Origin of the sequence: Acidovorax sp. Root568 (genome assembly GCF_001427445.1) — a bacterium.
GTDB lineage: Bacteria > Pseudomonadota > Gammaproteobacteria > Burkholderiales > Burkholderiaceae_C > Acidovorax > Acidovorax delafieldii.
This window is the reverse complement of record NZ_LMGP01000020.1, coordinates 111,893-166,645: the sequence shown is the minus strand read 5'-3', so window position 1 is coordinate 166,645 and position 54,753 is coordinate 111,893. Positions and strand designations below refer to the sequence as shown.

At 66.6% G+C, this 54,753-nt stretch carries 55 protein-coding genes, 1 tRNA gene and 1 riboswitch (2 of these 57 only partly in view); of the genes, 21 read left to right on the top strand and 35 right to left on the bottom strand.

Features of this window, described 5'->3' with window-relative positions; all coding sequences use genetic code 11:
- On the top strand, positions 1–1,209 hold the 3' portion of the coding sequence (gene feoB / locus ASD75_RS22885) for a ferrous iron transport protein B (RefSeq protein WP_056748315.1). The gene continues 717 nt to the left of window position 1, outside the view; the window shows 1,209 of its 1,926 coding nt (coding positions 718–1,926); its start codon lies off the left edge, out of view; its stop codon occupies positions 1,207–1,209.
- A 316-nt stretch (positions 1,210–1,525) separates the two neighbouring features.
- On the opposite strand, the gene ASD75_RS22880 is transcribed toward feoB, so the two are convergent.
- The 3 genes from ASD75_RS22880 to ASD75_RS22870 are packed head-to-tail and all read right to left on the bottom strand — an operon-like array spanning position 1,526 to position 4,358.
- The gene (locus ASD75_RS22880) at positions 1,526–2,206 is read right to left on the bottom strand and encodes a hypothetical protein (RefSeq protein ID WP_056748314.1); all 681 of its coding nucleotides are present in this window, start codon (positions 2,204–2,206) and stop codon (positions 1,526–1,528) included.
- Positions 2,207–2,214: 8 nt separating this feature from the next.
- On the bottom strand, positions 2,215–3,144 hold the full coding sequence (gene argF / locus ASD75_RS22875) for an ornithine carbamoyltransferase (protein ID WP_156401076.1): 930 nt from the start codon (positions 3,142–3,144) through the stop codon (positions 2,215–2,217).
- Positions 3,145–3,161: 17 nt separating this feature from the next.
- Positions 3,162–4,358, bottom strand: coding sequence for an aspartate aminotransferase family protein (locus tag ASD75_RS22870; protein WP_056748311.1), 1,197 nt, complete (start codon positions 4,356–4,358; stop codon positions 3,162–3,164).
- A gap of 242 nt (positions 4,359–4,600) precedes the next feature.
- Between ASD75_RS22870 and ASD75_RS22865 the strand changes: the two genes are divergently transcribed.
- Positions 4,601–4,927 carry a DUF3579 domain-containing protein gene (locus tag ASD75_RS22865; RefSeq protein ID WP_056066664.1) on the top strand — a complete coding sequence of 109 codons (327 nt, stop codon included), beginning with the start codon at positions 4,601–4,603 and terminating at the stop codon, positions 4,925–4,927.
- Between the two features lie 250 nt (positions 4,928–5,177).
- On the opposite strand, the gene rpsT is transcribed toward ASD75_RS22865, so the two are convergent.
- Positions 5,178–5,477 (bottom strand): 30S ribosomal protein S20, encoded by a 300-nt coding sequence (gene rpsT, locus ASD75_RS22860; protein ID WP_056066666.1) that lies wholly within the window; start codon positions 5,475–5,477, stop codon positions 5,178–5,180.
- A 275-nt stretch (positions 5,478–5,752) separates the two neighbouring features.
- Here rpsT and murJ point away from each other — a divergent pair, with 275 nt between their 5' ends.
- A complete protein-coding gene (gene murJ / locus ASD75_RS22855) occupies positions 5,753–7,312 on the top strand; it encodes a murein biosynthesis integral membrane protein MurJ (protein ID WP_056748309.1) in 1,560 nt (519 codons plus the stop codon).
- Positions 7,313–7,403: 91 nt separating this feature from the next.
- Positions 7,404–8,255 (top strand): SirB1 family protein, encoded by an 852-nt coding sequence (locus ASD75_RS22850; protein ID WP_056066673.1) that lies wholly within the window; start codon positions 7,404–7,406, stop codon positions 8,253–8,255.
- Between the two features lie 27 nt (positions 8,256–8,282).
- Here the strand turns inward: ASD75_RS22850 and ASD75_RS22845 are convergent, their stop codons facing one another.
- Together ASD75_RS22845 and ASD75_RS22840 are read right to left on the bottom strand one after the other, a co-directional pair.
- Positions 8,283–9,128, bottom strand: a complete 846-nt coding sequence (locus ASD75_RS22845) for a hypothetical protein (protein ID WP_056748365.1) — start codon at positions 9,126–9,128, stop codon at positions 8,283–8,285.
- Between the two features lie 96 nt (positions 9,129–9,224).
- Positions 9,225–10,265, bottom strand: coding sequence for a transporter (locus ASD75_RS22840; RefSeq protein WP_056067078.1), 1,041 nt, complete (start codon positions 10,263–10,265; stop codon positions 9,225–9,227).
- A gap of 149 nt (positions 10,266–10,414) precedes the next feature.
- On the opposite strand from ASD75_RS22840, the gene ppk2 reads away from it, so the two are divergent.
- Positions 10,415–11,329 carry a polyphosphate kinase 2 gene (ppk2, locus tag ASD75_RS22835; RefSeq protein WP_056067080.1) on the top strand — a complete coding sequence of 305 codons (915 nt, stop codon included), beginning with the start codon at positions 10,415–10,417 and terminating at the stop codon, positions 11,327–11,329.
- Positions 11,330–11,364: 35 nt separating this feature from the next.
- On the opposite strand, the gene ASD75_RS22830 is transcribed toward ppk2, so the two are convergent.
- The 5 genes from ASD75_RS22830 to ASD75_RS22810 form a co-directional block, all read right to left on the bottom strand.
- Entirely contained in the window at positions 11,365–11,754 is a 390-nt protein-coding gene (locus ASD75_RS22830) for a histidine kinase (protein WP_056066676.1), read from the bottom strand.
- Positions 11,751–12,257 (bottom strand): GAF domain-containing protein, encoded by a 507-nt coding sequence (locus ASD75_RS22825; RefSeq protein ID WP_056748308.1) that lies wholly within the window; start codon positions 12,255–12,257, stop codon positions 11,751–11,753. The genes ASD75_RS22830 and ASD75_RS22825 overlap by 4 nt, the downstream gene beginning before the upstream one ends.
- Positions 12,258–12,350: 93 nt before the next feature.
- Positions 12,351–13,346 carry a GlxA family transcriptional regulator gene (locus ASD75_RS22820; protein ID WP_056748306.1) on the bottom strand — a complete coding sequence of 332 codons (996 nt, stop codon included), beginning with the start codon at positions 13,344–13,346 and terminating at the stop codon, positions 12,351–12,353.
- 29 nt (positions 13,347–13,375) lie between these two features.
- Positions 13,376–13,993 (bottom strand): DJ-1/PfpI family protein, encoded by a 618-nt coding sequence (locus tag ASD75_RS22815; RefSeq protein ID WP_056748304.1) that lies wholly within the window; start codon positions 13,991–13,993, stop codon positions 13,376–13,378.
- Positions 13,990–14,550: a cysteine hydrolase family protein gene (locus ASD75_RS22810; RefSeq protein WP_056748302.1), complete on the bottom strand. Its 561-nt coding sequence runs from the start codon at positions 14,548–14,550 to the stop codon at positions 13,990–13,992. The genes ASD75_RS22815 and ASD75_RS22810 overlap by 4 nt, the downstream gene beginning before the upstream one ends.
- 324 nt (positions 14,551–14,874) lie before the next feature.
- Between ASD75_RS22810 and ASD75_RS22805 the strand changes: the two genes are divergently transcribed.
- Positions 14,875–15,996: a PHB depolymerase family esterase gene (locus ASD75_RS22805; RefSeq protein ID WP_056748301.1), complete on the top strand. Its 1,122-nt coding sequence runs from the start codon at positions 14,875–14,877 to the stop codon at positions 15,994–15,996.
- A gap of 105 nt (positions 15,997–16,101) precedes the next feature.
- On the opposite strand, the gene ASD75_RS22800 is transcribed toward ASD75_RS22805, so the two are convergent.
- The 3 genes from ASD75_RS22800 to ASD75_RS22790 all read right to left on the bottom strand — a co-directional run bounded on the left by ASD75_RS22800 (position 16,102) and on the right by ASD75_RS22790 (position 19,580).
- Positions 16,102–17,202 (bottom strand): AI-2E family transporter, encoded by a 1,101-nt coding sequence (locus ASD75_RS22800; RefSeq protein ID WP_056066692.1) that lies wholly within the window; start codon positions 17,200–17,202, stop codon positions 16,102–16,104.
- A 33-nt stretch (positions 17,203–17,235) separates the two neighbouring features.
- A complete protein-coding gene (purM, locus tag ASD75_RS22795; RefSeq protein ID WP_056066695.1) occupies positions 17,236–18,285 on the bottom strand; it encodes a phosphoribosylformylglycinamidine cyclo-ligase in 1,050 nt (349 codons plus the stop codon).
- Positions 18,286–18,362: 77 nt separating this feature from the next.
- Complete coding sequence (locus ASD75_RS22790; RefSeq protein ID WP_056748299.1) at positions 18,363–19,580, bottom strand: MFS transporter; 1,218 nt, start codon at positions 19,578–19,580, stop codon at positions 18,363–18,365.
- Between the two features lie 268 nt (positions 19,581–19,848).
- On the opposite strand from ASD75_RS22790, the gene hda reads away from it, so the two are divergent.
- From hda to folK, 4 genes are all read left to right on the top strand, one after another.
- Positions 19,849–20,547 carry a DnaA regulatory inactivator Hda gene (gene hda / locus ASD75_RS22785; protein ID WP_056748298.1) on the top strand — a complete coding sequence of 233 codons (699 nt, stop codon included), beginning with the start codon at positions 19,849–19,851 and terminating at the stop codon, positions 20,545–20,547.
- 179 nt (positions 20,548–20,726) lie between these two features.
- Positions 20,727–21,431, top strand: coding sequence for an HAD family phosphatase (locus tag ASD75_RS22780; RefSeq protein ID WP_235511676.1), 705 nt, complete (start codon positions 20,727–20,729; stop codon positions 21,429–21,431).
- Positions 21,432–21,468: 37 nt separating this feature from the next.
- Entirely contained in the window at positions 21,469–23,058 is a 1,590-nt protein-coding gene (pcnB, locus tag ASD75_RS22775; protein WP_056066705.1) for a polynucleotide adenylyltransferase PcnB, read from the top strand.
- Entirely contained in the window at positions 23,055–23,582 is a 528-nt protein-coding gene (gene folK / locus ASD75_RS22770) for a 2-amino-4-hydroxy-6-hydroxymethyldihydropteridine diphosphokinase (RefSeq protein ID WP_056748294.1), read from the top strand. Before pcnB ends, folK begins: the two co-directional genes overlap by 4 nt.
- A gap of 277 nt (positions 23,583–23,859) precedes the next feature.
- Here the strand turns inward: folK and ASD75_RS22765 are convergent, their stop codons facing one another.
- From ASD75_RS22765 to ASD75_RS22750, 4 genes are all read right to left on the bottom strand, one after another.
- The gene (locus tag ASD75_RS22765) at positions 23,860–24,843 is read right to left on the bottom strand and encodes a tripartite tricarboxylate transporter substrate binding protein (RefSeq protein ID WP_056748292.1); all 984 of its coding nucleotides are present in this window, start codon (positions 24,841–24,843) and stop codon (positions 23,860–23,862) included.
- Between the two features lie 72 nt (positions 24,844–24,915).
- Positions 24,916–25,602, bottom strand: a complete 687-nt coding sequence (locus tag ASD75_RS22760; RefSeq protein WP_056748290.1) for a response regulator transcription factor — start codon at positions 25,600–25,602, stop codon at positions 24,916–24,918.
- Complete coding sequence (locus ASD75_RS22755; protein WP_056748288.1) at positions 25,599–27,803, bottom strand: ATP-binding protein; 2,205 nt, start codon at positions 27,801–27,803, stop codon at positions 25,599–25,601. Before ASD75_RS22755 ends, ASD75_RS22760 begins: the two co-directional genes overlap by 4 nt.
- 42 nt (positions 27,804–27,845) lie before the next feature.
- Positions 27,846–28,910, bottom strand: a complete 1,065-nt coding sequence (locus ASD75_RS22750) for a CDP-6-deoxy-delta-3,4-glucoseen reductase (protein ID WP_056066718.1) — start codon at positions 28,908–28,910, stop codon at positions 27,846–27,848.
- A 48-nt stretch (positions 28,911–28,958) separates the two neighbouring features.
- On the opposite strand from ASD75_RS22750, the gene ASD75_RS22745 reads away from it, so the two are divergent.
- Positions 28,959–29,903, top strand: coding sequence for an SDR family oxidoreductase (locus tag ASD75_RS22745; protein WP_056748286.1), 945 nt, complete (start codon positions 28,959–28,961; stop codon positions 29,901–29,903).
- A 50-nt stretch (positions 29,904–29,953) separates the two neighbouring features.
- On the opposite strand, the gene ASD75_RS22740 is transcribed toward ASD75_RS22745, so the two are convergent.
- From ASD75_RS22740 to ASD75_RS22710, 7 genes are all read right to left on the bottom strand, one after another.
- Complete coding sequence (locus tag ASD75_RS22740) at positions 29,954–30,613, bottom strand: DUF4124 domain-containing protein (protein ID WP_056748284.1); 660 nt, start codon at positions 30,611–30,613, stop codon at positions 29,954–29,956.
- A gap of 45 nt (positions 30,614–30,658) precedes the next feature.
- Positions 30,659–31,210, bottom strand: coding sequence for a hypothetical protein (locus ASD75_RS22735; protein WP_056066726.1), 552 nt, complete (start codon positions 31,208–31,210; stop codon positions 30,659–30,661).
- A gap of 336 nt (positions 31,211–31,546) precedes the next feature.
- A complete protein-coding gene (locus tag ASD75_RS22730; protein WP_015015359.1) occupies positions 31,547–32,506 on the bottom strand; it encodes a chemotaxis protein in 960 nt (319 codons plus the stop codon).
- A 139-nt stretch (positions 32,507–32,645) separates the two neighbouring features.
- Positions 32,646–32,948: an antibiotic biosynthesis monooxygenase gene (locus ASD75_RS22725; protein ID WP_056748282.1), complete on the bottom strand. Its 303-nt coding sequence runs from the start codon at positions 32,946–32,948 to the stop codon at positions 32,646–32,648.
- A gap of 33 nt (positions 32,949–32,981) precedes the next feature.
- Entirely contained in the window at positions 32,982–33,860 is an 879-nt protein-coding gene (locus tag ASD75_RS22720; protein WP_056748280.1) for a LysR family transcriptional regulator, read from the bottom strand.
- Positions 33,861–33,889: 29 nt separating this feature from the next.
- On the bottom strand, positions 33,890–34,294 hold the full coding sequence (locus ASD75_RS22715; RefSeq protein ID WP_056748278.1) for a hypothetical protein: 405 nt from the start codon (positions 34,292–34,294) through the stop codon (positions 33,890–33,892).
- A gap of 261 nt (positions 34,295–34,555) precedes the next feature.
- Positions 34,556–35,458 (bottom strand): LysR family transcriptional regulator, encoded by a 903-nt coding sequence (locus tag ASD75_RS22710; protein WP_056748276.1) that lies wholly within the window; start codon positions 35,456–35,458, stop codon positions 34,556–34,558.
- 113 nt (positions 35,459–35,571) lie between these two features.
- On the opposite strand from ASD75_RS22710, the gene ASD75_RS22705 reads away from it, so the two are divergent.
- Positions 35,572–36,213 carry an NAD(P)-dependent oxidoreductase gene (locus ASD75_RS22705; protein ID WP_056748274.1) on the top strand — a complete coding sequence of 214 codons (642 nt, stop codon included), beginning with the start codon at positions 35,572–35,574 and terminating at the stop codon, positions 36,211–36,213.
- 91 nt (positions 36,214–36,304) lie between these two features.
- Here the strand turns inward: ASD75_RS22705 and ASD75_RS22700 are convergent, their stop codons facing one another.
- From ASD75_RS22700 to ASD75_RS22680, 5 genes are all read right to left on the bottom strand, one after another.
- Positions 36,305–37,585, bottom strand: a complete 1,281-nt coding sequence (locus ASD75_RS22700) for a TRAP transporter large permease subunit (protein WP_056748272.1) — start codon at positions 37,583–37,585, stop codon at positions 36,305–36,307.
- A 33-nt stretch (positions 37,586–37,618) separates the two neighbouring features.
- The gene (locus ASD75_RS22695; RefSeq protein WP_056748270.1) at positions 37,619–38,188 is read right to left on the bottom strand and encodes a TRAP transporter small permease; all 570 of its coding nucleotides are present in this window, start codon (positions 38,186–38,188) and stop codon (positions 37,619–37,621) included.
- A gap of 26 nt (positions 38,189–38,214) precedes the next feature.
- Complete coding sequence (locus tag ASD75_RS22690) at positions 38,215–39,444, bottom strand: fumarylacetoacetate hydrolase family protein (protein WP_200947641.1); 1,230 nt, start codon at positions 39,442–39,444, stop codon at positions 38,215–38,217.
- Positions 39,445–39,497: 53 nt separating this feature from the next.
- Positions 39,498–41,279 carry an IlvD/Edd family dehydratase gene (locus ASD75_RS22685; RefSeq protein ID WP_056748268.1) on the bottom strand — a complete coding sequence of 594 codons (1,782 nt, stop codon included), beginning with the start codon at positions 41,277–41,279 and terminating at the stop codon, positions 39,498–39,500.
- 70 nt (positions 41,280–41,349) lie between these two features.
- The gene (locus tag ASD75_RS22680; RefSeq protein WP_056748267.1) at positions 41,350–42,357 is read right to left on the bottom strand and encodes a TRAP transporter substrate-binding protein; all 1,008 of its coding nucleotides are present in this window, start codon (positions 42,355–42,357) and stop codon (positions 41,350–41,352) included.
- A gap of 154 nt (positions 42,358–42,511) precedes the next feature.
- On the opposite strand from ASD75_RS22680, the gene ASD75_RS22675 reads away from it, so the two are divergent.
- From ASD75_RS22675 to ASD75_RS22660, 3 genes are all read left to right on the top strand, one after another.
- A complete protein-coding gene (locus ASD75_RS22675) occupies positions 42,512–43,486 on the top strand; it encodes a LysR family transcriptional regulator (protein WP_056748264.1) in 975 nt (324 codons plus the stop codon).
- A gap of 114 nt (positions 43,487–43,600) precedes the next feature.
- Entirely contained in the window at positions 43,601–44,086 is a 486-nt protein-coding gene (locus ASD75_RS22670) for a hypothetical protein (protein ID WP_056748260.1), read from the top strand.
- 137 nt (positions 44,087–44,223) lie between these two features.
- Positions 44,224–44,393, top strand: a riboswitch (FMN riboswitch).
- Between the two features lie 150 nt (positions 44,394–44,543).
- Entirely contained in the window at positions 44,544–45,092 is a 549-nt protein-coding gene (locus ASD75_RS22660; protein WP_056066768.1) for a 6,7-dimethyl-8-ribityllumazine synthase, read from the top strand.
- Between the two features lie 89 nt (positions 45,093–45,181).
- Here ASD75_RS22660 and ASD75_RS22655 read toward each other — a convergent pair whose 3' ends face one another.
- From ASD75_RS22655 to ASD75_RS22645, 3 genes are all read right to left on the bottom strand, one after another.
- Positions 45,182–46,783 carry a methyl-accepting chemotaxis protein gene (locus ASD75_RS22655; protein WP_056748256.1) on the bottom strand — a complete coding sequence of 534 codons (1,602 nt, stop codon included), beginning with the start codon at positions 46,781–46,783 and terminating at the stop codon, positions 45,182–45,184.
- Positions 46,784–47,119: 336 nt separating this feature from the next.
- On the bottom strand, positions 47,120–48,394 hold the full coding sequence (locus ASD75_RS22650) for a CaiB/BaiF CoA-transferase family protein (protein ID WP_056748254.1): 1,275 nt from the start codon (positions 48,392–48,394) through the stop codon (positions 47,120–47,122).
- 109 nt (positions 48,395–48,503) lie between these two features.
- Positions 48,504–49,700 carry an acyl-CoA dehydrogenase gene (locus tag ASD75_RS22645; RefSeq protein WP_015015345.1) on the bottom strand — a complete coding sequence of 399 codons (1,197 nt, stop codon included), beginning with the start codon at positions 49,698–49,700 and terminating at the stop codon, positions 48,504–48,506.
- A 179-nt stretch (positions 49,701–49,879) separates the two neighbouring features.
- On the opposite strand from ASD75_RS22645, the gene ASD75_RS22640 reads away from it, so the two are divergent.
- From ASD75_RS22640 to ASD75_RS22630, 3 genes are all read left to right on the top strand, one after another.
- Entirely contained in the window at positions 49,880–50,824 is a 945-nt protein-coding gene (locus tag ASD75_RS22640; protein WP_056748252.1) for a LysR family transcriptional regulator, read from the top strand.
- Between the two features lie 87 nt (positions 50,825–50,911).
- Positions 50,912–51,127, top strand: a complete 216-nt coding sequence (locus tag ASD75_RS22635) for a hypothetical protein (RefSeq protein WP_015015343.1) — start codon at positions 50,912–50,914, stop codon at positions 51,125–51,127.
- A 176-nt stretch (positions 51,128–51,303) separates the two neighbouring features.
- A complete protein-coding gene (locus ASD75_RS22630) occupies positions 51,304–52,182 on the top strand; it encodes a DUF6279 family lipoprotein (RefSeq protein WP_082565135.1) in 879 nt (292 codons plus the stop codon).
- Between the two features lie 279 nt (positions 52,183–52,461).
- On the opposite strand, the gene ASD75_RS22625 is transcribed toward ASD75_RS22630, so the two are convergent.
- Positions 52,462–52,546: transfer RNA gene (locus tag ASD75_RS22625), tRNA-Leu, on the bottom strand.
- Positions 52,547–52,585: 39 nt separating this feature from the next.
- On the opposite strand from ASD75_RS22625, the gene cysM reads away from it, so the two are divergent.
- From cysM to ASD75_RS22610, 3 genes are all read left to right on the top strand, one after another.
- Entirely contained in the window at positions 52,586–53,488 is a 903-nt protein-coding gene (gene cysM / locus ASD75_RS22620; RefSeq protein WP_015015341.1) for a cysteine synthase CysM, read from the top strand.
- Between the two features lie 123 nt (positions 53,489–53,611).
- A complete protein-coding gene (locus tag ASD75_RS22615; RefSeq protein WP_056748250.1) occupies positions 53,612–54,196 on the top strand; it encodes an NUDIX domain-containing protein in 585 nt (194 codons plus the stop codon).
- Positions 54,197–54,201: 5 nt separating this feature from the next.
- Positions 54,202–54,429 (top strand): sulfurtransferase TusA family protein, encoded by a 228-nt coding sequence (locus tag ASD75_RS22610; protein WP_056067086.1) that lies wholly within the window; start codon positions 54,202–54,204, stop codon positions 54,427–54,429.
- 83 nt (positions 54,430–54,512) lie between these two features.
- Here the strand turns inward: ASD75_RS22610 and galU are convergent, their stop codons facing one another.
- Positions 54,513–54,753, bottom strand: partial view of a UTP--glucose-1-phosphate uridylyltransferase GalU gene (gene galU / locus ASD75_RS22605; protein ID WP_056066808.1) — the final stretch only. It continues 647 nt past the right edge of the window; only the last 241 of its 888 coding nucleotides appear in the window; its start codon lies beyond the right edge, outside the window — the gene reads right to left on this strand; it ends in the stop codon at positions 54,513–54,515.

Genomic DNA, 54,753 nt, shown 5'->3' with positions numbered 1-54,753 from the left:
GTGGTGCTGCACCCGGTGTGGGGCCTGCTGATCCTGGCCGCCACGCTGTTCCTGATGTTCCAGGCGGTGTTCAGCTGGGCCGAGCTGCCCAAGTCATGGATTGAAGATGGCGTGGGCTGGCTGGCAGCCCTGGTCAACAGCCACATGGCCGACGGCCCCTTGCGCAGCCTGCTGACCGACGGGGTGCTGGCGGGTGCGGGCGGGGTGCTGGTGTTTTTGCCGCAGATCCTGTTCCTGTTCCTGTTCATCCTGGCGCTGGAGGACTCGGGCTACCTGCCGCGCGCGGCGTTCTTGCTGGACCGCGTGATGGGCACGGTGGGCCTGTCGGGCCGCTCGTTCATCCCGCTACTGTCGAGCTTTGCGTGCGCCGTGCCGGGCGTGATGGCCACGCGCTCGATCACCCACTGGCGTGACCGGCTGGTGACCATCATGATCGCGCCGCTCATGACCTGCTCGGCGCGCCTGCCGGTGTATGCGCTGCTGATTGCAGCCTTCATCCCCGAGCGCACGGTGGCGGGGGTGTTCAACCTGCAGGGCGTGGTGCTGTTCGCCCTGTATGTGGTGGGCATCGTCAGCGCCATGGCCGTGGCGGCGGTGGCCAAGCTGGCCCGCAGCGATACGCGGGCCACGCCGCTGATGATGGAACTGCCCGCGTACCGCTGGCCCAGCGTGCGGGGTCTGGCCTACGGCTTGTACGAGCGGGCGGTGATCTTCATCAAGCGGGTGGGCGGCATCATCCTGGCCGTCACGGTGTTGTTGTGGTTCCTGTCCACCTACCCCGGTGCGCCGGAAGGCGCCACACAGCCTGCCATCACCTACAGCCTGGCCGGCCAGTTGGGCCGCCTGCTGGAGGTCATCGTCGCGCCCATTGGCTTCAACTGGCAGATTGCCATTGCGCTGGTGCCCGGCATGGCGGCCCGCGAGGTGGCGGTGAGTGCGCTGGGCACGGTGTACGCGCTGTCTGCCACGGGCGACGAGGTGGCCAGCCAGCTGGGGTCGTTGATTGCGGGCTCGTGGTCGCTGGCCACTGCGCTGTCGCTGATGGCCTGGTATGTGTTTGCGCCCCAGTGCATCTCCACCATCGCCGCCGTGCGGCGTGAGACCAACGGCTGGCGCTACCCGCTGCTCATGGTGGGGTACCTGTTTGCCATGGCGTATGCGGCCAGCTTTGTGACCTACCGCGTGGCGCTGGCGCTGGGCGGCGGCTGAAGGGAAACGTTGTGATGGTCCAGCAACTCATGGTCGGTCTGATCGTCCTTGCCGCAGCGCTCTATGTGCTCTGGCGGTATCTGCCCTCGCGCTGGCGCCGGGGGTTGGGCAAGGTCCACCCGGGGCTCGTCCAGTCGCCGGGCTGTGGGGGAGGCGATGGTGGGTGCAGCAGCTGCGGCAGTTGCGCGGCGCCGTCCGCTGAAAAACCCGTGGCCATGCCCGTCCGTCGCGGGCCTGCTTCTCAGTAGTTGCTATATTTTATATAGCTGCTAGCGCATGATTCACTAGCGCTACAAGCCGTTTTGACTCAAATTGTCTACTGGTACAGCTGGCCCTGGCCCAGCGCGATCAGCGCCTGTTGCAGGTTGACGCGCGCCTGTGCCTCATAGCGCTGCGCAAAGTAGGCTGTGCCATAGATGTGCGGGCGGTCCAGAAAGCCTCGCAGCACTGCGCTGCGCCCCGCCACATAACGCGGCCAGCGCACAAAGAAGTATTCACGCCGCACGTTGCCTTCGAACTGTCGGTACACCGCGTCACTCTGGCCCAGGATGGCGAGGTCGATGTCCACCACCCACAGCGCATCGCCGGTGAGCGCGCCCGGGGTGTGGCGGGTGTCCATCACATGCTGGTGCACGGTTTCGGCCAGCGTGGTGGGCAGCCCTTGGCCCAGCAGGAACTGTCGCGCCCAGTCGGCACTGCGCGCCTCGTTGTGCCCACTCCACGGCCAGTAGATGGCGTCGTGGTACCACAGGGCGAGGGCCGCAGCATGGGGGTTGTGAAGCGCTCCGGGCTGCTGGTCTTGCACTGCCTGGAGGTGCCGCAGGCAGGCCCGCAGATGCGTGGTGTCGTGGTAGGCGCGGGGCCAGCGTGCCCAGCTGCGCAGCAGGCGCCTGCCCTCGGCCCGCCAGGCGGGCGTGTCGCACCCCAGCGCTTGGCCCAGGGCCTGCCAGTGCGCCAGCAATTCGGCGCTGTGAGCGGGCTGGCGGCGCCAGGGCATGGGGGCTTTTAGGCCAGTTTGCCCAGAAGCAGATATTCCATCAGTGCTTTTTGTACGTGCATGCGGTTCTCTGCCTCATCCCACACCACCGACTGCGGCCCGTCGATCACATCCGCCTCGACCTCTTCGCCCCTGTGGGCGGGCAGACAGTGCATGAAGAGGGCGTCGGGCTGGGCGGCGGCCATCATTTCGGTGTCCACGCACCAGTCGGCAAAGGCCTTCTTGCGCGCTTCGTTCTCGGCTTCGTAGCCCATGCTGGTCCACACGTCGGTGGTGACCAGGTCCGCGCCCCGGCAGGCTTTCATGGGGTTGCTGAAGAATTGATAGCTGTCAGCGCTGATTCCATGGGCACCAGCGGCCAATTTCTCGTCCACTTCGTAGCCGCGCGGGGTGCTCACATGCACCTTGAAGCCCAGCAGCGACGCCGCCTGCAGCCAGGTGTTGGCCATGTTGTTGCCGTCGCCCACCCAGGCCACCGTCTTGCCCTGGATGGAGCCCCGGTGCTCGATGTAGGTGAAGATGTCCGCCAGGATCTGGCAGGGGTGGTATTCGTTGGTCAGACCGTTGATCACGGGCACGCGCGAGTTGGCGGCAAAACGCTCGATCTTGGCCTGCTCATACGTGCGGATCATCACCAGGTCGGTCATGCGGCTGATGACCTTGGCGCTGTCCTCGATGGGTTCGGCGCGGCCCAGCTGGCTGTCGCCCGTGGTCAGGTGCACCACACTGCCGCCGAGCTGGTACATGCCCGCCTCAAAGCTCACGCGCGTGCGGGTGCTGGCCTTCTCGAAGATCATGGCCAGCGTGCGGTCCACCAGCGGGTGGTGCTTTTCGTAGGCCTTGAACTTCTTCTTGATGAGCGCGGCGCGCTCGAACAGATAGGCGTATTCGTCGGCGGAGAGGTCGGTGAACTGCAGGTAATGTTTCAGCGTCGTCATGGCAGTGGGGCTATTCTTCATTCAGCCAGGATGGCTTTGACCAGCGGGGTCAGCTTGGCGACGATTTCGTCGGCTTCGGCGGTGGTGAGGATCAGCGGCGGCACCAGGCGGATCACGCTGTCGGCCGTGACCGACAGCAAGAGGCCTGCCTCGGCCGCGCGGCCGATCAGGGCGCCGCAGGGCTTGTTCAGCTCGATGCCCAGCATCAGGCCCTGGCCCCGGATCTCCTTCACACCGGGCAGGCTGCCCAGCTCGCGCTGCAGTGCCGCCCTGAGGTGCTCACCCACCGTGGTGGCATTTTGCAGCAGGCCGTCTTCTTCCATGATGCGAATGGTTTCGACCCCGGCGCGCATGGCCAGCGGGTTGCCGCCAAAGGTGGTGCCGTGGTTGCCGGGCTGCAGCACGTTGGCGGCCTTGGGGCCGGCCACCACCGCGCCAATCGGCACGCCCGAGCCCAGGCCCTTGGCCAGGGGCATCACGTCGGGCACGATGCCTGCCCACTGGTGGGCAAACCACTTGCCGGTGCGGCCCATGCCGCACTGCACTTCGTCAATCATCATCAGCCAGCCGCGCTCGTCGCACAGCTTGCGCAACTGCTGCAGGTATTCCACGCGCATGGGGTTGATGCCGCCCTCGCCCTGGATGGTCTCAAAGAACACGGCCACCACATTGGGGTTGCCTTCGGTGGCTTGCTTGATGGCTTCGATGTCGTTGAGCGGCACGCGCACAAAACCCTCGACCAGCGGGCCGAAGCCACTGTAGATCTTGGGGTTGCCGGTGGCCGACATGGTGGCAATCGAACGGCCGTGGAAGGCCTTTTCGTAAACCACGATCTCGGGCTTGGCGATGCCCTTGTCCACGCCGAACTTGCGGGCAATCTTCAGGGCCGCCTCGTTGGCCTCCAGGCCCGAGTTGCAGAAGAACACGTTGGTCATGCCCGACAGCTCCACCAGCTTGGCGGCCAGCTGCTCCTGCAGGGGCGAGTGGTAGTAATTGGAGGTGTGGATCAGCTTGGTGATCTGGTCCTGCAGCGCGGGCACCAGCTTGGCATGGTTGTGGCCCAGCGTGTTCACGGCAATGCCGCCCAGGCCGTCCAGGTATTCCTTGCCGTTCACGTCCCACACGCGGCTGCCTTGCCCACGGGCCAGCGCGATCGGTACGCGGCCATAGGTGTTCATCACGTGGGGCGAAGCTGCCGGGATGGAAGCGGTCATGCGGAAATCTCCAGACGGTACGGTGGCGAAAAAGCGAGTCACGATTCTAGGGGGAGCAGGGGTGCGGTCTGTTGACGATTGCGCATCACTGCAATGCCGGGCTCTTACCCTCTTCGGGGTGCCTATGTGTAGCGCGCCGGAGGGATTAGGGAGCTAGCTCTTATATAAGAGTTAGAATGTCGCGTTGCGGTGCAACATGCAGTGATCCTGCGTCTGTGCCCTCACTACCACTCCAATCCCCGATGGTTTCCCCCTCCTCCAAAGAAGTCTTCATCCAGGGCATCACCCATGACGGGAAAACCTTTCGTCCCAGCGACTGGGCCGAGCGGCTGGCCGGGGTGATGAGCAGCTTTCGACCCGGTGGAGCCCGGCCAGGCAGCCATCTGAGCTATTCGCCCTGGTGCATTCCCACCACGCTCAACGGCGTCAAATGTGTGGTCGTACACCGCGACCTGCAGGGGCACGAGCCCATGGCCTGGGACTTCGTGATCAATTTCGCCCGCGACAACAACCTGCAGGTGGCCGAGGCCTGCCTGCTGCCCGACCCGCCTCCTCCCGCCAAGCCCTGACCGGCCACAGCCCGGCTTCCGGCGCTGCCTGCCGCGTCGGGCCCGAGGCGTCGCTGCGCAGGGGCATGCCCGCGCGGCAGCCAGCGGGCACTCTCCATCCACCCTTTGATGCGCTTCAGGCTGCCTGGCGCAATTTTGAACCCCCAACGAAAAAACCGCCCGAAGGCGGTTTGTTCGTTTTTTTGCTGGCAGCGCACCCGTTACAAACGGCGAACGGCAGGTGCCGTTCGGGCTGTTTGCCTGAAGTGGGTCAGGCGGCCGTTGCCAGGGCTTTCACCTTGGCAGACAGACGGCTCTTGTCGCGAGCAGCCTTGTTCTTGTGGAAGATGCCCTTGTCAGCCACGGTGTCCACCACGGCTTGCATCTTGGCGAACAGTTCGGTCGCCTTGGTCTTGTCGCCAGCCAGAACAGCCTTTTCGACGTTCTTGACAGCGGTACGGTATTTGGAACGCAGCGAGGTGTTTGCGGCGTTGATCTTGACGTCCTGACGGACGCGCTTGCGGCCCGACGCCAGGCGCGGGTTCTTCTTCTTGGGTTTTGCGGATGCCATTGTTTAGTTCCTTGGGTCTGTGGATGATGCCAGCAAAGCCCGCGATTATAGCCCAGAGCAGCGCCTGTATCCACCCCTGTGCCCGAACCGGCGGAATGCCATCGCCAGCGCACCGGTGGCGCCTGGCTCTGTCAGCGCAACATGTGCATCGCCCTTGACGGCTGAGGGGCACGGCTTCGAGCCCGCCTGTGCAGGCTTGGACGGGTTGAAAAACCTGCCGCCTGTGGCAGCTGTACCCAGGCGCGAAGCGGCGCAGGGGGAATACACTCCCCGCGGTGTCACTGTTCAAAGCCGCCTCCACCGTCTCCCTCTTGACCCTCGTCTCCCGCATCACCGGGCTGGTGCGCGAGTTGCTCATGGCCTCCGTGTTCGGGGTCAGTGCCATGACGGACGCCTTCAATGTGGCGTTCCGCATTCCCAACCTGTTCCGCCGGGTGCTTGGCGAGGGCGCTTTCAGCCAGGCTTTTGTGCCGGTGCTGGCTGCCACCCGGGCCGAGGACGGCGACGAGGGCGCCCGGGTGCTGATCGACCACGTGGGCACCTTGCTGGCCTGGACGCTGGTGCTGCTGTGCATCGCGGGCGTGCTGGGTGCGCCCTGGATGGTGTGGGCCATGGCCAGTGGGCTTCAGCCCCAGGGGTTTGACGCCGCAGTCACGATGACCCGCTGGATGTTCCCCTACATCGGCTTCATGTCGCTGGTGGCGCTGGCGGGGGGCATTCTCAACACATGGAAGAAGTTTGCGGTGCCTGCAGCCTCGCCGGTGTTGCTCAACATTGCGCTCATCCTGTCCATCACGCTGGGCGCGCCCTTGTTCAAGCGCCATGGCATCGAGCCCATCTATGCGCAGGCGGCGGGCGTGATGCTGGGTGGTCTGCTGCAACTGGGCATCCAGGTGCCTGCGCTGCTGCGCCTGGGGCTGCTGCCCCGCATTGGCGTGCGCTGGTCCGCCATCCGCGCTGCGTGGGCGGACCCGACCACCCGCAAGGTGGCGCACCTGATGCTGCCCGCCTTGCTGGGGGTGAGCGTGGCGCAGGTTTCGCTGCTCATCAATACGCAGATTGCCTCGCACCTGGCCACCGGCAGCGTGAGTTGGATCACCTATGCCGACCGCCTGATGGAGCTGCCCACCGCCCTGTTGGGCGTGGCGCTGGGCGTGGTGCTGATGCCGCAGCTGGCCAGTGCCCGCGCCAAGCAGGATGACGAACGCTATTCGGCCATGCTCGACTGGGGGCTGCGGCTGGTGGTGGTGCTGTCGGTGCCCTGCATGGTGGCGCTGCTGGTGTTTGCCAAGCCTTTGGTGGCCGTGCTCTACCACTACGGCGCCTTTGCCGACCGGGACGTGCAGCAGACCACGCTGGCCCTGGCGGGCTACGGGGTTGGCATTGTGGGTATCGTGGCCATCAAGGTGCTGGCGCCGGGCTACTTTGCCAAGCACGACATGCGCACACCCATGCTGATTGCCGTGGCGGTGCTGGTGCTCACGCAGGTGATGAACTTTGTGCTGGTGCCCTATTTGCAGCATGCGGCGCTGACGCTGTCGATTGGCGTGGGGGCGGTCATCAACGCTACCTGGCTGCTGGTGGGGCTGCTGCGGCGCGGCAGCTACCGGCCCTTGCCCGGCTGGGGGCGGTTTGCCTTGCAGGTGGTGGCGGCCAGCGCCTTGCTGGCAGTGCTGCTGGCGTGGGGCGCCCAGCATTTCGACTGGGTGGAAATGAAGGCGCAGCGCCTGCAGCGCATTGGCCTGCTGGCCGCGATGATGGCTGCAGCCGCAGTGCTGTACTTTGGCGCCCTGTGGGCGGCCGGCCTGAAGCTGCGCCAGCTGCTGCGCCGCTGAATATCTGCGGCAGGCCTGGACCCCGAAATACCCCGCAAAGCCAGCTCTTCTGTGGCTTGACGCCATGGCGGCGGCCCCGTACAAAGCTGCCATGTCCTTGAGCCTTTCCGTGCCCACCTCGCTGGAGTACTTTGCATCGCTGGTGCAAAGCGACGACCACTTTCCGCTGCTCGAAGCCGCCGCCAGCCTCGCGCAGGATGAATACCCCGAGTTCGACGTGCAGCAACTGTTGGGCGATGTGGACCAGTTGCAGGCCCGTATCAAGCGCCGCCTGCCTGCCGATGCGCCGGCGCTGCAGCGGCTGCGCACGCTCAACCAGTTCTTTTTTGCCGACCTGGGTTTTGGCGGCAATATCAACAACTACTACGACCCAGAGAACAGCTACCTCAACGCCGTGCTGCGCACGCGCCGGGGCATCCCCATCAGCCTGGCTGTGCTGTGGATGGAGCTGGCGCAGGGGCTGGGCTTGCATGCGCGGGGCATTGCGTTCCCGGGGCACTTCATGGTCAAGGTGCTGCTGCCCAAGGGCCAGGTGGTCCTGGACCCGATCTCGGGCCAGTCGCTCAGCCGCGAGGAGCTGGCCGAGCGGCTGGAGCCCTACAAGCGCCGCAATGGTCTGGTGGACGACTACGATGTACCGCTCGGCCTGTATCTGCAGGCCGCCACACCGCGCGACATCATTGCGCGCATGCTGCGCAACCTCAAGGAGGTGCACCGCACCCAGCAGGACTGGCAACGGCTGGTCGCCGTGCTGGACCGGTTGATCGTGTTGTTGCCCGAGGCCTGGGGCGAGCGCCGCGACCGGGGGCTGGCGCACGCCGAGCGTGGCAACACAGCCGAGGCCGTGGCCGACCTGGAGGCCTATCTGGCCCACAGCGAAGATGGGCTGGATCTCGACCTCATCGCCGACCGGCTGAGCGCGCTGCGCAACGCCAACGGCTGATGTTCGGCGCCTGACTCAAAAATAGTTCTAGAACGGCGTGCTGTCTGCAGGCAGCGCTGCCTGCAGCTGCGCCACCTGGCGGCGCAGTTCGGTGTTCTCCGCCGTCAGTTCCGCCACACGGATGCGCAGTGTGTGCAACTCGTCGCTGGCTGGAGCGGAGTCCGTGGGGGTGTCTGCCGGGCTACCTTCTGCCGGAGCCTCCTCGCGCGGCTTGCGCTTGTTGAGTTCGCGCACGCGTTTGGCCGCCTGCTTGAGTTCGTCCTTGCCGGCCACGGCCGCTGCCACCTGTTCCTCGGCGGGCAGAGTAGCCACAGCGGCTGCGGCGTTGATGGAGATGGTGCCGGACTTCACAGCGGCCACCAGCTCGGGGGCCGCCTGTTTCTGGATCTTTTCGATCATCACCACCTGGCTGCTGCTCAGCCGCGCAGCCTTGGCAATGGCCTCGCGGCTGTTCAACGGGTCGGGAGCGGGCAGGGCGGCTGCTGCCTCGGGCACGTCAGCCGTGGGGGTGGCTTCGGCGGTCTCTGTGGAGGTGGCTGCGCGGGCCTTGCGCTCGGCCATGATCTCGCGCTTGCGCAGGGCGAGCACGCCGCGCTGGAAATCCGACACGCTGCGGCGGCCCAGGTGCTGGTCGATCATCCACAGGTGCACGTCTTCCATCGACTGAAAGCGCGGGTTCTGCACGGTCTGGAACGGCAGGCCATGTTTTTGGCAGATGCCGTAGCGGTTGTGCCCGTCCACCAGCACATCGCCCCACAGCACCAGTGCGTCGCGGCAGCCTTCGGTGAGGATGCTGCGTTCCAGCGCGTCGTGTTCGTCGGGGGTCAAGGGTTCGATGTAGGCTTTGAGTTCTTCGTTGACGACGATGTTCATGGTGGCAGGGGGTCCGGGGAGCTGGGCAAGGGGCGGCATTGTAGTGGGGCTTGCCACCGGGCATGTCGGGCGATCACACCTGCCGCACGGTCCCACCTACTGATCGCGCGTGCCTCGCAGGGCCAGCCAGCCCGCAACCGCCGTGAAAGCCGCCACCACGGCCACGATGATCCAGAAGCCGTGGCCGTTGTCGGCCAGCGGCACCCCGCCCACGTTCATCCCAAACAGGCCGGCCAGAATGTTGATGGGCAGGGCCAGCACGGTCACCACCGTCAGCACGAACAGGCTGCGGCTGTTGGCCTCCTGCACGCTGGCGGCGATTTCTTCCTGCAGCAGCTTGATGCGCTCCTGCAGGCCCTGCATGTCGCGCAGCACCACCGAAAACTCCTCGGTCGAATCGCGCAGCTCCTGTGCATCGTCGGCGCCCATCCACGCGGGCGGGTGCTGCAGCAGGCGAAACAGCGCTGCCGGCTCGGGCGCCAGCAGCCGCTGCAGTCGCACCAGCAAGCGTCGCAACACACCCAGCCGCGCGCGCTTGTGGTCCAGGCGCCCGGCCAGCAGTGCGTCTTCTACATCGTCGATGCGTTGTGTCACGCCCCGCACGATGTCCACCAGGCCCGAGGCCTGGGTGCGCATCAGCTCGGCCAGCAGCGCCACGCTGGAGCAGGGGGCATTGCCGGTGCGCACGGCAGTGCGCAACACGTCCACCGACCGCAGCGGGCGCGTGCGGCCGGTCACCATCAGGTGCGGCGCCACGCTGGTCCACAGGGTCGCAATGTCCGAAGGCTCGAACGCAAAATCAAAGTGTGCGTCGTTGAGCACGGCAATCAGCGTGTCGTCGTCGCGCTCGATGCGGGTCGATACCGAGCGGTCCTTCAGCGCATCAAAAAAGGCTTCCGGCAGATGGGCGTGCCGCTCCATCCAGCGCACCGCCTGCGCGTGGCTCAGGTTGAAGTGCAGCCACAGAAACTGCCCTGACGGCGCGGCGCCTGCCTGCAGGCCGGCCAGCCATTGCGCGGCCTGGGCCGAATCCACCTCCTGCGGCGGGGTGTCGGTACCCAGCAGGTAGCCGCAGATCAGCCCGGCGGCATCTCCGCCGTAGTTCAGGCTGGCGTTGGGGGCGAGGGGATTTGACAAAGCGGCGGGGTGGTCTGCGGGCGGCACGGCCTCGCATGCTGGCCTCTGGGCATGACAGCGTTGTGACAGATCACACCAGTGTCATGGCGCTGTCACTGCAGCGGTCCACCATCGCGCATCTGATTTGCACTACCGCCGGATGCTTGCCCATGTTCTACAACAACGCCCTTGACACGCAGGAGCTGATGCAACGCATCGCCAACGACCTCATCGACAGCTACGACGAAGAGCTGGAACTGGAGATCGAAGACCGCGAGGTCGATGACATCGGCGCCCCCAGCCCTGGCGACAAGCTGGCGCGCCAGCAATACTTCAAGGACCTTTTCCGCCTGCAGGGCGAACTCGTCAAGCTGCAGGACTGGGTGCAGCACAGCCGCCAGAAGGTGGTGATCCTGTTCGAGGGGCGCGATGCGGCGGGCAAAGGGGGCGTCATCAAGCGCATCACGCAGCGCCTGAACCCCCGTGTGGCCCGGGTGGCGGCACTGCCCGCACCCAACGACCGAGAGCGCACGCAGTGGTACTTTCAGCGCTATGTAGCGCACCTGCCTGCGGCGGGCGAGATGGTGCTGTTTGACCGCAGCTGGTACAACCGCGCGGGCGTCGAGCGGGTGATGGGCTTTTGCACCGACGACGAATACGAAGAGTTCTTCCGCACCGTGCCCGAGTTTGAAAAGATGCTGGTGCGTTCGGGCATCACGCTGGTCAAATACTGGTTCTCCATCACCGATGAAGAGCAGCACCTGCGCTTTCTGGGCCGTATTCACGACCCGCTCAAGCAGTGGAAGCTCAGCCCCATGGATCTGGAAAGCCGCGTGCGCTGGGAGGCCTACACCAAGGCCAAGGAAACGATGCTGGAGCGCACCCACATCCCCGAAGCACCCTGGTGGGTGGTGCAGGCGGTGGACAAGAAAAAGGCGCGCCTGAACTGCATTGCGCACCTGCTGTCTCAGCTGCCCTACCAGGAGGTGCCACACCCGCCCGTGGTGCTGCCCGACCGCGTGCGCAACCCCGAGTATTTGCGCCAGCCCGTGCCTGCCAGCATGTACGTGCCGGAGATCTACTGAGACATCTGGCGCGCCCCCTGCGGGGCCGAGGGAGGCTACGCGTCCTTCAGCAGTGCAATGGTGGCGATCACATCCCGCACCTTGAAGGGCTTGATCAGCACCCGTCGCACCTGCAGGGCCTTCATTTTCACGGCGGTGGAGGCATCGACCTGCGTGGTGGTCACCGCCACCGGTACGCTGGCACTGACGGCCAGCGTGTCGTTGCGCACTTGCTCCAGCAGGGCGACGGCCTCCTGCTGGTGCTCATCGATCGAGACGATCACACCCGCAAAATCCTGGTGTGTCAGCCGCTGCTGGGCCATGCGCACGCTGTTCACCTGCCGCACGGCGGGCAGGTTCAGCTGGCGGGCCGTGGAGACGATGATGCTGCCCGTCAGCGAGCTGGGTTCGATCAGCAGGATGTCCTGGGGGCTGTGATCGCTCATGGGGCGGAAGCTCCCTGCTCGCGGCGCACCAGTTCTTCCACTGCCAGGTCGCGCAGGGAACCGAGGATGGCCAGGTCGATGGCGTCCAGTGTGCGGGGTTTGCTGTCCAGCAGGCACAGGGTGCCCACGTTGTGCCCATTGGGCAGCTTGAGCGGCGCGCCCGCATAAAACTGGATGTAGGGCTCCCCTGTGACCAGCGGGTTGCCGATGAAGCGCTCGTCCTGGTTAACATCAGGCACGACCATGATGTCGTCCTGCAGGATGGCGTGGCCGCAGAACGAGATGCCTCGCGAGGTCTCGCACTGGTCCATACCCACCCGTGACTTGAACCACTGGCGGTCGTCATCGATCAGCGAGAGCAGCGCCGTGGGCACATCGAACTCCTGCGCGGCAAAGGCCGTCAGGCGGTCAAATCGCTCTTCGGGCGGCGTGTCCAGAATCAGCAGCTGGCGCAGCGCCTGCAGGCGGTCGGGCTCGTTGGCAGGGCGGGGCGGTTCTTGCATGGAGGCAACCTAGGCGGGTGGTGCGGCAAAGGGCCTGATTATCAGCCGGTGCCGGGTGGTTTGCACGGTATGGCATGGCCTGGGCCACCTCCCTCAGTGGCTGCGCGCACTGCCTTGCGACGGGGTGCCGCCACGCCCGAACTGGTGCCAGGCCCGGCGCAGCTGCGTGTCGGAGCTGAACCCCGCCATCAGCGCCGCCTGCGTCACGTTCTGGCCGGACCGCAGCGCGGCCTCGGCCGTGGCCAGGCGGATGCGGCGCAGGTATTGCAGCGGGGCGATGCCCGCATGTTCGAGAAACAGCCGCGTCAGATGCCGGGGTGAGGTGTGGGCCACCTCGGCCATTTGCGGCACGCTCCAGTCGGCCTGGGGCTGTTGGCCCACGGCGTCCTGCACGCGGTGCAGGGCCGGGTGCAGGTGGTTGCGGTGGTGCAGAAAGGGCGAGAACTCGGGGTCGTTGGGCCCCCGGCGCAGGGCCACCACCATGGCCTGTGCCACCTGGGCCGCCAGCGCGGGGCCGCAGGTGTCGGAGATGCGGTGCAGCAGCAGGTCGATGCCCGTGGTCACGCCCGCGCTGCTGTACACGGCGCCATCGGCCACAAACACGCGGTTGGCCACCACGTCGCAGCGCGGGTCCACGGCGGCCAGCTCGTCCAGATGCTGGTGGTGGGTGGTGGCGCGGCGCCCCGTGAGCAGGCCGGCATGGGCGGCCAGCACCGAGCCCGCGCACACGGTGATCAGCTCCAGCTGCCCCGCCACGGGCCGCAGCCCGCGCAGCCAGTGCAGCAGCGCGCGGGCCTCGTCGCCGTCCACCGCGATGTGTTGCCCGGCCAGGCCCACCAGCACCACCCAGGCGGGGCTGGGCAGGGTGGCAGGCAGCGGCTCCAGCTGGGTCAGCACGGCACCTACCGACGAGACGGACTCGGGCGTGGGGCTCACAAAGTGCTGCACAAACCGCTCGGGCTGGCCTTGCTTGGCCAGGGTCTGGTTGGCGATGCGCAGCGCTTCGGCCGGGCCCGCCCAGTCCAGCACCAGGCTGCCCGGCAGCAGGGCGAAATAGACGTGGATGGGGGACGAGGCCGGGTTCTGCATCGATGGCTTTGGGTCAGGCTAAAAGCGTGTCAGGGCTGGGGGTTCCAGGGCGTGTCCATCTGGCGGGCCGTGCGCTCGGACAGCGCCGCGCCCAGCAGCCGGGTGACCAGGTGCAGGCTCATGTCGATGCCGGCGCTGATGCCGGCCGAGGTCACCAGCGCGCCCCGGTCCACCCATCGCACATTCTCCCGCACGTCGAGCGCGGGGTACTGCGTGCGCAGGTCGGCGGTGTCCTCCCAGTGGGTGGTGGCCGGGCCTTCGGTCAGCACACCGGCTGCGGCCAGGATGAAGGCCCCTGTGCACACCGAGGCCGTGATCTGCGCACGGCCTGCCGCCTGGGCGACCCAGGCGCGGGTGGCAGGGCAGGCCGCAGCGGCATCGACCACACCGCCGGGCACGATCAGCACATCGGGCGCGGTGGCGCTGGCAAAGTCCGCATCGGGCAACACGCGCAAACCCGCCCGGGCGCGCACCGGGTCCAGGCTGCGGGCCACGCACTGCACCACAAACGGTGCAGGCGCGCCGGGATGTTGCCGCTGGTGCATGCGGCTGGCGGTGGTGAAGACCTCATAGGGCCCGCCCAGGTCCAGGGCCTCCACGTCGTCGAACACCAGGATGGCGACCTGCAATGGCTGGGCGCTGCTCATGCGGCCGCCCGGTCCAGCGCCTGTTGCACGGTGCACAGGGTCGCAAAGCGGCCTTGCAGCACGGTGGCGGTGCGGGTCTTGATGTCGGCCGCCGCCAGCACCTGGCCGTCGGGCTGCACCATGTCCCAGGTCAGCGTGGCATCGGTCACGTAGTCCACGTCCCAGCCCAGGTCGGACGCGTGGCGGGTGGTGGTTTCGCAGCATTGTTCGGTGCGGATGCCGCTCACGATCAGGCGCTGGATGCCATGGCGTGTCAGCCACACATCGAGGCCCGTGCCCACCAGCGCGCTGTGGCGCGACTTGGTGAAGGTGGCTGCTGCGTCGAAGGTGGCCAAGCCTTTCAGCGGCCGCACCTGGCCCGAGGCCTGCGAAAACGGGTTCTCGGCGACTTCGGGGCCGTCGCTGTGGAACACACGCAGCACCGGGATACCCTGGGCGACACACCCGTCGATCAGCGCGTTCTGCGCTTGCAGGTAAGCAGGCAGGTCGCGCTCGGTGAAAAAGGGACGATGGCGGAACGATTCCTGGACATCAATCACTATCAGACAGGTTTTCATGGTGTGCTCACAGAGGCAGTGGTTTGGATGTGCTTATGTTCGCTGCACGACGGCCGACGGTCCGCACTGACGGAGACAGGATTCGATCAATTTCAGCCATCATTCTGTGGCGAATGACAGGCCTGGCTGGCGCCCCAGGCCATTTCAGGTGCTGCGCTGGCCCTGTGAAGCGGGTTTTGGAGCCATATCAGCGTTATGCGCCGGTACATATTGCCTTTCAAGCTATCAAAGACATAGCACTATCCGAGCGATGCGGGAAGCTGTTAAGGTGGCTAGGGTTTTCCCTGATTCTTGAACATCGACCGCCAGACCCCCTGCCCGCCTATGCCCCGCCGCTCCCGCCTGTTCTCGCTGTCGTCCCTGACGCGGGCCTACCAGCGCAATCTCAAGGCCTTCGCGCGGGCTGCGCGGGCCAGCACCCGGCCGGTGCGGGCCAAGGCAGCATCGAAACTGCGGACAGCGCCGCGCAAGGCGGCGGTTGCCAAGATGCCCTCCACGGCCCGCACACCGCGCCCCGCAGGCAAGCCGGTGCCGTCGCGGGGCGAGTGGATGTCTGGCGTGGCCCCCGGCCCGGCGGGGGCGCGGCGGTTTCATGCCTATGTGCCTGCCGGGCTGGCCCTGCGCCCGGGCGAAAAGCTGCCGCTGCTGGTCATGCTGCACGGCTGCGGCCAGACGGGGCGGGACATTGCCGCCGTGTCGCGCATGAACCGGCTGGCGGCGCGCCATCGGTTTGTGGTGCTGTACCCCGAGCAGGAGCGCATGGCCAACGCCCACGGCTGCTGGAACTGGTTTGAACGCCGCAATGGCCGGGCCGAGGCCGAAGCCGCCACGCTGCTGGCCGCCGTGGACAAGGTGGCGCGCCGCCTGCCGGTGGACCTGGCGCGGGTGGCGGTGGCCGGGTTGTCGGCAGGCGCCAGCATGGCGGTGCTGATGGCGGCGCTTTACCCCCACCGGTTCTGCGCGGTGGCCATGCATTCCGGTGTGGCGCCCGGCACGGCCGAATCCGCCGCCACGGCCCTGGCTGCCATGCATGGCCGTCGCGAGGCCCATCTGCCGGACCCTCCTGCGGTTGCCGCTGCGGTCACACCGACAGACGCTACCGTGCTGCCCGTCAGCGCCGCTGCGGCCTTGCCCCCGCTGCTGATCGTGCATGGCGATGCCGATGGTGTGGTGTCGGTGCGCAACGCGGCGGCGACCGCCTTGTTGTGGGCCGGTGCGTTGGGGGCGCGGGCGGGTGCCATCCGCACCTTGCAGAGGGGCCGGCGATACCCCATGCGGGTGACCGAATTCAAGGCCCGGGGCCGTACCGTGGTGGCGCTGCGTGAGGTGGTCGGGCTGGCCCATGCCTGGAGCGGCGGCGCCGCGCAGTTGCCCTACAGCGACCCGGCCGGGCCCGATGCGTCGGCGCTCATCTGGGCCTTTGTGGCCCGTCAATTCGGAAAATAGTCAAGAAAATGGCCGCAAGCGCTAGTGCTGATTGTGCTTGCTGCTATCAAAAAGTGACTATCCGTGCGGGTGGCTCCGGGGGCGCAGGCCACTGCCTGGCTGCGGTCACACCAGCCGAGCGGCCACCAGTTCCTTCTTGAGGTAGGCGTAGAACAGCGGCGCCGCCACCAGCCCCGCAGGGCCAAACACGGCCTCGGCCACGAACATCACGCTCAGAAGCTCCCACACGCCCATCTGGGTGCGGCGGCCCACCACCTTGGCGTTGATCACATATTCGGCCTTGTGGATCAGGATCAAAAACCCCAGGCAGGCGGCGGCCGCCAGCGGCGACACCGACAGCCCCACGATGGTGATCACCACGTTGCACACCAGGTTGCCCACGATGGGCACCAGCCCGGCCACGAAGGTGAAGGTGATCAGCACCGGCGTGTAAGGCAGCTGCAGCCCCCACACCGGCAGCACGAACAGCAGGAACAGGGCGGTGAGCAGGGTGTTGAACGCCGCGATCCAGAACTGCGCCGCCACGATCTGGCGGAACGCCTCGCCAAACAGCGTGATGCGCAGCTTGAGCTGCTGGGCCAGCGGGCCACGCGCCAGCACCGGCGGGCGCACGGCGGCGAGCGCGCCGATGAGCAGGCCCACATAGGCAAACAGCACACCGGCGAGCCAGGCCCGCCCCGCCATGGCCAGCGCACCGGCCTTGGCGCCCAGATAGCTGGCAATGATGCGCTGGATGTCGGCCACGCCCTCGGGCAGGTGGGAGGCCATGTCGGCGGGCAGCTTCAGGCGCAGCTCCAGCACCGTGCGGGCCATGTAGGTGAGCAGTTCCTGGTACTGCTGCGGTGCGCTGACCAGGTACCCACGCGAATGGGTCAGGCCCAGCGCCAGCAGCGCCAGGGGCAGCAGCATCACCAGACCAGCGGCCGTGACCTGGGCCACGCGCAGGCTGGTGGGGGATGGGGCGGCTTGGCGCTGGATCCGGCCCAGCCCCGCTGCAAACCAGCCCGTGAGCGCCCGGGTGAGCAAAAAGCCCAGACACACACACAGCAGGCCGGGCAGCAGGCCACGCCACATCACCAGCAGCAGCGCAGCGGCCACCAGCAGATAGCTGGCCACCACGATGCCCTGGTTCAGGGCGCGCGGGGGCAGGGTGGTGGGCGTGGGCTCAGGTTGCGCTGAGGGGGGTGGAGCGGGGCGCTGCGCCATGCGCGGTGAGGGGGCGGTGTTGCTGGCCGGGTATCAGGCCACCACCACGGCGGCGCCTTCGCCACGCGCTGCGATCGTGCCAATCGCGTAGACCTGTTCACCGGCAGCTCGCAGCGTGGCGGCCGTGGCTTCGGCGTTGGCCGCATCCACCACCACCACCATGCCGATGCCGTTGTTGAAGGTGCGGTTCATCTCGATGTCGTCGATGCCCGCCGTCTTCTGCAGCCAGGCGAACAGCTCGGTCTGGGGCCAGCTGCCCTTCTTCAGGTGCGCGGCGGTGCCGTCGGGCAGCACGCGGGGGATGTTCTCCAGCAAACCACCGCCCGTGATGTGTGCCAGGGCCTTGATGGGGTGAGCGGCCAGCGCGGCCAGCACGTTCTTCACGTACAGGCGGGTGGGCTCCATGATGGCCTGCTTGAAGGGCTTGCCGTCCAGCGTGGCGGGCACGGTGCCCTGGCTTTCAGCGCGGTCAATGCACTTGCGCACCAGCGAGAAGCCATTGGAGTGCACGCCGTGGCTGGCCAGGCCCAGCACCACGTCGCCAGGGGCCACGTCCTTGCCGGTCAGGATCTTGGACTTTTCGACCGCGCCCACGGCAAAGCCGGCCAAGTCGTATTCGCCCGCCGGGTACATGCCGGGCATTTCGGCCGTTTCGCCGCCGATCAGCGCACAACCGGAGAGTTCGCAGCCCTTGGCGATGCCGCCGACCACGGCCGCAGCCGTGTCCACGTCGAGCTTGCCGCAGGCAAAGTAGTCCAGGAAGAACAGGGGCTCGGCGCCCTGCACCAGCACGTCGTTCACGCTCATGGCCACCAGGTCGATGCCCACGGTGTCGTGCATGTTCCATTCAAACGCCAGCTTGAGCTTGGTGCCCACGCCATCGGTGCCAGAGACCAGCACGGGCTCCTTGTAGCGCTTGGGCACTTCAAACAGCGCGCCAAAGCCGCCGATGCCCGCCAGCACGCCTTCGCGCATGGTCTTCTTGGCCAGCGGCTTGATGCGCTCGACCAGGGCGTCGCCCGCGTCGATGTCAACGCCGGCGTCTTTGTAGGAGATGGGGGTGGAGGGGGCAGAAGAGCTCATGGGTGGTGTGGTGCTGGTAGGCCCGCCGGGCGGGCTGGAATCCGGGGATTTTAAGGGGCACGCTCAGGCCCACCACCTCAGCCCTGCGGTACAGGGGGCTTTGGGGTGCGGCCGTGCCGGGCAGATTGCACCAACACACCCGCCAGCGCCAGCGTGGCAAACAGGATTCCGGCACCAAACGTGGCACTGGCGCCCAGCCGGTCCCACAGCAGGCCTGCCAGGCTGCTGGCCACCAGCAGCGCCACGCCGCTGACCAGGTTGAACATGCCAAACGCCGTGCCCCGCAGGTCGGCCGGTGCGGTGTCGGCCACCATGGTGGCCAGCAGCCCTTGCGTCATGGCCATGTGCAGGCCCCACAGGGCAATCCCCAGCCAGGCGGCGGCGCCCCGGTCGCTGAGGGCCAGCAGCGCATCGGCAGCGATCAGCGCTACCAGCCCCCAGGCCAGCAGCGTAGTGTGGCGGGTGCTGTCTGCCAGTTTGCCCAGCGGGTAGGCGCCCAGTGCAAACACCACGTTCATCAGCACCAGCACCAGGGGCGTCCAGGCCAGCGGCAGGCCTCCCTGTTGCACGCGCAGCACCAGAAATGCCTCGCTGAAGCGTGCCAGCGTGAACACGGCGCCCAGCACCACCACCCACCAGTAGGCGCCGCCCAGGCGGCGCAGGTTCTCGCGGCGGATGGGGTTGGTGCGCACGGCGCTGGCGGCGCGCTCGGGCTCGCGCACGCCCACCAGGAGCAGTGCCACGCACAGGGCGGCCGGAATCACGGCCACCCAGAACACGGCGCGGAAGTCATTGGCCCACAGCAGCATCAGCCCCATGGCCAGCAGTGGGCCCAAAAATGCGCCCACGGTGTCCAGGGACTGCCGCAGCCCGAATGCTGCGCCCCGCATGCCGGGCGGCGCAAGGTCGGCTACCAGCGCGTCGCGCGGCGCGCCGCGTATGCCCTTGCCCACCCGGTCGATGAGGCGCGCCATGACCACCAGGCCCACGGTGGGAGCGATGGCAAACAGGGGTTTGGACAGTGCACCGAGCCCATAGCCCAGCACCGCCAGCGGCTTGCGCCGCCCCCACCAGTCGCTCAACACCCCCGAAAAGACCTTGAGCATCAAAGCCGTGGCCTCGGCAGCCCCTTCAATGAGACCCACCGTGAGCATGCTCACGCCCAGCGTGGTGACCAGGAACACCGGCAGCAGGCTGTGGATCATCTCGGACGACACGTCCATCAGCAGGCTGACGAAGCCCAGCGCCCAGATGCTGGCGGGCAGGCGCTTGGCGGGGGCGGCGGGAGGTGTCATGGTGCAAGGCAGGGGGCGGTGGTGCCGGGCGGCGGCCCAGGGGGCTGGCAGCAGACTAAAATCGCGGCCATTGTCGCCCAGCCCCTGCGAGGGAGCCGGTCGGTGACCACGCGCCGTATGCCACTTTGTCGCCGCGCCTGGCCGCAGTCATCGACGGCCCGGTGCCTTCCCACCCACTTGTGATGCCGCTGCTGACCCTCTTCCTGACCGCCGCTTCCGCACCTTCCGCCACGGTTCAGCCTGCATTGTGCGGGCGCCGCGCATGACGATGAAGCAACTGGCGCTGGACATCGGCCTGGCCACCGGGCCCACCCTCGACCGTTTTTTTGCCGGGCCCAACGAGGCCGCGCTGCAGCACCTGCGCCTAGCCGCCGGGGCGGGCAGCAGTGAAGCCACCCGCTCCCCGGTGCCCACCTACCTCTGGGGCGAGCCGGGCAGCGGCAAGACCCATTTGCTCCAGGCCGTGCGCCAGGCCCTGCGCGAGCAGGGCTCCAGCGTGGGCTGGCTCGACCCCTCGGTGGGTGAGCCGCCAGACTTTGACGAGCGCTGGGCCGCCGTGGTCATGGACGACGTGCACCTGTACAGCACCGCCCAGCAGGCCACGGCCTTCAACTGGTTCGTCAATGCCATCAGCCCCGCCAGCGGTAGCCAGCGCTGGGTGCTGGCGGCTGGCGATCTGCCTCCCGCCGACCTGCCGCTGCGCGACGACCTGCGCAGCCGTCTGGGCTGGGGCCATGTGTTCCAGCTGCAACTGCTGGGTGAGGCCGAGCGCCGCGCCGTGCTGCGCCAGGAGGCCGATGCGCGCGGCGTGTTCCTGGGCGACGAAGTCATGGACTACATGCTCAACCGCTTTTCGCGCGACCTGGGCAGCCTGATGCAGCTGCTGGACCAGCTCGACGCCTTTGCCTTGCGCACCCAGCGTGCCATCACGATTCCGCTGCTCAAGACAATGCTCGAGTCGGAATAAAAAATGAGGGACAACCCCCTGAGCGGCTGCGCCGCTTCCCCCTTCTCTCGCTGTGCTGCGCACCGCGGGAAGGAGGACGCCGCCAGCGCGGCGGGGCGGCCCTTGCGCGGCGGCCGCTGGCTTTGGGCAGCGACAGTTTTTGCAACCGCTCGCGCAGCGCAACTTATTGAATGATTGAAATGCAAAGAAGCCGCCTTCGCTTGGCGCTGTTTGACCTGGACCACACGCTGCTGCCGCTCGACTCTGACTACGAGTGGGGCGAGTTCACCATCCGCATCGGCTGGAACGACCCGGTGGAGTTCGCGCGCCGCAACGACGAGTTCTATGCCCACTACCAGGCGGGAACGCTCGATGTACACGACTACGTGCGTTTTGCGACCGAGGCCGTGCGCCTGCGCGGGCCCGAGGCCGCAGCGGCGGCGCACCGACAGTTCATGCGCGAGGTCATCACCCCCGCCATAAAGCCTCAGGCGCTCGACCTGATCCGCCAGCACCAGGCAGCGGGCGACGAGGTGGTGATCGTCACTGCCACCAACGAGTTCGTGACCACCCCCATCGCCCAGGCGCTGGGGGTGCCGCAACTGCTGGCCGTGCAGCTGGTGCGCGACGCCAGCGGCTGGTATACCGGCGAGATTGACGGTATTCCGACCATGCGCGAAGGCAAGGTGCGCCGCATGGAACAATGGCTGGCCGAGCGGCGGCTCAGCTGGGCCGACGTGGAGAGCACGTTCTATAGCGACTCCATGAACGACGTGCCCCTGCTGGAGAAGGTGAACCACCCGGTCGCCACCAACCCCGACCCGCGCCTGCGCGCCCTGGCCCAGGAGCGCGGCTGGCGCATACTGGACCTGTTTGCCGAGCCTGCCAGCCAGACGGCCTCCTGACCCCCTGCGCTCGCAGTCCCCTGATATCTCCCTACCCATGATCAAGAAGTTCATCGACAAACTGCTGGGCAAATCGACGCCCGGGACCTCGGGCGGCAAGCCCCATTTCGGCAAGCGCGAAGAGGTGCCCGCCAGCGTGCACGGCATCAACCCCGAGCTGGTGGACCGCCGCGCCGCCGAGGTGGTGCAGACGCTCAAGGACGCTGGCTTCGAGGCCTACATCGTGGGTGGCGCTGTGCGCGACCTGCTGCTGGGCCTGCGCCCCAAGGACTTCGACGTGGCCACCAACGCCACGCCCGAACAGGTCAAGGGCCTGTTTCGCCGCGCCTTCATCATCGGCAAGCGCTTTCGCATCGTGCATGTGGTGCACGGCCGGGGCCGCGAGCACGAGGTGATCGAGGTCTCCACCTTCCGCGCCTACCTCGACAATGCCGCAGCGGGTCAGGTGGCTGGCAACGAAAAGACCAGCAAGGCGCAGCTGTCGGGCATGCAGCATGCCGTGGACGCCAGCGGCCGCGTGCTGCGCGACAACGTCTGGGGCCCGCAGGACGAAGACGCGACGCGCCGCGACTTCACCGTGAACGCCATGTACTACGACCCGGTCAGCCAGATCGTGGTCGACTACCACAAGGGTTTGCAGGACGCGAAGAAGAAGACGCTGCGCATGATTGGCGACCCCGCCACGCGCTACCGCGAAGACCCGGTGCGCATCATCCGCGCTGTGCGTTTTGCGGCCAAGCTCAGCCCGCTGGGCTTCAGCATCGATGCCAAGTCGGCCGCGCCGCTGGTGCAGTCGCAGGCCCTGTTGGCCGAGGTGCCTCAAAGCCGCATGTTTGACGAAATGCTCAAGCTGCTGCAGACCGGGCACGCCATCGCCACCATCGAGCAGCTGCGCAAGCTGGGCATGTCCAAGGGCATCTACCCGCTGCTGGACGTGGCCGTGGAGCGCGCCGACACACCGTTTGTCAAAGCGGCCCTGGTGGACACCGACCGCCGCGTGAACGAAGGCAAGCCCGTGGCCCCCAGCTTCTTGCTGGCCTGCGTGCTGTGGGAAGACGTGCGCAATGGCTGGCAGGAGCGCCTGAACCAGCGCCAACACCCGCTGCCCGCGCTGCAAGAGGCCATCGACGAGGTGTTCGACAAACGCATTGGCGACGTGTCGGGCCGCGGCAAGCTGGCCGCCGACATGCGTGAGATCTGGGTGATGCAGCCGCGTTTTGAAAAGCGCGTGGGCAACACGCCGTTCGGCATGGTCATGCAGCCGCGCTTTCGCGCCGGGTTCGACTTCATGCGCCTGCGCGCCGATGTGGGCGAAGTCGAGGAAGCCCTGGCCGAGTGGTGGCAGGACTTCCAGGCGGCGGACGATGAGCGCCGCGACGACCTGATGGACCAGGCCAAGGAAGAGCAGAAGGCCCGCCAGAAAGCGCAGCCTGTGGTCAAGCGTGTGCCTCGCAGTGCACCTGCGGCGGCACCACGTGCCCCTGGCACCGTCCAAGACACTGACCATGCGGGCGGCGAGACCGAATGGGCCGCCGAAAGCGGCGCGCCCAAGAAGCGCCGCCGTCGTCGCCGCAAGCCCGGTGGTGGTGGCGGCGAAGGTGCAGCACCTGCTGCGGCTGGCGAGTGAGTTGGCCGGACGTGGGGGAGCAGGCTGAGCGGCCCTCTCGGGTCTATGTGGGCCTGGGGGCCAATCTGGGAGAGCGGCAAGCCGCCTTGCGCAATGCTTTGGCGGCCATGGGTCAATTGCCCGGCACGCGTGTCCTGCGCGTGTCGCCGCTCTATGGCAGCGCACCGGTCGATGCCGGTGGCCCGGACTACCTCAACGCCGTGGCCGAGCTGACAACGACTCTGGCACCTGATGCCCTGCTGGGTGCCCTGCAAGCCATCGAGCTATCTGCTGGCCGCGAGCGCCCCTACCGCAACGCGCCGCGCACGCTGGACCTCGACATTCTGTGGTTTGGTGACCAGGTGATCGACACCCCCACACTCACCGTGCCCCACCCCCGCATGGCCGAGCGCGCGTTCGTGCTGCGCCCCCTGGCCGATCTGGTGCCTGGGCGGGTGGATGCGTCGGCGTTGCAGGCCGTAGCGACTCAGGACATCCACCAGCTGGAAGGCCCGGCTTGGGTGGGCACTTTGGTGGGTGAATAATTTGCTCCTAAATTGGGAGCTTTTTGCGCTTTATAGATAAGCGCCAGGGCCTGAAAAGGCTTAAAAATACTCCCGTCTGCATTGGCTTTGCGGGCGACAGATGAAACGGACGCGGTCCAACGCCAGTGCCGCCGTGGAACCGGCTCCGCCGGGCCTCGGGTGGCGTCTCTCTCGGGGGCTGGGAGGCCGCAGCCGCAAGCCTGCCCGCGCAGGCGTGGACGGCATCGAAGAGCTGCCGCCTCAGGCGGCAGCACCGAGCGGATTGCGTCTCAGAGAGTCAATCGACTTTTGCCCCGGACGCCTTCACCACCTGCTGGTACTTGGCACGCTCGCTGGCCATGAAGCTGTCGAACTGCTGCGGCGTGGTGGCCACGGGCTCCGCCAGCAATGCGGCAAAGCGGGTCTTCGTTTCGGGCGCGTTCAGTGCCGCCACAAAAGCCTTGTTCAGCTTGTCGATGATGGGCTTGGGCGTGGCGGCCGGCGCCACCAGGCCCCACCAGGTGTCGATGGAAAAACCCTTGAAAGTCGCGGACAGCGGTGGCACGCCGGGCAGCGAGGCCGAGGCGTCGAGCGAGGTCACGGCCAGCGCCTTGAGCTTGCCCGCGCGGATGTTGGGCGCTGCGGCGGCCAGATTGTCGATGTTGAAGTCCACCTCGCCCGCCAGCAGTGCCAGCTGGGCCGGGTTGGCGCCCCGGTAGGGGATGTGCAGCGCGTAGATGCCGGCGCGCTGCTTGAACATCTCGCCCGCCAGGTGGCCCGCGCTGCCGTTGCCGCCACTGCCGTAGTTGAGCTTGGCGGGGTTGGCCTTGGCGTAGGCGATGAGGTCGGTCACGGTGTGGATCTTGAGCTGCTCGGCCTTGGCGGCGTTCATGACCAGCACATTGGGCACGCGCACCATCTGCGTGATGCCGGCAAAGTCCTTGCCTGCGTCATAGGGCATGCGGGCATACAGCCAGGGGTTGACTGCGTGGGTGGCGGTGGCCGCGATGCCGATGGTCAGGCCATCGGGTGCAGCCTTGGCAATCGCGTCGGCGCCGATGTTGCCGCCCGCGCCGCCCTTGTTGTCGATGATGACCGTGCCCAGCGATTCGCGCACGCGCTCGGCCAGTGCGCGGGCCGTGACGTCGATGGGGCCGCCCGGGGCATACGGCACGATCAGGCGGATGGGCTGGCCGGCATCCTGAGCCCAGACGGCGGGGGACGAAAAAGCCGTTGCAGTGGCAGCGGCGGTGGCGAGGAGGATGAGGTTTCTGCGGTTCATGGGCGCCATTGTGCAAAAAAATCGTAAGAAAGCTTATGAAGCCCTGAGGGGGTGATGGTCAGGCGGGGACGTTCATGCCGTGCGAGGCGCGCTGAGCGCCACGCCCAGGTCTTCCACCAGCATGCCCAGTTCGTGCGACGAGCGGATGTCCAGCTTCAGGAAGATGGCGGACCGGTGTGTGTCCACGGTGCGCGGGTCGATGGGGCGCTCCGGGTCACGCTGCGCCAGTGCACGGGCCACTTCCTTGCTGCTGAGGCCCGTGCCCAGCAGCTGGGCCACCTCTTGCTGGCGTGGGCTCAGGGCGTTCCAGCGCTCGCGCAGCTGGTGCTGCCGTTGTGTCTGCCGTGCTTGCGTTTGCGACAGCGTGGAGGCCTTTTCGACAGCGGCCAGCAAAGTGGCTTCGTTGCACGGTTTTTCGAGCCAGTCCACCGCCCCTTGTTTGACGGCTGCCACGGCGGAGGACAGCTCACCGTGGGCCGATAGGAACACGGTCTTGAGCGCGCTGTGGCGCTGGCCGAGTTCGTGGAACACCTGCAGCCCGCTCAAGCCTTCCATGCGCAGGTCCAGCAGCACGCAGCCGGGGTGGTCCAGTGCAGCCTGCGCCAGAAAGGCCTCGCCGCCGTCAAATGCTCGCACCGTGTACCCGCGTGCCAGCAGCAGTGCGGCCAGCGATTGGCGCACGCCTTCGTCGTCGTCCACGATGTAGACCGCAGTGGGGTCCAGCGAGTCAGCGGCGATGGGGGCAGTGTCGTAGGTCATGGCGCGGTGGCATTCTCGTTGGCGGGGGGGCATGGCAGGCGGATCTCGAAGACCGCGCCGCCGCCTTCGCGATTGCGGGCCTGTAATTGGCCCCCCATGCTTTCAATGATGGAGCGGCAGATGTTGAGACCCAGGCCGAGACCGTCGGAACGTGTGGTGAAGAAAGGCTCGAACAGGCGCTCGGCGATGCCGGGCGGCAGGCCTGGGCCCCGGTCCAGCACTTGCACCAGCGCTTGGCCATCGTCTGCGGCCATGCGCAGCCGCAATTCGTGCCCGCCGGGCGGGGGCTGGTGGGTCTGCATGGCCTGCAGGGCGTTCAGGCCCAGGTTGATCACCACCTGCTCCAGCAGCACACGGTCTGCGTTCACCGGCAAAGGGGCGCCGGCCTGTTCCACACGCACAGGGATCCCCTGGCGGCGAGCCTCGGCGCGCAAGAGCAGCTCCAGCGACTGCTCCACGATGGCAGATAGATCGCAAGGCTCGCGGCTTTCAGGGTGCTGGCGCACCCAGCGGCGGATACGACCCACGATGTCGGCGGCCCGCAGCGCCTGGGCCGACAGGGCCTCCAGGCTGTCGTGGAGGGGGCCGGTCTTGCCCTGGGCGGCCAGCGCCCGTGCGGCAGCCGCATAGTTGACCAGGGCGGCCAGCGGCTGGTTCAGCTCGTGGGCCAGGGTGGATGCCATCTCGCCGACGGTGATCACGCGCTGCACCCGCTGCAGCTGGGTCTCGCGCTGCTGCTGCTGCTCTTCGGCCCGCTTCTGCGCGGTGATGTTGACCACCGAGCTCATCCAGCCGATGTGCTGGCCGCTGCCGTCGATCAGGCGTGTGGTGTAGAACATCGTGTACACGTCCGACCCGTCACGGTGCCTCAGCCGGTTCTCCCGCCCCTGCGGAAACGCGTTGCCGGCCAGCACCGTGTCGCTGTCGTTCCAGTGGCGGTCCAGCTCGTCAGGGTGCCAGTACGGGTAGGGCGGCAGCTGGCCGATGAGTTCGTCGGCCCGGTAGCCCACCATATCGCACATGGCCGCGTTGACATAGACGATGCGCCCTTCGAGGTCGCGGGCGCGCATGCCCACCAGCAGCGAGTCCTCCATGGACTGGCGGAACGCCTGTGCCTGCTGCAGCGCGTGGGTACGCTCTTGTACGCGCTGCTCCAGTTCGATGCGGGCCAGCCGGTTTTCGGCGAGGCGCCGCTCGCGCAATTGCCAGTACAGCGCACCCAGCACCAGCAGGCCCGACGCCAGCGTGGCCAGCGCCCAGGCCTGTTGCCGCGCCAGGGCCACCACGCGGCTGTCGGCAGTGACGGTGAGGGTCCAGCCCAGGTCGGGCAGCTTCTCTTCGAACGCCAGGTAGCTTTTGCCGCCAGCGCCGTCAAGGCGCAGTTCAGTACCGGGCGGGTCGTTTTGGGGGTGCAGGGTCCAGGGCACGGCGCGCGGGGTCCATCCTGTGCCGTACTGTTCGTTGTGCTGCAGCTGCTGCACGAGTGGGGTGGGCAAGGGCTGGCTGGTGCGGTAGAGCCAGCCGGGCACGGAGCCGAGAAAGACGATGCCCCGCTCGTCCGTCACGAACACTGGATCGCGCAGCTGGGCCCATGGGTCCGAGATGGGTTCCATGCGTACCTTGACCGCCACCACGCCGATCACGCGGCCCGCATCGACCACGGGGGCCGAGACAAACAGGCCGGGTTCGCCCGTGGTCTTACCCACGCCATAAAAGCGGCCCGTCTGGCCCGCCAGGGCATCGCGAAAGTACGGCCTGTTGCCGTAGTTCTGGTGCACAAAGCTGTTGGGGGTGTCCCAGTTGCTGGACGCGAGGGTGAGGCCCTGCGGGTCCATCACGTACAGCATGTCGGAGCCCGCATGCTGGTTCACCGCCTGCAGGTAAGCGTTGGCTGCGTCGCGTACGGCCTGAGATGAAGGCTCCTGCAATAACTGGCGCACCAGCGGGTGCTGCGCGGTGGTGAAGGGCAGGTAGTTGTAGCGCGTGGCCACGCCACGCAGCGCCAGGGCTTGCACCTCGCCCAGGCGGCGCAGGTTGTCCCACTGGGCGTCGCGTTCGCTCTGTTCTGCCCATTCGCCCGCGCCACACACCAGCAGGGCCGCCAGGAATAGCAGCGTGGCAATGAAGCCTCCGCGCCGGACTTGATGCCAGCGGCGGGGCGCGCCCTGCGGGGCTGGCGGGGCGGGCGCTGCACGCACCATGGGTTGTGGTCCAGGTGTCTTTATCGGCCTTGCGGGGGCGTGTCAGCCGCCGTGTTTGTCGGCTTCCGACGTGAATGCGTCGGCAAAAAACTCTTCCGACGGCAGGCCGCGCTGGGCGCTGTAGGCGTCACGGGCGGACTCGACCACGATGGGCGCGCCACACGCATAGACCTGGTGACCTGAGAGATCCGTAAAGTCGTCCAGCACCGCCTGGTGCACAAAGCCTGTGCGGCCGGTCCAGCCGTCCTCGGGCAGTGCGTTGGAAATGACCGGAACGTAGCGCAACCACGGCAATTCGGCCACGCGGGCCTGCACCCAGTCGGCCAGGTACAGATCGCCAGGGCGACGGCCGCCCCAGTACAACACGGTGGGGCGGCTGATGCCCTTGAACTGCAGGTGCTCGATCAGCGCCTTGATGGGGGCAAAGCCGGTGCCGGATGCCAGCAGAACGATGGGCTTGTCGGAGTCTTCGCGCAGGAAAAAACTGCCAAACGGACCTTCGACACGCAGGATTTCCTTCTCCTTCATCGCCCCAAACACATGGTCGGTGAACTTGCCGCCGGCCATGTGTCGAATGTGCAGCTCCACACCCGGTGCCTCTGCCTGGGTGTGCGGCGCGTTGGCCATCGAGTAAGCGCGTCGGGCGCCGTCGCGCAGGATGAACTCAATGTACTGGCCCGCGTGGTATCGGAAGGTGTCTGCGGCAGGCAGCTGCAGGCGCACCTGCATCACATCGTCTGATTTCTTTTGGAGCGAGGCCACGCGCACTGGCATCTTCTTGACGGGGTAGGCGCTTTCGTCGGTGACTTGGCGCGATTCGAGCACCACGTCGGACAGTGGCTGTGCGCAGCAGGTCAGCACCAGGCCTGCGGCCTCTTCATCGGCCGTGAGGGCCTTGGATTGGTGGGCGCCGTGCTGCACGGTGCCGCTGAGTTTTTTGCACTTGCACGAGCCACAGGCGCCGTCCTTGCAGCCGTAGGGCAGGCCCACGCCACTGCGGATGGCGGCGGCCAGGATGGCTTCGCCCGCATTGGCACTGAAAGCGCGGCCACTGGGCTGCACGGTGATCTGAAACGCTGCGGTGGTGGCAGCCTCGGCGCTGGTCATGTGTGGGTATCCTTGGAGTCGTCTCTAGCTAAGCAAACGGACCCGATTTTGCCCTCAAACCAGAACCCCCTCGGCGCGCTGCCAGCGCGCTTTCGTCGCGAACGCCTGCTCATCGTGGGCTGTGGTGATGTAGGTCAACGGGTGCTGCGCCATCTGCAGACGGGCCCCGGGGCCGGGCGCATGCAGGTGCTGGCACTGACCTCCAGCGCTGGGCGGGTGGCGGAGCTGCGGGCACAAGGGGCCCGGCCTCTGGTGGGCAATCTGGACGATGCAGGCACCTTGCGCAGGCTATCCGGCCTGGCGACGCGGGTGCTGCATCTGGCGCCCCCGCCGGGGGAGGGCGCAGGGGGCGATGCCTGGTGGCGTGACCCCCGTACCGTGGCGCTGACCCGCGCGCTGCGGCTGCGCACCTTGCCAATGTCGTTGGCCTACGCGTCCACCAGCGGTGTGTATGGCGACTGCCAGGGGGCCCTGGTGTCAGAGACTCGGGCCGTGGCCCCCGGCACACCTCGCGCCCAGCGCCGTGTGAATGCCGAGCGCGCCGTGCGCCACTTGGGCCGTGCCGGCGTGCGGGCCACCGTGTTGCGCATTCCGGGCATCTACGCCCCCGACCGCGAGGGCGGTACGCCTGAGGCCCGCTTGCGCCGGGGCACGCCTGTGCTGGTGGCCGAGGACGATGTGTTCACCAACCACATCCATGCCGAAGACCTGGCGCGCGCCTGCATGGCGGCCGTGTGGAAGGGGCGCCCGCAGCGCGCCTACAACGTGAGCGACTCCACCCACATGAAGATGGGCGACTACTTTGACATGGCGGCTGATCTGTATGGCCTGCCTCGCCCGCCGCGCGTGCGTCGCAGCACGGCGCAAGAGCAGCTGTCGCTGATGCTGCTGAGTTTCATGAGCGAATCGCGCCGGCTGGACAACCAGCGCATGCTGCGCGAGCTGGGTCTGCGGTTGCGCTACCCCAGTGTGGCTGAGGGGTTGCGAGCCTGAGAGGCTGGAGAAATCCGCACTCTCCTCACCTTGCCCACATGGGCGACCGATCAGCGGGGGTAGCTATTGCCCTGGGCGTCGTAGCAGCGGAACACGTTGCACTGCGTGAATTTTTTGGGGGTGGGCGCCGGCGGTTGCACCGGCGTAGGCCGCGCCGGGTAATGCGGTGGGGGCACGACGACTACCGGCGTCGTGGTGTTAGTTGACCGGGGGCGGGACTTCTCCACCTCCGCATAGCCCTGAGGGCCCAGGCAGTCCAGGTCGACCTGCCGCTGCGCCGCCTCCACCCGCAGGTTTTGTTCGTAGCCGCCGCCGGTGACGCTGCTCAACACCACATCCAGGTTGCGCCGTGAACGGGCGCACTCCGGGGAGCGTGCGTAGTCTGTGGTTTTGGCAGGAGCGGTCTGGTCGCGTTGTGTATTGCGCCGTGATTCGGTCTCGGCGGCGGTCGCCTCGGCCTGCAAGCGCTGCTGTTTGCGCGCCAGCGCCTCGGCGGCTTCTTCGCGCTCCTGCTGGATCTCCTGCGGAGTTTTGCGGGCCTCCACCTCACGCACGGTGGTGCCGCTGGCGCATTTGCCGTCGGTGTAGGTGACCTTGCCCGTGGCAGCGTCGGTGCAGCGCACCACCTGCGCCTGGGCACCCAATGGAGGTAGTGCGCCCAGAAAGACCACGCACAGGCCAGCGATGAGGGTATGGGTACGTGGTTTCATGGTGGCTGGAGAGTTGTGGGGGGTAGCGGGGTCAGCGCCAGGCCATCACGGCTTGTCCGGGCTGTTGGACTGCTGACGGGAGCGCCAGTCGTACGGACTCGGGGTGTAGCTGTCGGGTGCCAGGCGGCCGGGGCGGTTTTCGCGGTTGCGGCGGTCTTCAGCAGCGCGGCGATCCCGTTCGGCCTGCTCCCGGCGGGCCTGGTCCTGTTCTCGGGCTCGGCGATCCAGTTCACGGGCCTGCTGGTCGCGGCGTTCGCGTTCGCGTGCTGCCCGGTCGCGCTCAGCGCGGTCACGGTCACGCTCTCTTTCGCGCCAGTCATTGCGGTTGCGGTCGTTGTCCCACCGGTTGTCGTCGCGGTCACGTCCGCCGTAGTAGATGGCGGGCGGTGGCGGCGGGGCCGAATAGATCACGCCAGGCGCACGGTACACAGGCGGCGCTTGGTACACCGGCGGCGGGGCACTGTAGATGTAGCCTGGCTGTTCGTACACCGGGTAGCGCGGAGAGTCGTAATAAGGGTCGCCCGGCACGGTGGCACACCCCGTCACCAGGGCCCCCAGGACCGTGGCGGAAAGAATGCGGGTGATGGTGTAGGTCATGGTGATCAGACTCCGGCCGGGTAGGCGCGTTCCGCCTTGTCCGTAAAGCCCATGAAAAGCGCTCCGGTGGAGCGTTACAAATTTCAGGGGTCTGGCACAGGGGGCCAATCACTTTAGCGCGTGGGGACGGCTTTTGGTTGACTCGGCGCATGCACAGGAGCCGATGGAGGCTGTAACAACCCGTGAATATGGGGCACGCCTGCTGCTTGATATCGTCAAAAATGATAGCTATCAGAGTACGTTTTACCGGCGCAATCAGATGATTCAAGCAAAAAATCGGACCCGCAAAAAAACGGCCCCGCAAGGCCGTTGTGTTCCAGCGGATAGGGCGCCGGTTTACTTGGGCAGTACGCGGCGGATGGTCTCCGCCAGGTCTTCCGCCACAAACTTGGCCACATAGCCATCGGCCCCGACGCTGCGAACGTGGTCTTCGTTGGCCGAGCCCGACAGCGAGGAATGGATGACCACCGGCAGCCCATGAAAGCGGGCGTCCTGCTTGATGTTGCGCGTCAGCGTGAAGCCGTCCATCTCTGGCATTTCCAGGTCGGTCAACACCATGGCCACGCGGTCAAGCACCGTCTTGCCCTCGGCCTCGGCACTTTTGGCGATGGCATTGAGCCGGTCCCAGGCCTCCTTGCCGGATTTCACCATTTCATATGGCGCGTTGAGCACCTTGAGTTCTTGCTCGATGAGCGAACGGGCCACGAACGAGTCGTCCGCCGCCAGGATGATGCAACCAGGCTTGAGTTTGAGCTTGGCGCCCACCTTTTCCTCTGTGACCTCGTGACCGTCAGAGGGCGAGATCATCTGCAGGATGGCTTCCACGTCCAGCACCTGCGCGAGGCGGGACTCGTCGGTGTTGCCGTCCAGACGGGCAATGCTGGTCACCAGCTTGCCAGCAGCGCCGCTGGTTTCCGCCGACAGCACCTGTTTCCAGTCCAGGCGCACGATGTCTTCCACCGACTCGACCGCAAACGCCTGGGTGGTGCGTGCGTACTCTGTCACCAGCATGATGTTCAGGCCCGTCTGTGGCTTGCAACCCACGATGGAGGGCAGGTCCAGCACCGGAATCACCTGTCCGCGCAGGTTGACCACCCCGAGCGAATGGGCCGTGGTGCCCGCAATCGGCGTGATGCTGGGCATGGCCACGATCTCGCGGATCTTGAAGACATTGATACCGAACAGCTCGGACTTGCCCAAGGCGCTGTCGATGCCCAGGCGAAACAGCAGCAGCTCGAACTTGTTGGTGCTGGTGAGGTTGGTCCGCTCGTCGATGTCCTGCTGGATGGCTTTCATGTTGGATCCTTCGCGCGGTAATGAAGATACGAAGATACGCGCTTTTACAAATTCTAGGACCCAAACGGCACGCGCAGTGCGCTAAATCTTCAGGCAATACCCGAATAGTGCGCTGCAGCATCCGTGCGTGGCGGCGCCGTCACACCCTGTCCGGCGTGACCGGCTCAAAGTGCACAACGGTGGGGAACGGATCGTAATAATGGTGCAGCAGCCGTTTCCACTCCTGGTACTGGGCGGATTGGCGGAAACCCACCTCGTGGTCGGCCAGGGTGGCCCAGCGCACCAGCAGCACATAGTCCTGCGGTCGCTCCATGCAATGCCCCAGCTCATGGGACAGGTAGCCGGGCATGGAAGCAATGATGCGCTGCGCCTGGGCAAACGCCTGTTCAAACGCGCTGTTCTGGCCGGAGCGGATGGTGAGGTGGGCAATTTCCAGAATCATGGGAGTGGCCAGAGGGGTGGATGGGGCAGGGAATCAGACCACATTGCTGCGCTGCGTGGGCTCGGGCTGGGCTGCGGTGGCCTTCATGCCGTCCGCCAGGCGGTGCAGCAGACCGAGCAGGGGCGCGTCCGACGCGTCGCAGGCCAGGCCGATGTTGCGCGAGAAGGCCAAGGGCCCGTCCAGCGGGCGGGTGAGCGCGCGGCGCGCCTGGGCTGCATGCGACTGCGGCACCACGGCCAAGCCCATGCCCGCGTCCACCATGTGCAGCAGCAGCTCCTCGCGCGCGGCGCTGGCCTGCACCTGCAGCGCAATCCCCCGCTCGGCCAGCAGACGGATGAAGGACTGGTGCAGCGGGCAATAGGGCCACTCGATGAGGGGCAGGTTTTCAATGTCTGCCAGGCCAAAGCGCTTCTTGAAGCGCAGCGGGTGCAGCTCGGGCACGAGCATCACATAAGGCTCGTGCCACAGCGGCACAAAGGTGTCGCCCGGCGGCTTGCAGTGCTCGGCCACCATGCGCAGCCGCGCCTCTTGCGCGCTGGCGGTGAGCCGCACCATGGTGTGGGGCAGCTCCTGCGCGATGTGTGCGAACAGGGGCGTGGCCTGCTGCACCATCAGGTCGTCCTGCAGGAAGATGCCCAGCGTTTCACGTGGTGCATCGCGAAAGTCGCGCACCATGGCGCTGGACTGGGCCAGCAGGCTGCAGGCGCGGGGGTACAGCCGGTGCGCGGCAGGTGTGGGGGCCAGGCCCTGGCGGCTGCGCTCGAAAAGGGTGGTTTCGAGCGCATCCTCCAGCCCCTTGATGGCCATGCTGATGGACGGCTGCGCCACAAAACAGCGGCGCGATGCGGCCGTGACCGAGCGCTCTTCATAGGCCGCTACAAAGTAGCCCAGGGCGCGCAGGTCAAACAGCATGGTGGCAGGGCCTTTCTTGGATCAGGTTGTCAGACGGGGGTGATGGTGGTGACGGTCTCGCGGAAATAGTCCACCTGGCCGTTCTGCGAATGGCTGGTGATCCAGGTCACGGATTCCACCTCGCGCTGTTGTACCGCATAAAAGAAGCGCTGGTGAAAGTGCGTGAGCACCCAGTCGTTGCTCAGCGGCTGGCTGTGGGTGTGCAGGATCTTCGTGCCGCGCGGGAACACCTCCACCCCCAGGCGCTGCACCACGGCCATCGCCTCGGCCTTGTTGCGGGCGATTTGCCAGCTGGTGTCGGTATCGTCGCGGTAGTGGTCGATGCGGAAGTCCACATCGTCGGCAATGGTGGCCAGCAGCGTGGGGACGTCCTGCTGCTCGAAGGCGGTCAGCACGCGGTCGATGGGGAAGATCAGTGGCGGGTTGGTCGTCATGTCGGGTCTCCGGTGGGTGGTGGGGTCAATCCATCAAACAAACCCTGGCCAGGGAGCCGCAACTGTAGGCAGAGCACGGCGCCCACACAACGATGGAATTTGTGGGTCCGTGCGATAAAAAATCGATGGGTGCCGACGAGCAAGGCTCGGAGCGGCTCACAAAAACTAGCGTAGCGGTTCTGGCTAGGCGCTGCGTCGCAGGCAGTGCGAGCAGTACGACAAGACGCGGCAACGACGCCAGAAAAGTTTTGTTGGTCGCTTTCAGTCCGAAATACCGGGCACCTGCCGCAGGTAGGCATGCAGTGCCGCGATGGACTGGCGCACCTTGGCGGGCTGGGCATCGCGTTGGGGCGTGACGGCCCAGATGTCCAGCGTGCCAAACGACCAGTCGGGCAGCAGGCGCACCAGCCGCCCGGCCTGCAGTGCTTCGTGCGAGTCCATGCTGCCCACCAACGCCAGGCCCAGCCCGGCCTCGCACATCTGCTGGATCGAGAGCTGGTTGTTGCTGGCAATGCGCGGCTCCACCCGCAGTGCGCGCGGCTCGCCGCTGGGACTGCGCAGGTCGATGAGCAACCCGCCCCCCTCGCGCGCGAAGCCCAGCCAGCTATGGGACAGCAGCGCATCCGGGTGCTGGGGCACGCCGTGTGCGGCCACCCATTCGGGTGATGCGCACAGGTACCAACTCATGCCCCCCAGGCGCCGGGCCGCCCAGGTCGAATCCGCCAGGCGCCCGTAGCGTACGGCCAGGTCGATGCGGGCGTTGATGAGGTCGATGGTGGAGTCGTCCACCAGCAGCCGCAGGCGCAGCGCCGGGTGCGCGGCCAGCAGTTCACCCAGGGCGGGTGCGATGTGCCGCGCAAACCCCACGGTGGCCGACATCCGCAATTCGCCACTGGGCGCATCGCGGGATGCGGCCAGCTCGGCGCGCGCTTGCTCCGCCGCCGCCCACATGGCAGCGCAGCGCGCGTGGTAACGCTGGCCCGCCTCGGTGAGCGCCAACTTGCGCGTGGAGCGGTGCAGCAGCGTCACGCCGCCGTCGCTTTCGAGCTTGCGCACCTGCTGGCTCACCGCCGAAGTGCTCATGCCCAGTGCGCGCGCGGCGCCGCTCATCGAGCCGTGCTGCACCACCGAGGCAAAAACAGCCATGCGTTTGAGGTCTTCCATGCGTTTGATTGTGAAGCACAGCTTCAAAGATAAGGCAGTTTTAGCCATCTACCGCCTGTTTTGACAAGATCCTATTCTCACTACATCACAACTTTGACCCCAAGGACATCGATATGAACATCGCCCTGATTGGCGCCACCGGTTTTGTCGGCTCGGCCGTGCTGAACGAACTGCTGCAACGCGGCCACCGTGTGACCGTGCTGGCCCGCAACTCGGCAAAGCTCACGGCCCGCGAAGGCCTGACCGTGGTCGCCGCAGACGCGCAGGACGCCACCCAGGTGGCCAAGGCCGTTGCGGGCCACGACGCGGTGGTGAGCGCCTACAACCCCGGCTGGACGGTGCCAGACATCCACGACCAGTTCCTCAAAGGCACGCGCGCCATCATCGACGGCACCAAGGCGGCCGGCGTGCGCCGCCTGCTGGTGGTGGGCGGCGCGGGCAGCCTGTTTGTGGCGCCCGGTGTGCAACTGGTGGACACGCCCCAGTTTCCCGCCGAATGGAAGCAGGGCGCCCTGGCCGCGCGCGAGGCGCTGAACTGGATCCGCACCGAAAGCACGCTGGACTGGACCTTCCTCTCGCCCCCCATCCTGCTGCAGCCCGGCGAGCGCACCGGCCAGTACCGCCTGGGCGACGAGGCCCCGCTGATGAACGGCGACCAGCCTGGCAGCATCAGCGTGGCCGACCTGGCGGTGGCAATGGCCGACGAACTGGAAACACCACGCCACGTGCAAAAGCGTTTCACGGTGGCCAACTGAACAGCGCTTAGGGGTGAGTAACTCCTGATTTGATAGCTGCAAGCGCAATATCCACTAGCGCTTGCGGCACTTTTTGCTTCAAAACGCAGGTTCATCCCGTAAACCACCGCATCGGCACCAGCACGAGGGACGGGAACAGCACCATCAGGAACATCACCGCGAACTGGGCCACCATGAACGGGATGACGCCCCGCGTCACGTCGTCCATGCGCATCTTGCCCACGCCCGCCACCACGTTCAGCACCGTGCCCACGGGTGGTGTGATGAGCCCGATGGCGTTGTTGATGATGAACAGCACGCCAAAGTAGACCGGGTCGATGCCTGCGGCCTTCACCACCGGCATCAGCACGGGCGTGAGGATGAGGATGGTGGGCGTCATGTCCATGGCGGTGCCCACGGCCATCACCAGCACCATGATGGCGATGAGCAGCAGCGTGGGGTGTTCCATCAGGGGCTTGAGCAGGCTCACCAGCTGACGCGGGATATCCGCCACGGTGATGAGCCAGGCGCTGACCATGGCGGCCGCCACCAGGAACATGATCACGGCGGTGGTCTTGGCGGCACTGATGAACACATCGGTCAGCTGGCGCCAGTGCAGCTCGCGGTAGACCAGCGTGGCCACCAGCAGGGCATAGACCGCAGCGACGGCAGCGGCTTCAGTGGGTGTGAATACGCCCATCTTCAGGCCCACGATCACGATGACCGGCAGGAACAGCGCCCAGGTCGATTCCTTGAGCGCCTGCAGCTTCTCGGCCGTGGTGGCCTTGGGCGGCGGCGTGACGTTTTCGCGCTGCGACACCCAGTACCAGGTGATTGCAATCGCCAGCCCCATCAGCAGCCCGGGCACGATCCCCGCCAGGAAGAGCTTGCTGATCGACACATTGGCCGCTACGCCGAACACCACGAAGCCGATGGACGGCGGAATCACCGGCGCGATGATGCCGGCCGAGGCAATGAGCCCGCCTGCGCGCGCCTTGTCGTGCCCGGCCTTCACCATCATGGGCAGCAGCAGGGCGGCCAATGCTGCGGTGTCGGCCACAGCCGAGCCCGACAGTGCTGCCAGCATGCAAGCCGCCAGGATGGCCACAAAACCCAGCCCCCCGCGCTTGTGCCCCACGAGCGTGAGCGCGAGCTTGACGATGCGCTGCGACAGACCGCCCACATTCATGATCTCGCCCGCCAGCATGAAAAAGGGCACGGCCAGCAGCGGAAAGCTGTCGGCCCCGTTGATCACGTTCTGCGCCAGGATCTGTGCGTCAAACAGGTCCAGGTGCCACATGAGGGCGACGCCGGAGACCAGCAGCGCATAGGCGATCGGCACGCCGATGGCCATGGCGGCCAGCAGGGAGCCGAGGAAGATAAAAACGGTCATGGAAGAGCGCTCCAGGTCATTGCGGTGTGGGGTTCACTGGCGTGAGGCCGTGGGCGCGGGGGCTGTGTGCGGCAACTGGCTGCCCACGGCGGCCAGTTCTTCGGATTCGGAGATTTGCACCAGCTCGCTGTCCGGCATCTGCCCCGACACAATGCGCCACAGGTCCAGCGCCAGCAGCAGGCCCGCCGCCACGGCAAACACCACACCCGACGCATAGAAGATGGCCATGGATGCACCGGTGACCGGTGCATCCACATCCCAGTTGATGCGCGCCTGTGCCAGCGCGCCGCTGAAGAGCAGCCAAGTGCACCAGATCATCAGCGCGTAGCTGATGGCGAGGCAGATGCGCTGGCCCTGCGGCGGCAGGCGCGCCAGCAGAAAGTCCGTGCCCAGGTGGCCCCGCTCGCGCACCGCCACGATGGCGCCCAGGAAGGTGATCCACACAAACAGCCAGCGCGAGACCTCCTCGCTGATGGCGATGCCGGAGTTGAACGCGTAGCGCAGCACCACGTTGCCAAACACCATCACCACCATCACGGCCAGCGCCAGGGCAATGAGCAGGTTGATCCAGCGGCAGCAGCGGTCGATGAAGGCATTGAGCATGGGGTTGTCTCCTGTTTTCTTTTGACTCAAAGCGCTGTGCCCTGCAGCAGCCCGCGCTGCGCCAGGTTGGCCATGAAGGCGCGCAGGCCAAAGCGCCAGGGCGGCGCGGCCTCGCTGTGCGCCACGCGGTTGTGCAGTCCGCCCAGCCAGGCGCTCTGGATGGACACCAGATCGCCCAGGTGGTGGGTGAAGCCGCCGCCCGGCTGGCCGCGGTCTTCGATGGGGGCAAACAGCGTGCCCAGGAACAGCATGAACCCGTCCGGATACTGGTGCGCAGCCAGGGTCTGCGCCACCAGGTCGGTGGGGTCGCGGCTGATGCTGGCCATGGTGTTGATACCGCGCAGCTCAAAGCCGTCCGCGCCCGCCACACGCAGGTGCACCGTCTCATTGCGCACCTGTTCCAGCCCGAAGCTGGCGTCGAACAGGCGGATGAAGGGTCCTAAAGCGCATGAAGCGTTGTTGTCCTTGGCCTTACCCAGCAGCAGGGCGCTGCGGCCCTCGATGTCGCGCAGGTTCACATCGTTGCCCAGCGTGGCGCCCACGATCTGGCCCCGGCTGTTCACGGCCAGCACCACCTCGGGCTCGGGGTTGTTCCAGGCCGAGTCGGAGCGGATGCCGATGTCGTCCCCGCAGCCGACGGACGCCAGCACCGGCGCCTTGGTGAACACCTCGGCATCGGGGCCAATGCCCACCTCCAGGTATTGCGACCACAGGCCTTTGTCTTGCAGCAGCGCTTTCAGGCGCATGGCCTCGGGCGAGCCCGGGCGGATGTCCGCCAGGTTCTGGCCGATGAGGCCGATGACCTGGCTGCGCAGGCCCTGCGCGCGGGTGGCGTCGCCGCGCGCCTGCTCTTCGATCACGCGCTCGATGAGGCTGGCCGCAAACGTCACGCCCGCCGCCTTCACCACCTGCAGGTCGCACGGGGCCAGCAGCCAGGGGCGGCTGGTGTCACGTGCGCCGGGCAGGCTGTTGGCCAGCAGGTCTTCCACGCTGCACAGGTACTGGCCGGTGGCGCTGCGCGCAGCCTCTGCCGGTGCCAGGGTGTCGAGCAGCGTGCTCATGGTGGGGTAGTGCGCGCTGAGGTCAAACACACCTTCGGGCCGCAGTGCCACCACGGCCGGGCCGGGAACGGCACCATTGGGCACCCACACCCGGCCCACCAGCGTGCCTTGCAGGCCGTCGTCGGGAAGCACTTGCAATGCGGCCTGGGGCGCACGGGCCCGTTCGGCAACTGCCGCTGCCGTCATGTTGTTCATGGAGAGTCCTTCGAAAAAGTCCGGGAAGGCGCCAGTGGCCTACCCGTTCGTTGTCAGTGGTTGTGGCGTGGCGTCTTTTCGGAGATGCGCTGAAATTCCAGCGCAAAGTCCAGCGTGGCGCCATCGGCCAATTGCCCTGTTTTCTCGCGGTACAGCGCCTCCCAGGGCGACTGGCTTGCGGGCACGGGTGGGGGGGGCAGGTCGCGTTGTCGGCGCGCGATTTCCTCGGGGGCGACCAGTGCATCGCAGCGACCGGTGTTCAGGTCGATGCGGATGGTGTCGCCGCTTTGCAGCCAGGACAGGCCCCCGCCCACGGCGCTCTCGGGCGATGCGTTGAGGATGGAAGGGCTGTCTGCCGTGCCCGACTGGCGTCCGTCGCCCAGCGTGGGCAATGTGTTGATGCCGCGCCGGATCAGCGCATCGGGCGGCTGCATGTTCACCACTTCGGCCGAGCCCGGCCAGCCGATGGGGCCCGCGCCGCGCATCACCAGGATGCAGCCTTCGTCGATGTTCAAGGTTGGATCGTTGATTCGGGCGTGGTAGTCGTCCGCGCCTTCAAACACCACAGCACGGGCTTCAAAGATGCCTTCCGCGCCCGGCTGGCTGAGGTAGCGCTGGCGAAAGGCTTCGGAGATCACCGAGGTCTTCATGATCCCGAAGTCGAACAGGTTGCCGCTGAGCACCATGAACCCCGCCTTGTGCATGAGCGGGTTGCTGAAGGGGCGGATCACCTCGCGGTCGTGGGTCTCGCGGCCTTGCAGGTTCTCGCCCACCGTCTTGCCGGTCACGCTGGCGCAGTCGGCATGCAGTTTGCCGGCCTGCTGCAGCTCCCACATCAGCGCGGGCACGCCGCCGGCGCGGAAGAAGCGTTCACCCAGAAACTGCCCCGCAGGCTGCATGTTCAGCAGCAGGGGCAGGTCGTAGGCCTGGTCGGTCCAGTCTTGCGCGTCCAGCTGCACGCCCGCGTGGCGCGCCATCGCCATGATGTGCACCTGCGCGTTGCTGCTGCCGCCCGCCACGCTCACCACTGACAGCGCGTTCAGAAAGCTCTCGCGCGTCAGGATGCGCGATGGGCGCAGGTCTTCGTACGCCATCTCCACGATGCGGCGCCCGGTCTCGTACGCCATCTGGCCGCGTTCGCGGTAGGGCGCTGGAATGGCCGCGCAGCCCGGCAGCGACAGTCCCAGCGCCTCGGCCACGGCGTTCATGGTCGATGCCGTGCCCATGGTGTTGCAGTGCCCGGCCGAGGGCGCGCTGTTGCAGGCGCGTTGTAGAAATTCTTCCTCGTCAATCTCGCCCGCCGCCAACTGGCGGCGGCTGCGCCAGATCACGGTGCCCGAGCCCACCAGCTGCCCTTCGTGCCAGCCGTCCAGCATCGGCCCGCCCGAGAGCACGATGGCCGGGATGTCCACGGTGGACGCGGCCATGATGCCTGCAGGCGTGGTTTTGTCGCAGCCCGTGGTCAGCACCACGGCATCGATGGGGTAGCCGTACAGGATCTCCACCAGCCCCAGATAGGCCAGGTTGCGGTCCAGCGCGGCCGTGGGGCGGCGGCAGTTTTCAAAGATGGGGTGGACGGGGAACTCCATCGGAATCCCGCCCGCATCGCGGATGCCGTCGCGCACGCGGCGCGCCAGGTCCAGGTGGATGCGGTTGCAGGGCGACAGGTCGCTGCCCGTCTGCGCAATGCCGATGATGGGCCGGCCCGAGCGCAGCTCTTCGGGCGTGAGCCCGTAGTTCATGAACCGCTCCAGATACAGCGCGGTCATGTCCGAGCGCTCGGGCGCGGCAAACCATTCGCGGGAGCGGAAGGGGCGGCGGGGTGTCTTTGTCATGGGGTCGGAGCGTCGCAAAAGAAGGGCTGGGCGCAGCGGTACGCTGCGCCCAGGGGAACGAACTACCGGCTTACTTGCCGCCCCGCGCCTTGGCCAGCTCGCCCATCAGCTCGCTGGTGGTTTCTTCGCCAAACTCCTTGCCGTACTTGGCCAGCACGGGCTGCAGCTTGGTGCGCAGCTTGGCCTGCTCGGCGGCGGGCAGCTCGGTGATCTGCATGCCGGCCTTCTTCAGCTCACCCAGTGCGGTTTCGCTGAAAGCGCGGATGGTCTTGCGCTCGAACACCGTGGCCTCGCGGGCGGCCTCCTGCACGATCTTCCTTTCGTCGGCCGAGAGGCCGTCCCAGGTCTTCTTCGAGATGAGCAGCACCCAGGCGCTGTACATGTGGCGCGACAGCACCAGGTGCTTTTGCACTTCATAGAACTTGCTCGCCAGAATGGTGGCGGGCGGGTTTTCCTGGCCGTCCACGGCCTTTTGTTCCATGGCCGTGTACAACTCGGTGAACGGCATGGGCGTGGCGTTGGTGCCCAGCGCGTTGAAGGTGTCGAGGAACAAAGGGCTCTGGATCACGCGCAGTTTCAGGCCCGCCAGATCATCGGCAGTGTTGATGGCCCGGCGCGAGTTGGTCACGTGGCGAAAGCCGTTCTCCCAGAAGCCCAGGCCGATCAGGCCCTTGTCGGGCAGCATGGCCAGCAGCTTCTGGCCGAAGGGGCCGTCGAGCAAGGCGTCGGCTTCTGCCTCGGTGTTGAAGGTGAGCGGCAGGTTCAGCACGCCAAAGGGCTTGATCAGCGACATCAGCGTGGACGAATCGGGAATCGTCATCTCCAGCGTGCCTCCGCGCAGGGCCGAGGTCATGCTCACGTCGTTGCCCAGGGCGCCGCTGGCGAACAGCTTGGCGTTCATCTTGCCGCCGCTCTTGGCCTGCAGGCGCTCGGCAAAGTGGCGCACGGCCTGGGCCTGCGGGTGGTCGTCGCTCAGGCCAATGCCGACCTTGAAGGTGTGTTCCTTGACTTGGGCCGAGACGGGGGCGGCGAGGGCGGCCAGCAAAGCGGCAGCCAGGGCGAGGGTCTTGAATTGCATGGTGTCTTGTCTCCGTTGGAATGGCGGGACCCCGCTGGCGAGGCCGTCGGCGTATGCAGCTTTTTGGCAAGCCGTCATGGACGCAAGGCGAAGGTTAGGTTTCGCGCCCCGGCGGGTCCACTGAATGTTTTGCGACAATCCATTCCAAACGCTTATGAGTCCAGACGAATTTCCGGGTAAACCCTTGTCTTTGGCGCAGGCCTGCGCGCGGCTGCGCTTTCGGCATTTGCAGTTTCTAGACATCCTGGGCCGCACGCGCAACCTGCGGCTGACGGCCGAGCAGATGCACGTCACGCAGCCTGCGGCGACCAAGATCCTGATGGACATCGAGGAGATCCTGGAGGCGCGCCTGTTCGACCGCCTTTCGCGCGGCATGCGGCCCAACGAGCTGGGGCTTTTTACGCTGCGCTACGCCAGCGCAGCGCTCGATGGGCAGCGCAAGTTTGTGGACGAGTTCAACGCCCTCAAGCAGGGCGGCCATGGCCATGTGACGGTGGGTGCGATCACCGGCTCGGCCGCGCATGTGCTGGTGGCCTCGGTAGTGGAGATCCAGCGCCTGCGGCCCCTCTTGGTCATCAAGATCCTGGAGCAGAGCAGCGACCAGCTCATCGCCTGGCTGGCCGAGCGCAAGATCGATCTGATGATCGGCCGCTTCACCACCGAGGACCAGCGCAGCCAGTTCCACTACGAGCACCTGTCCGCCGAGCCGCTGCATGTGGTGGGCGGGCAGCACCACCCGCTGCGCGGCGCCACCGACCTGTCGCTGACCGAGCTGGCGCACTGGCCGTGGATTCTGTACCCTGCCTCCACGGCCGTTCGCAAGGTGTCGGACGACCTGTTCGGCGGCGCGGGCCTGGCGCTCACGGCGGGGGTGGTGGAGACGCCGTCCTTCCTGTTTGCGCTGGAGCTGATGAACACCACCCACATGATGTCGCTGCAGCCCGCTGCGCTGATCCAGAAATATGTGGACCGGGGCCTGCTCTCGCGCATCCCCGTCGAGCTGCCCAACCGCATGCCCAGCTATGGCCTCATCACCCGCCTGGGCGAGCCGCCCACACCCTCGGCACAGGCCTTCATCGAGGTGTTGCGCGACATGGCGGGTGTGGCGCCGGACGTTCTGGGGGAGTGACCAGGCCTGCGCCATGTGTGGCCTTTTCGATAACCAATGGTTATCGAAAATTGGGGCCACCGGGCCCTGCCGTTATGCTCTGCGCCCTTTCCCGCAATCCAGGCCTTTTTTTCCATGACCGACGCACCCGACACGCCCGACACCATCCAGGAACCCCGCTGCTGGAGCGATGGGCGCTGGACGGCGCAGGTCATCAAGAACGAAGACGACGATGGCTGGGCCGTGGCAATGACACTGAAGGGCGAGGCCGAACCCGCGCTGGTGGGCCCCTGGACCATGGGCCGCGACAAGAAGAACCCCAAGCCGCTCGATGTGTCGGCCTTCCACACCCTGGTCAAGACCGCGAGCGAAGTGGTGCGCCGCCATGAGCAGCAGTTGCATGCGCAGCTGAACAAGAGCGTGCACATCACCACCGCAGACGGCCAGCGCCTGCGCGTGGCGCTGGCCATCGTGCCCGATGAGGAAGGCGCCACGGCCACGCTGAGCGCAGAGGACGAGCTGGGTGAGGAACTGGCACGTGCGTCCGCGCCGCCCACCTTCAAGCTCACGCCCGCCAGCGCAGCGGCCTGGGCCGAAGGCGGGTATCAGCGCGTGCGCTGAGCAGACTTCGGCGTTCAATACAGCCCACAGCCGTAGAAACCGGCACTGCCAGTGCAGGCAATCGCCTGCGCGACGGCGTACTGCGTGCCCGCCGCCTAAAATCCCACCCGTCGGCCCCGGATGACCTTCGGGGCCGACAGCGTTCTCAGGGCGGGGCGGAATTCCCCACCGGCGGTATTTGTTGGCTGAAAAGCCCGCAAGAGCCCGCGAGCGCCTGCGGTGCCGTTCTTCGGATCGGCCTGCAGGGTCAGCAGATCTGGTGCGAAACCAGAGCCGACGGTCACAGTCCGGATGAAAGAGATCGCGAAACCCACAGCTCCCGCCATGGGTGGCTGGGCCCTCGGCGTTTGCCTGCGTGCTTTGTTGCGCGCTGGCATGGCGCAGGGCCTGCGCCGCCCTGTGCAGGCGCCGTGTTCGCGCGCGCCCTGATTCTGGCCAACCCTGTTCTGAGGAACCCATGAATCAGTCTTCTTCACCTTCCGTTTCCCCTCTGGCTCCCGTCGCCGCCCACCGTGGCGCCCGCGTGGCCATCATCAGTGCCAGCTGGCACCAGGACATCGTGCACCAGGCCCGCGACGCGGCCCTGGCCGAGTTTGACCGCCACGGCCTGCCCCCCGCGCAGGTGGCGCTGTTCGATGTGCCCGGCGCGTTCGAGATTCCGCTGCTGGCACGCAAGCTCGCACGCAGCGGGCGCTACGACGCCATCGTGGCCTGTGCGCTGGTGGTCAACGGCGGCATCTACCGCCACGAGTTCGTCACCACCGCCGTCATCGACGGCCTGATGCGCGTGCAGCTCGACACCGAGGTGCCCGTGATGTCGGCCGTGCTCACGCCGCGCGACTTCCACGACCACGAGGACCATGTGCGCTTCTTCCGCGAGCATTTTGTGAAGAAGGGCACCGAGGTGGCCCAGGCCTGCCTGCAGACCATGGCCTACCTGCGCAAGCTGGCCTCGCCCACGCTGGCCACCGTGCAGCAGGCAACCCCTGCGCTGGCTGAAGCCTGAGAAGGCGCCATTTGCTACTATTTATGTAGCTGTTGGTGCATGATGCACTAGCGCTTCAAGCCGATTGGGCTTGAAATGGCTGCGCCACTTCAGCCTGTGGCCAACCGGGGCTGGTGGTGGCCCGGTGCGGGCATGCTGGCCTGCCTGGGGGTGTTGGCGTCGGTGTCTGCCAGCCGGAACACCGCCACTGCCTGCACCAGCTGCTGCGCCTGTACCTTGAGGCTGTCAGCGGCGGCGGCGCTCTGTTCGACCAGCGCTGCGTTCTGCTGCGTGGCCTGGTCCATTTCGGTGATGGCGTCCCCTACCTGGGCGACTCCCGCGCTTTGCTCGCTGCTGGCAGCGCTGATCTCGCCCACGATGTCGGTCACGCGGCGGATGGCGCTCACCACCTGGTTCATCGTGGCGCCTGCCTTGTCCACCAGCGTGGTGCCCAGTTCCACGCGCTCCACGCTGGCGTGGATCAGGGTCTTGATCTCCTTGGCGGCCTCGGCACTGCGCTGCGCCAGGCTGCGCACCTCACCGGCCACCACGGCAAAGCCCCGGCCTTGTTCGCCGGCACGGGCCGCTTCCACAGCCGCGTTCAGCGCCAGGATGTTGGTCTGGAACGCGATGCCATCGATCACGCTGATGATGTCGGCGATCTTGCGGCTGCTGTCGTTGATGCCCTTCATGGTCGTCACCACCTCGGCCACCACATCACCGCCCTGCACGGCCACGGTGCTGGCGCTCACGGCCAGCTGGTTGGCGGTGCGCGCGTTTTCGGCGTTGGCCTGCACGGTGGAGCTGAGTTCTTCCATCGATGCCGATGTTTGCTCCAGCGCGCTGGCCTGCTGTTCGGTGCGGGCGCTCAGGTCGTTGTTGCCCTGCGCGATCTCGGTGCTGGCGGCGGCCACGCTGTCGGCGTTGTTGCGCACATTGCTCACCACGTGCGACAGGCTGATCTGCATGTCGTGCAAGGCATTGAGCAGCAGCGCGATCTCGTCCTTGCCCTGCACGTGCCGTGCCACCGTCAGGTCGCCGCTGGCCACGGCCTGCGACACGCGCACCGCGTTGTCCAGCGGGTTCACCACGGTGCGGCTGAAGGCAATGGCGCCTGCTATGCCCAGCGCGCACACCACCAGCATCACCACCAGGCTGATGGTGGTGGCCCGCTGCGCAGTGGCGGCGGCATGTTCGGCCACGGCGCTGCTGGCCTTGGCGATCAGGTCGCCCGCCTGGTCCAGCAGTTGTGAGGGCTCGCGGTCCATGCCCGCCACGGCCTTGTCGCCCGCTTGCGGGTCGTGGTCGGCCGCCTTGAAGGCTTCAAACCCCTTGCGGTAGGCGGTGCCCATGCGTTCGTGGGCCTGGGCAAACTGCAACACGCGTTCGCGGCCCTCCCCCGGGGGCAGGGCGGCTACGAGCTTTTGCGCCTCGTCCTTGATGGCCTGTTCCTGCTTTTCAAACGCGGCCCAGTAGCGCGTGAGCTGGGCCGGGTCCTTGCCGCGCAGCAGCACGTTTTTCCACTCCTGCACCTGCACCTTGAAGTTGTTGAGCATGCCCGCCGCCATGCGCTCGTGCTCGAAGCTCTGGGCCACGGTGGTCTGGTAGGTGTCGAGCGCCTGGTTCAGGCGGCTGATGCCAAACAGGGCCGCTGCAAACAGCAATAGCAGCGACACGGTGAAGGCCAGGGGGAGCTTGAGGCTGAGCTTCATGAGGAACTCCTTGAGGGTCCAGAAACGCCGCAGTGCTGGGCCATGGGCCCAGCACCCTGGTCCAGCGGCGCGCCGTGCGCGGGGCCGCAGACAGGGTGTCTTTGGGATTATGGAGACGGATGTAATTTTTTGTACATGTCTTTTTTGCCGTGGGGCCGATGCAAGCAGGCTCCTTCAGTCCCTCGCTTTGTCATCCTATGGATAGCGGATAGCGCGAGCCAGATAAGCGCCAGGGGCCGATGCAATGCAGACAGCACAAACAAAACGGCCTTGCCGGTGAGGGCAAGGCCGTGGAGTGGTCAGGGCATCGCGCAGGCCGATGCCGCGCGGGTCTGGCTACAAAACCCCGCTGGCCCGCAGTGCCGCGATGCGCGCTGGGTCCAGCCCCATCTCGCGCAGCACCTCGTCGGTGTGCTGGCCCAGTGCCGGCGGCGCATTGCGCAGCACCGGTGGCGTGGCCGACAGGCGCAGCGGGCTGGCCACGCCGGTGATCTGCTGCACCTTGTCGGTGGCTGCCTCGCCGTCCTTCCAGCGCGGCAGCGTCACGGCCAGGCCACGGGCCTGCACCTGCGCGTCGTCAAACGCCTGGGCAATGGTGTTGATGGGGCCGCAAGGCACGGCCTTGTCTTCCAGCAGCGTGATCCATTCGGCTGTGGTGCGCGTGCGGGTCACGGCCTCCATGGCGGGGATCAGCGCGGTGCGGTTTTGCACGCGCAGTGTGTTGGTGGCATAGCGCGGGTCGCTGGCCCACTGGGGCTGCTCGGCGGCGGCGCAAAAGCGCTGGAACTGCCCGTCGTTGCCAATGGCCAGCAGCATGTTGCCGTCCTGCGTGGGGAAGTCTTGGTAGGGCGCGAGGCTGGGGTGGCTGTTGCCCATGCGGCCGGGCGCCTTGCCGGTGGCGAGGAAGCCCGAGGCCTGGTTGGCCAGCACGGCCATGCCCACGTCGAGCAGCGCCATGTCGATGTGCTGGCCCTGGCCCGAGCCATTGGTGGCGTTGTCGCGCACGTGCAGCGCGGCCAGGATGGCGTTGCTGGCATACAGGCCGGTGAACAGGTCGATCACGGCCACGCCTACGCGGATGGGGCCGCCGCCGGGCTGGCTGTCGGCCTGGCCGGTGATGCTCATCAGGCCCGTCATGGCCTGCACCATCAGGTCGTAGCCTGCGCGCTCGGCGTAGGGCCCGTCTTGCCCGAAGCCGGTGACGGAGCAGTAGATGAGGCGCGGGTTGAGCGCGCGCAGGCTCTCGTGGTCCAGGCCGTATTGCTTGAGGCCACCGACCTTGAAGTTCTCCACCACGATGTCCGCCTCTTGCGCCATCTGCCGGATCAGCGCCTGGCCCTCGGGCGAGGCCATGTCGATGGTGACCGAGCGCTTGTTGCGGTTGCAGGCGGTGTAGTAGCTGGCCTGGTTGGTGTCGTTGCCCTCGGCGTCTTTCAAAAAGGGCGGACCCCACTGGCGCGTGTCGTCGCCCACGCCGGGGCGCTCCACCTTGACAACGTCCGCCCCCAGATCAGCCAGCACCTGGGTGCACCAGGGGCCCGCGAGCACGCGGGAGAGGTCGAGCACCTTGATGCCTGCGAGGGCGCCGGGAGAGGTAGAGGGGGTGGTCATGGTGTGGTGTACTATGAAATTGATAGCTGTCAGCGCATGATTGACTGGCGCTACAAGGCAAAAACACCGCAAAGGCGGTGTTTTTGCCGGTTTTCGGGGCGCAGGCCGATCAGTTGGCGAACGCTGCGATGCCCGTCTGGGCGCGGCCCAGGATGAGGGCATGCACATCGTGCGTGCCTTCGTAAGTGTTCACCACTTCCAGGTTCACCAGGTGGCGGGCCACGCCGAATTCGTCGCTGATGCCGTTGCCGCCCATCATGTCGCGCGCCAGGCGGGCAATGTCCAGCGCCTTGCCGCAGCTGTTGCGCTTGATGATGGAGGTGCCTTCCACGCTGGCCGTGCCCGCATCCTTCATGCGGCCGAACTGCAGACAGGCCTGCAGGCCGATGGCGATCTCGGTCTGCATGTCGGCCAGCTTCTTCTGGATGAGCTGGTTGGCAGCCAGGGGGCGGCCAAACTGCTTGCGGTCCAGCGTGTACTGGCGGGCAGTGTGCCAGCAGAACTCGGCCGCGCCCAGGGCTCCCCAGGCAATGCCGTAGCGCGCGCTGTTCAGGCAGGTGAAGGGGCCCTTGAGGCCCTGCACTTCAGGGAACGCGTTTTCTTCGGGCACGAACACATCGTCCATCACGATCTCGCCGGTGATGGAGGCGCGCAGGCCCACCTTGCCGTGGATGGCGGGGGCCGTCAGGCCCTTCATGCCCTTTTCCAGCACAAAGCCGCGGATGGGGCCCACGGCGCCGCCTTCAGACACTTCCTTGGCCCAGACCACGAACACGTCGGCCACGGGGCTGTTGGTGATCCACATCTTGCTGCCCTTGAGCTTGTAGCCGCCATCGACCTTGTAGGCGCGCGTGGCCATGCTGCCAGGGTCGGAGCCGTGGTCGGGCTCGGTCAGGCCAAAGCAGCCGATCCACTCGCCGCTGGCGAGCTTGGGCAGGTACTTCTGGCGCTGGGCTTCGCTGCCGAATTCATAAATGGGCACCATCACCAGCGACGACTGCACGCTGGCCATCGAGCGGTAGCCCGAATCCACGCGTTCCACCTCGCGGGCGATCAGGCCATAGGCCACGTACGACAGGCCGGGGCCGCCGTATTGCTCGGGGATGGTGGGGCCCAAGAGGCCCACTTCGCCCATCTCGCGGAAGATGCTCACGTCCATCTTTTCGTGGCGGAAGGCGTCCAGCACGCGGGGTGCCAGCTTGTCCTGGCAATACGCTGCGGCGGCGTCGCGGATGGCGCGCTCGTCGTCGGTCAGTTGCTGGCTCAGGAGGAAAGGGTCATCCCATTGAAAAGCGGCGTGGGCCATGTGTGTCTCCAGGTCGGAAAGGGGGGAAGAAAAAAACGAATCTGGAACGCATCGTAGGCCTTGGGGTGGTGGCCCGCAAGCGAGTTCTTTTCATCCAGACATGCGTTTATGGAATGTATGGAATACTGGCGGCTAGCTAAACCAAGGCGTGGCTGGTCACTTAAAAATTCCTCTTCATCATGCGCCGCAACATTCCATCGACCCAGGCCCTGGCCTGTTTTGAAGTGGCCGCCCGCCACGAGAGCTACACCCGCGCTGCGCAGGAGCTGTCACTCACGCAAAGCGCGGTGTCGCGCCAGATCCAGGCGCTGGAAGAGTTTTTGGGCGTGGCACTGTTTCGCCGCACGCGCCACGGCGTGGTGCTGACGCCTGCGGGCGCGCACTATGGCCGCCAGGTGGCGCGCTGGCTGCAGGGGCTGGAGCGCGATACGCTGGACGTGATGGCCCACCAGGGCGAGGGCGGCACCCTTACGCTGGCCGCGGTGCCCACCTTTGCCACGCGCTGGCTCATCCCCCGCCTGCCGCACCTGGCGCAGGCGCATCCCGATATCGTGGTGCACATCGACACGCAGACACGCCCCTTCTTGTTTGCCGACACCACCTTCGATGCCGCCTTGTATGCCGGCACGCCCGAGCAGGTGGCCAACTGGCCCGGCGTACAGGCGCAACTGCTGATGCACGAAGACGTGGTGCCCGTGTGCAGCCCGCGCCTGCTCGAATCGGCCGCGCCCCGGGGCCGGGGCCGCGCCCACCAGCCCGTGGCCGCCGAGGCGCTGGCCGAGCTGCCGCTGCTGCAGCAAAGCACACGCCCCTACGGCTGGCGCCAGTGGTTCGATGCCATGGGGGTGGAGGCACCGCACGCGCTGGATGGCCCGCGCTACGAGCTGTTCTCCATGCTGGCCGTGGCCGCCACGCATGGCATGGGCGTGGCGCTGATCCCGCCGCTGCTCATCGAGGCCGAGCTCGCCAGCGGCGAGCTGGTGGTGGCCTGCAACCGCCCGCTGCGCGGCGAGCGGGCGTACTACCTCATCAGCCCCGCACAGGCCCAGCCCCCGGTGCTGGCCACGTTTGCGCGCTGGCTCCAGCACATGGCAGAGGTGGGTAGCCCGCCGGTTGCGGGATGACGCGCTTGCGCCCACGGGGGCTGTGAACTAATCTGGCCGCGCGGAAGTCTGTCTTTCATTCAGCAACCTTGTTGGAGAGCGACCACCATGACCACTTACCACGCTCCGCATTTCGACCCCACCGTGGACGAGATCGAGACCCTCAAGCAACTGGAGATGGGCGAAGTCATCACGCTGCCCCATGCGCTCAAGGACCATGTGTCGGGGCGACTGCTCGAATGGGGCTTCATCACCAAGGGGACGGGGGGTGAGCTGGCCATCACCGCCAGTGGCCGCCAGCTGATCCGGCGACAGGACAACTGACCCCGCGCGTCAGCCGGCCCCTTGTGCGCATCCGTCGCGCGGTGTGGCGTGGGACCTCCGTGCGGATTGGGTGCCTTTGGCTAAATCCTGGTGCGCGGGCTGGGGTATCCGGGCCCTGTGCCTGCCGTGTGCAGCGTTGGGCCTATCCTGTGCCATTCCTCTTGTCTGGAGCCGCCGTGCCCGTTTTGTCCCGTTTGCGCACCACCCTGTGCATCGCCGCGCTGGCCGTTGCCGGTATGCTGCTGGCGGGCTGCAGCACGGTGCGGCTGGCGTACAACCAGGTGCCCCACCTGGCGTACTGGCAGCTGAACCGTTACCTTGACCTGTCGGACGCGCAGACGGAGCGCGTGCGGGGCGACCTGGGCGACCTGCACCGCTGGCACCGCGACACCATGCTGCCCCAGCATGCCGAGCTGTTGCAAAAGGTGCAGCAGCAGTTGCCAGCCACCATCACCCCCGAGCAGGCCTGCCGCATCTATGACGAGGCACGTACACAGCTGGACAAGGTGCTGGCCCAGGCCGAGCCCAAGGTGGTGTGGCTGGCCTCGCAGCTGTCCGAGGCGCAGATCCGCAATCTGGAGCGCAAGCAGGCCGACAGCAACGCTGACTGGAAATCCGAATGGCTGGACCCATCGCCCGACAAGATGCGCGAGCGCCGCTTCAAGGACCTCTCGTCGCGGCTCGAAACCTTTTATGGCGCGCTGGACGAGCCCCAGAAGGCCGTGCTGCGCGCCTTTGTCGCCCAGTCGGCTTTTGACCCGCAGCGCACCTACGCCGAGCGCGTGCGCCGGCAAAAAGACCTGGTGCAGGTGCTGCGCAGCATCCAGGCCGACCGTGGCAACACCGCCCAGGCCCGCACGCTGATGCTCGGCTTTCTGGACCGCGTGGTGACGTCACCGGACGTCGCCTACCAGCGCTACGCACAAGCGCTGGTGGCCGAGGGCTGCGAGGGGTTTGCGCGCCTGCACAACGCCATGACGCCTGCGCACCGGCTGCGTGCGGCGCAATCCCTCAGGGGTTATGAGCAGGACTTCCTGTTGCTGGCTGCGCGCTGATGTGCAGCGCGAGGGTGGGGCGAAGCGCAAAGGCTGCTGCCGCGACGCGAAGGTCAGCAGAACATCATCGCCAGCAGGGCCGCATCCTCGGCCATGTTCTGCAGGGCATAACCCGCCAGCCGGTAGGCCAGCACGGTGGCGTGCGCGATCAGGTCTTGGGCGGTCATGGAGGGTGGTGCGGTACGGCGCAGGGGTGTGCAGGCCCCCAGTGCAGGTGTCAGATCGTCCAGCCCAGCAAAAAGGCCGATAGCTCGTGGAAGCTACCGGCCTTGTTGACTGTGGTGCCCGGGGCCGGAATCGAACCGGCACGCCTTGCGGCGGGGGATTTTGAGTCCCCTGCGTCTACCAATTTCACCACCCGGGCGGAATATGTGAAGCCCTGAATTATGGCACAGTAGGGCGTATGAAATATCCGACGATTGAAGACGCGGTAGGCAACACGCCGCTGGTGGCGCTGCAGCGCATTGGGGCCCAGGACAACGCGGCGCGGGGCAATGTGGTGCTCGGCAAGCTGGAAGGCAACAACCCGGCGGGGTCCGTCAAGGACCGGCCTGCACTGTCGATGATCCGCCGCGCCGAAGAGCGTGGCGATATCCGCCCTGGCGACACGCTGATCGAGGCCACGTCGGGCAATACCGGCATCGCTTTGGCGATGGCCGCGGCCATCAAGGGCTACCGCATGGTGCTGGTGATGCCCGAGGATTTGTCCATCGAGCGTGCGCAGACCATGAAAGCCTTTGGTGCCGAGCTGGTGCTCACACCCAAGAGCGGCGGCATGGAGCACGCCCGTGACCTGGCCGAGGCCATGCAAAAGCGTGGTGAGGGCAAGGTGCTGGACCAGTTTGGCAACCCCGACAACCCCCGCATTCACTACGAAACCACGGGCCCCGAGATCTGGGAGCAGACCGGCGGGCGCATCACCCACTTTGTGAGCGCGATGGGCACCACGGGCACCATCACGGGCGTGTCGCGGTTCCTCAAGGAGAAGAACCCTGCCATCCAGATCATCGGTGCACAGCCCGAAGAAGGCTCGCGCATCCCGGGCATCCGCAAGTGGCCGCAGGAGTATCTGCCCAAGATTTATGACGCCAGCACGGTCGATGAGCTGGTGTATGTGAGCCAGGACAGCGCCGAAGACATGTGCCGCCGCCTCGCGCGCGAAGAGGGCATTTTTGCCGGCATCTCGGCTGCAGGCGCGTGCTGGGTGGCGCAGCAGATCGCAGCGCGCGACAGCAATGCCACCATCGTCTTCATCGTGTGCGATCGGGGCGACCGGTATTTGTCGACCGGGGTGTTTCCTGCGTGACCTGTGGAATGGCCTGCGCAGTGGGCTCCAGGGCATTGCCGGGCGCCTCCTCGCAGGTTTTTGAATCAGAATGGCTGCTTGTGCTAGTTGAACATGCCTCAGCAGCTACATAAAAGATAGCATATGCCCTACGAAGTTCGTTTTTGCCCCCACTGTGCCACCGAGTTGCAGCCCATCACGCTGGCCGAGGATGGCGGCGACAAGGAGCGGCTGCGCTGCCCCGCCTGCGGCTGGACGCACTGGAACAATCCCACGCCCGTGCTGGCTGCCATTGTGGAGATCGACGGCAAGGTGCTGCTGGCGCGCAATGCGGCATGGCCGGGCAAGATGTTTGCGCTGATCACCGGCTTCATGGAGGCGGGCGAGTCGCCCCAGGAGGGCATTGCGCGCGAGGTCAAGGAAGAGACCAACCTCGATGTGCAGTCCACCACCCTGGTGGGTGCCTACGAGTTTTTGCGCATGAACCAGGTCATCATTGCCTACCACGTGGTGGCCACCGGGCAGGTGCAACTGTCGCCGGAGCTGGTGGACTACCGGTTGTACGATCTGCCAGACCTCAAATGCTGGCCTGCGGGCACGGGCTACGCGCTGGCCGACTGGCTGCGCACACGGGGCCACGAGCCCGTGTTTTTCACGGCCGAAGAAAATGCAGAACGCCGCCGTGGGCTGGACGAACAAGCCCCGGCCGCGACGCCGCCAAAGGATTGATGACCATGGACATTCACAAAGAAATCGACACCCGGGGCCTGAATTGCCCCTTGCCCATCCTCAAGGCCAAGAAGGCGCTGTCGGACATGGCCAGCGGCCAGCTGCTCAAGGTGGTGGCGACAGACAACGGATCGCTGCGCGACTTTCAGGCGTTTGCCAAGCAGACCGGCAACGAGCTGGTGGAGCAACAGACCGTGGGCGAGGAGTTCATCCACATCCTGCGCCGCCGTTGAACGTAAAAATGGCTGCCAGCGCTTATCCAATAAGCACGGGCAGCTATCGATTTTGAAGTTTCAGAGGGCTTGGCCGGCTGCGTTTACAGCGCCAGGTTCTTTAGGTAGTCCCGGAAGTGCGCCCCCACCTGCGGGTGCTGCAGGGCCAGTTCCACCGTCGCTTCCAGAAATCCTTCCTTGCTGCCGCAGTCGTAGCGTTTGCCTTCGTACTGGAAGGCGTACACGGCTTCATTGTTCATCAGGCGCGCAATGCCATCGGTGAGCTGGATCTCGCCGCCCACGCCGCGCGGCTGGTTGCGGATCTCGTCAAACACGCCGGGCGTG

Bases quoted from the DNA above. Each gene is read 5' to 3' on its own strand.
- ASD75_RS22635 (WP_015015343.1), top strand. From the start codon at position 50,912: ATGACCACTTACCACGCTCCGCATTTCGACCCCACCGTGGACGAGATC.
- ASD75_RS22610 (WP_056067086.1), top strand. From the start codon at position 54,202: ATGGACATTCACAAAGAAATCGACACCCGGGGCCTGAATTGCCCCTTG.
- argF (WP_156401076.1), bottom strand. From the start codon at position 3,144: ATGACGACGCTGAAACATTACCTGCAGTTCACCGACCTCTCCGCCGAC.
- pcnB (WP_056066705.1), top strand. From the start codon at position 21,469: ATGATCAAGAAGTTCATCGACAAACTGCTGGGCAAATCGACGCCCGGG.
- ASD75_RS22715 (WP_056748278.1), bottom strand. From the start codon at position 34,294: ATGACGACCAACCCGCCACTGATCTTCCCCATCGACCGCGTGCTGACC.
- ASD75_RS22675 (WP_056748264.1), top strand. From the start codon at position 42,512: ATGAGTCCAGACGAATTTCCGGGTAAACCCTTGTCTTTGGCGCAGGCC.
- hda (WP_056748298.1), top strand. From the start codon at position 19,849: ATGAAGCAACTGGCGCTGGACATCGGCCTGGCCACCGGGCCCACCCTC.
- ASD75_RS22870 (WP_056748311.1), bottom strand. From the start codon at position 4,358: ATGACCGCTTCCATCCCGGCAGCTTCGCCCCACGTGATGAACACCTAT.
- purM (WP_056066695.1), bottom strand. From the start codon at position 18,285: ATGAGCTCTTCTGCCCCCTCCACCCCCATCTCCTACAAAGACGCCGGC.
- ASD75_RS22705 (WP_056748274.1), top strand. From the start codon at position 35,572: ATGAACATCGCCCTGATTGGCGCCACCGGTTTTGTCGGCTCGGCCGTG.
- ASD75_RS22680 (WP_056748267.1), bottom strand. From the start codon at position 42,357: ATGCAATTCAAGACCCTCGCCCTGGCTGCCGCTTTGCTGGCCGCCCTC.
- ASD75_RS22810 (WP_056748302.1), bottom strand. From the start codon at position 14,550: ATGAAAACCTGTCTGATAGTGATTGATGTCCAGGAATCGTTCCGCCAT.
- ASD75_RS22865 (WP_056066664.1), top strand. From the start codon at position 4,601: ATGGTTTCCCCCTCCTCCAAAGAAGTCTTCATCCAGGGCATCACCCAT.
- ASD75_RS22815 (WP_056748304.1), bottom strand. From the start codon at position 13,993: ATGAGCAGCGCCCAGCCATTGCAGGTCGCCATCCTGGTGTTCGACGAC.
- ASD75_RS22760 (WP_056748290.1), bottom strand. From the start codon at position 25,602: ATGACCTACGACACTGCCCCCATCGCCGCTGACTCGCTGGACCCCACT.
- ASD75_RS22615 (WP_056748250.1), top strand. From the start codon at position 53,612: ATGCCCTACGAAGTTCGTTTTTGCCCCCACTGTGCCACCGAGTTGCAG.
- ASD75_RS22685 (WP_056748268.1), bottom strand. From the start codon at position 41,279: ATGACAAAGACACCCCGCCGCCCCTTCCGCTCCCGCGAATGGTTTGCC.
- ppk2 (WP_056067080.1), top strand. From the start codon at position 10,415: ATGTTCTACAACAACGCCCTTGACACGCAGGAGCTGATGCAACGCATC.
- cysM (WP_015015341.1), top strand. From the start codon at position 52,586: ATGAAATATCCGACGATTGAAGACGCGGTAGGCAACACGCCGCTGGTG.
- ASD75_RS22650 (WP_056748254.1), bottom strand. From the start codon at position 48,394: ATGACCACCCCCTCTACCTCTCCCGGCGCCCTCGCAGGCATCAAGGTG.
- ASD75_RS22720 (WP_056748280.1), bottom strand. From the start codon at position 33,860: ATGCTGTTTGACCTGCGCGCCCTGGGCTACTTTGTAGCGGCCTATGAA.
- ASD75_RS22805 (WP_056748301.1), top strand. From the start codon at position 14,875: ATGCCCCGCCGCTCCCGCCTGTTCTCGCTGTCGTCCCTGACGCGGGCC.
- ASD75_RS22830 (WP_056066676.1), bottom strand. From the start codon at position 11,754: ATGAGCGATCACAGCCCCCAGGACATCCTGCTGATCGAACCCAGCTCG.
- ASD75_RS22725 (WP_056748282.1), bottom strand. From the start codon at position 32,948: ATGATTCTGGAAATTGCCCACCTCACCATCCGCTCCGGCCAGAACAGC.
- ASD75_RS22790 (WP_056748299.1), bottom strand. From the start codon at position 19,580: ATGACACCTCCCGCCGCCCCCGCCAAGCGCCTGCCCGCCAGCATCTGG.
- ASD75_RS22820 (WP_056748306.1), bottom strand. From the start codon at position 13,346: ATGCAGAACCCGGCCTCGTCCCCCATCCACGTCTATTTCGCCCTGCTG.
- ASD75_RS22880 (WP_056748314.1), bottom strand. From the start codon at position 2,206: ATGCCCTGGCGCCGCCAGCCCGCTCACAGCGCCGAATTGCTGGCGCAC.
- ASD75_RS22700 (WP_056748272.1), bottom strand. From the start codon at position 37,585: ATGACCGTTTTTATCTTCCTCGGCTCCCTGCTGGCCGCCATGGCCATC.
- ASD75_RS22670 (WP_056748260.1), top strand. From the start codon at position 43,601: ATGACCGACGCACCCGACACGCCCGACACCATCCAGGAACCCCGCTGC.
- ASD75_RS22660 (WP_056066768.1), top strand. From the start codon at position 44,544: ATGAATCAGTCTTCTTCACCTTCCGTTTCCCCTCTGGCTCCCGTCGCC.
- ASD75_RS22750 (WP_056066718.1), bottom strand. From the start codon at position 28,910: ATGACCAGCGCCGAGGCTGCCACCACCGCAGCGTTTCAGATCACCGTG.
- ASD75_RS22645 (WP_015015345.1), bottom strand. From the start codon at position 49,700: ATGGCCCACGCCGCTTTTCAATGGGATGACCCTTTCCTCCTGAGCCAG.
- ASD75_RS22730 (WP_015015359.1), bottom strand. From the start codon at position 32,506: ATGAAAGCCATCCAGCAGGACATCGACGAGCGGACCAACCTCACCAGC.
- ASD75_RS22825 (WP_056748308.1), bottom strand. From the start codon at position 12,257: ATGCAAGAACCGCCCCGCCCTGCCAACGAGCCCGACCGCCTGCAGGCG.
- ASD75_RS22800 (WP_056066692.1), bottom strand. From the start codon at position 17,202: ATGGCGCAGCGCCCCGCTCCACCCCCCTCAGCGCAACCTGAGCCCACG.
- ASD75_RS22640 (WP_056748252.1), top strand. From the start codon at position 49,880: ATGCGCCGCAACATTCCATCGACCCAGGCCCTGGCCTGTTTTGAAGTG.
- ASD75_RS22780 (WP_235511676.1), top strand. From the start codon at position 20,727: ATGCAAAGAAGCCGCCTTCGCTTGGCGCTGTTTGACCTGGACCACACG.
- ASD75_RS22690 (WP_200947641.1), bottom strand. From the start codon at position 39,444: ATGAACAACATGACGGCAGCGGCAGTTGCCGAACGGGCCCGTGCGCCC.
- ASD75_RS22850 (WP_056066673.1), top strand. From the start codon at position 7,404: ATGTCCTTGAGCCTTTCCGTGCCCACCTCGCTGGAGTACTTTGCATCG.
- ASD75_RS22765 (WP_056748292.1), bottom strand. From the start codon at position 24,843: ATGAACCGCAGAAACCTCATCCTCCTCGCCACCGCCGCTGCCACTGCA.
- ASD75_RS22755 (WP_056748288.1), bottom strand. From the start codon at position 27,803: ATGGTGCGTGCAGCGCCCGCCCCGCCAGCCCCGCAGGGCGCGCCCCGC.
- ASD75_RS22710 (WP_056748276.1), bottom strand. From the start codon at position 35,458: ATGGAAGACCTCAAACGCATGGCTGTTTTTGCCTCGGTGGTGCAGCAC.
- ASD75_RS22695 (WP_056748270.1), bottom strand. From the start codon at position 38,188: ATGCTCAATGCCTTCATCGACCGCTGCTGCCGCTGGATCAACCTGCTC.
- ASD75_RS22655 (WP_056748256.1), bottom strand. From the start codon at position 46,783: ATGAAGCTCAGCCTCAAGCTCCCCCTGGCCTTCACCGTGTCGCTGCTA.
- rpsT (WP_056066666.1), bottom strand. From the start codon at position 5,477: ATGGCATCCGCAAAACCCAAGAAGAAGAACCCGCGCCTGGCGTCGGGC.
- ASD75_RS22735 (WP_056066726.1), bottom strand. From the start codon at position 31,210: ATGACCTACACCATCACCCGCATTCTTTCCGCCACGGTCCTGGGGGCC.
- ASD75_RS22845 (WP_056748365.1), bottom strand. From the start codon at position 9,128: ATGAACATCGTCGTCAACGAAGAACTCAAAGCCTACATCGAACCCTTG.
- ASD75_RS22740 (WP_056748284.1), bottom strand. From the start codon at position 30,613: ATGAAACCACGTACCCATACCCTCATCGCTGGCCTGTGCGTGGTCTTT.